Below are 55,032 nucleotides of genomic sequence, written 5' to 3'. Positions count from 1 at the left end.
GACCAGATGACCTTTGAAGGGTTCAACCCCGACCACCCTGGAGACGTCGCCGCTCTGCGATAGAACGTCTTGCAAAGCGCCGCTTCGCTAATAGGTATTGGGGACATTCTTGTGGAACCCGGGATAACCTCAAAGCATGAGCCGGCAGAGCGACAACGCAGCCGCAAGCGGTGAATTCGCGATCCGCGTCAATCCTTCGCTGGCCGCCATTCCCTCCGGCGAGTGGGATCAGTTGCTGGGCGCGGGCCGCGGCGGCCGCGCTCCCTATAATCCGTTTGTGAGCCACGCCTTCCTCTCATCGCTTGAGGAAAGCGGCTGCGTTGCACCAGAGACCGGCTGGATGCCGCAGCATCTCAGGCTGGATGCGCCGGACGGCCGCATGTTGGGCGCAGTACCTTGTTATCTGAAGTCCCACAGCCAGGGCGAGTACGTCTTCGACTACGGCTGGGCCGACGCCTTCGAGCGCGCCGGCGGCCGCTACTATCCGAAGCTGCAGGTCTCGATTCCCTTTACACCCGCTCAGGGTCCCCGGCTGCTGGTCAGCGAGGGCGCGGACCAGGGTTCCGTCCGCACCGCACTTGCCGAGGGCCTGAAGGCGCTGTGCGCACGCATCGGCGCATCGTCGGTCCACGTCACCTTCGCGCCCTCGGACGAAGCTGAACTGCTCGGGCATCACGGCTATTTGCGGCGCACCGATCAGCAGTTTCATTTTTTCAATGAGGGATACGGAAGCTATGACGACTTTCTCACCACCCTCGCCTCGCGAAAGCGCAAGGCGCTGCGCAAGGAACGTCATGCCGCACTTGAAAACGGCATCTCCGTCGAGTGGCTGAGGGGCGCCGACATCACCGAGTCGGTGCTCGACGACTTTTTTGCCTTCTACATGGACACCGGCTCGCGCAAATGGGGCCGGCCTTATCTCAACCGCGAATTCTACTCGCTGGTAGCCGCGCGTATGGCCGACAACATTCTGCTGGTCATGGCAAAGCGCGACGGGCGCTACATCGCCGGCGCGATCAACTTCATCGGCTCGGACACGCTCTATGGCCGCCATTGGGGATGTGTTGAGGAACACCCCTTCCTGCATTTCGAGATCTGCTACCATCAGGCAATCGACTTCGCGATCGCACACGGCCTGAAGGTGGTTGAGGCCGGCGCGCAGGGCGAACACAAGCTGGCGCGCGGCTACATGCCGGTCACCACACATTCCGCGCATCACATTGTGCATGCCGGCCTTCGCGATGCCGTGGAAAATTACCTCGTCCGCGAACGGCAGGACGTGGCCGCGGTCGGCGAATATCTGGCGCAACGCGGGCCGTTCCGGAAAGGCGGATAAGGCACTGGGGGAATAGGGCAGCAGAGCAGTATGGTTGAGCAACCGCGGGAACTGGCCTGCGACGTTGACGTTCGGCAGGCTTATCCCTACTGCCTTACTGCCCCTATTCCCTTGCTTGCCTTGCCGGAGGCCCCATGCCCGCCGCCTATGACCCAACCAACGTCTTCGCGAAAATCCTGCGCGGTGAACTGCCCGCCCACAAGCTCTATGAAGACGACGACACCTTCGCCTTCATGGACATCATGCCGCGCGGCGATGGTCACTGCCTGGTGATCCCGAAAAAGCCGTCGCGAAACATACTCGATGTCGATCCGGACAGCCTGGCAGCCGTCATGCGTACGGTGCAGAAGCTGGCGATCGCTGCGAAAAAGGGAATGGGCGCCGACGGCGTGACGATCCAGCAGTTCTCCGAACCCGCAGGCGGGCAGATCGTCTTCCACCTGCATGTCCACATCATTCCCCGTTTCGATGGCGTGGCTTTGAAACCTCATACCGGCACGATGGAAGACAATGCGGTGCTGGCCGCAAATGCCGAGAAGATACGCGCCGCCCTCGCCTGATCAGCCGAGCAGCACCCCGCCGACCAGAACGGCCTCTGCGACGAGCAAGCCGACGATCATGCGTTTGCCTGCGGCAAGATAAGCGGCGAACCCGACCATTGCAGCTCCGGCGCGCAGGAGGATCGGCGTGTCGGCAAGTGCGCCACCTGGCGTCAGGATCAGGCTCGCCACGACAGCGGCGACAAGCGCCGTCGCAACGCAACGCACGAAAACCAGAACTTCGGAATCCTCCGAAATCCTGCCGCCCAGGAACACGCCGAGGAAACGCCAGCTGTCGGTCGCCAGCCATCCCGCGACGAGGATGAACAGGAACGGCCACCACCATGCTTCGATGCCGGTAAAGGTCATGTCGGCGCCCGCCGCGCCTGCAAACGATGCCAGGCATAGGCCGCTGCGCCACCTGCAAGGCCGGCAATCAGCAGGCTGAACCCGGGCACGAGCGCCGCGCAGACCGGCCCCAATACCAGCCCAAGCACCATCGCGACCTTGCTCGCCGCCTCCCGCGCCGACGTCCACAGCGACGTCAGAAAGTACATCGGCATCAGCAAAAGAAGCCCGGCGGAGAGCACCGGCGGCAGGTCACGCGCGGTGAGGTAAAACACCGTCACCACGGCCATGTTGAGCATCACCAGAGATGACCCGACGCCGCCATACCAGGAGGTTCGAAAGTCGCGCGGAACGGTCTGGACCTTGTGCATGGCAACGACCCAGGAGGTAACGGCGACGAAGTGCGACAGCAGGTAAAGAACCCACGGGCGGGTTCGTTCCGCCTTGAGCTCGGGCACCAGCGAAACCACCATCGGGGTCAGCCGTGCCGACGACAGCGCAACGGCGAGCGCCACAACAAAAAGGCCGTTGCCTGCAATCACGGCGCCCACGAGAACCACCATGCCCGGCAGTGCCCAGATGGTCGCCGTCATGAAGACCACCTGCACGAGGGTGAACCCGGCGCCTTGTGCTAGTGCCGCGAAACCGACAAAGCTGCTTGCCAGGATCAGCGCCGGCAGCGACACCACCTCGCGCAACCCGCGCAGATACCAGCCGAAGTGACTCTCAGGCGGCCCGGCAGCAGCCCCGCCGCTCACGACCAGCCTGCCTTTTGCAAGATGCGCCGCGCCCGCGCAGCCAGCGCCTTGCGCGGCGAAGCAAGCGCGGCGTTGATTGCATCCCGCGCGATGTCCTCGCCAATGCGCCCGGTCCGGGCGAGTTCGGCCAACCCGGTTAGCGCCGACGCTGCGGCAATATTCGATTTGGCATCGACTTGTGCGGCCAGCAGATCCGCCAGCTGCTGCGTCTGATCGTCCTCGAGCTCAATGACGGCGAGAACCTTCGGCAATTGTTCCCCGATTTCCCACTGTCCGCATGCGCGCAGGATCGAAAGCAGCCGGTCAGCGTAGGGCAGGAACAACGCCGGCGCATCCCGCCCCACCTGCATGACCACATGTGCTGCATGCGCAACAACGGCTTCGTCGGCATCTTCCAGCAGATCGACAAGCGGCCGCACAAGCGAGGGGTCGTCCAGCACTTCGCGCGTTATGGCTGCCGCCTCGCCGACCTCCTTGCGGTCGCCGAGGGCGAGGCGTTGCCTGAGACCTGAGCGCCTCTCTTCGGGCATGCCCGCGCCGGATCAGCCCCGGCGCGGAAGCTGCGGAACGGTCGTCCGCTTGCCGTCATCGCCTTTGCTGGTCTTCGGCGCGGATTTGGCCGCTACCTTGCGCGATGTGCTTTTGCGTACCGACTTTTTCTTCGGCTTGGGCCCGTCGGGCTCTTCCTTTATCGGCTTCACCGGCTGGTCATCGGCGATGGGGTCGAGCTTGAGCCCCTTTTCGCCGCTTTCCTTGGTTTCGACCGAGACCCGCACCGTGCCGCCCTTCTTGAGCCGCCCGAACAACACCTCTTCCGCAAGCGGCTTCTTGATGTGCTCCTGGATGACGCGCGACAGCGGCCGCGCACCCATGCGCTCATCGTAACCCTTGTCGGCCAGCCAGGCGACGGCCTCGTCCGACAGCTCGAAGGTGACGCGTCGCTCGGCGAGTTGCGCCTCCAGCTGCATGACGAACTTCTGTACCACCTGGTGGATCACCGGCACCGGCAGCGAGCCGAACGGAATGATCGCGTCGAGACGGTTGCGGAATTCCGGCGAGAACAGCCGGTTGATCGCCTCCATGTCGTCGCCTTCGCGCTTAGTGGAGCCGAAACCGATGGCAGCCTTGGCTAGATCGGCCGCACCCGCATTGGTGGTCATGATCAGGATCACGTTGCGGAAGCTGATCTGCTTGCCGTTGTGATCCGTCAGTTTACCGTGATCCATCACCTGCAGCAGGATGTTGAATAGGTCGGGATGCGCCTTCTCGATCTCGTCGAGCAGAAGCACGCAATGCGGATGCTGGTCCACGCCGTCGGTCAGGAGGCCGCCCTGGTCGAAGCCGACATAACCGGGAGGCGCGCCGATCAGACGGCTCACGGTATGGCGCTCCATATATTCCGACATGTCGAAGCGCAGCAGCTCCACGCCGAGCGACGCGGCAAGCTGTTTCGCGACCTCGGTCTTGCCGACGCCGGTCGGGCCCGAAAACAGGTAGGAACCGATCGGCTTCTCCGGTTCGCGCAAGCCGGCACGCGCCAGCTTGATCGCCGAGGCAAGCGCCGAAATCGCTGTGTCCTGTCCGTAGACGACACGCTTCAGCTCTTCATCGAGACCTGCCAGCACCTTTTCGTCGTCGGCCGAGACCGACTTCGGCGGAATACGCGCCATGGTCGCAATCGTCGCCTCGATCTCCTTCACGTTGATCGTCTTGCGGCGCTTGTTCTCCGGCACCAGCATCTGCGATGCGCCGGTTTCGTCGATCACGTCGATCGCCTTGTCCGGCAGCTTGCGGTCATTGATGTAGCGCGAGGAAAGCTCCACCGCGGCCTTGATCGCCTCATTGGTGTATTTGACCTTGTGGAAGTCCTCGAAATAAGGCTTCAGGCCCTTCATGATCTCGATCGCGTCGTCCACGGTCGGTTCGTTCACGTCAATCTTCTGGAAGCGGCGCACCAGCGCCCGATCCTTCTCGAAAAACTGACGGAATTCCTTGTAGGTGGTCGAGCCGATGCAGCGGATCGTGCCGGACGACAGCGCCGGCTTGAGCAGGTTGGAAGCATCCATCGCGCCGCCGGAGGTGGCGCCTGCGCCGATCACGGTGTGGATTTCATCGATGAAAAGGATCGCGCCCGGAAACTCCTCGAGTTCCTTCACGACCTGCTTCAGCCGCTCCTCGAAGTCGCCGCGATAGCGCGTACCCGCCAGAAGCGTGCCCATGTCGAGCGCGAAGATGGTGGAATCGAGCAGTACCTCGGGCACCTCGCCTTCCACGATGCGCTTCGCCAGGCCTTCGGCGATCGCCGTCTTGCCGACGCCGGGATCGCCGACATAAAGCGGGTTGTTCTTGGAGCGGCGGCACAGCACCTGGATGGTACGGCTGATTTCCGGGCCGCGGCCGATCAGCGGATCGATCCGCCCTGCCCGCGCCTTCTGGTTGAGATTGATGCAATAGGCCGAAAGCGCGTCCTGCTGCTTTTTCTTGCCGCCCTCTTCGGCCGCACCCTCGCCCGCTCCGGGCTCGCTTTCTTCCGCGCCGCGCGCGCCGCGCGCCTCGCTGCTGCCGGGACGTTTGGCGATGCCGTGACTGATATAATTGACCGCGTCGTAGCGGGTCATCTGCTGTTCCTGCAGGAAGTAGGCCGCATGGCTTTCGCGCTCGGCGAAAATCGCGACGAGCACATTTGCGCCGGATACCTCTTCGCGCCCCGACGACTGCACATGGATGACCGCCCGCTGGATGACACGCTGGAAGCCGGCAGTAGGTTTGGAATCCTCGTCATAACCGGTCACCAGATTATCGAGCTCGGTATCGACATAGGTGATCAGCGTCTGTTTCAGATCGTCGAGATCGACATTGCAGGCACGCATGACCGCGGCCGCGTCCTGATCGTCGACAAGTGCAAGCAGGAGGTGTTCGAGCGTCGCGTATTCGTGGTGGCGCTCGTTGGCATAGGTGAGCGCCTGGTGAAGCGCACGTTCCAGGCCCTGGGAGAAAGCCGGCATCGTTATGCTGTCCTCATTTCTTTTCCATCACGCACTGCAGCGGATGCTGGTGCTGACGGGCAAAATCCATGACCTGCGACACTTTGGTCTCGGCCACCTCGAATGTATAGACCCCGCACTCCCCCACGCCGTGATTGTGAACGTGGAGCATGATGCGTGTCGCGGCATCGCGGTCTTTCTGGAAAAAGCGCTCCAGAACGTGAACGACGAATTCCATGGGCGTGTAGTCGTCATTCAGCAAAAGCACGCGGTAAAGGCTTGGCTTCTTGGTCTTGGCCTTCGTCCGCGTGATGACCGCCGTCCCCCGGTCGCTCCCTCCCGACCCGGTATCGTCTTCGTCCCGATCATCCATGCGTACCGCATATCGTCTCGCGGCTCCGTCGTTGATCGTCATATCGCCCCTGGTTTGCCTTACACCTGATTTCAAAGGTGCTTCGTGTAGGCACCGCATGGCTGAATTTAAGCCCTTTCTTCAAGGGCACAATATGGCCGCATGGCCAGTTGCGGCAAGTGCCGCGGCACTCATTCACGCACCGATTCCTGCCATCATGATGAACGCAAAAAACCCGGCAGCAATGATGCTACCGGGCTCTTGCGCGGACCTTGCGGCCCGCCGATCAGAAATGCGTGACCGTCTTACTTCGCCTTGGCGACAGCGCTCTCGAACGGCTTGTAGGCATCCTTGGCGATCTCGGCATAGAGGTCGCCCATCTTGGTGGCCTGGGCAACAAAGCCCTCATAGGCCTTCTTGGCATAGTCGGTCTGGATCTCAACGGCCTTGTCGAGCGACTTGGCGGAGAACATCTTCTCCAGGGTCGAGGAGCCGTCTTCCCACGACTTCTTGGAATACTCGCCGGCTTCGCTGGCGATGGTCTGCAGGTTCTTCGACAGCGAGGCGAAGCTCTTCAGGCCGGTGTCCATGAATTCTTTGGAGAATTTGGTGGTGTCTTCGAAAGACTGAAACATCGGGGCATTCCTTTGAATGGGCGTTTTGGGTCGGGCACTTTCGAGCGGCATCCAACCGTCGTTTTGTGCGATGCACATAAATTAGTGTGCACTGCACAAAAAGTCAATGGGTGCGCAAAATCCCGCCACAGAGCGCATTCCGGTAAAATCGGCACCGCACCGTAAACGCATTAAACACCATAAACGGATTGGTAACGCCGGTTCCGTACCCTGTGGGAAGTTATGGCAGAGGCGCTGCCAACTCTGAAAATCGCAACCGGACGGGTGTTTCAGTGCGTCAGGCGTTCAAACGGGTCGCGGTCGGGCCCAAATTCATCTCGAAAATCATGGCTTTGTTTGCAATGGCCGCGGTTGTGGCGCTTTCGGCGACCGGCGGCGCGTCTGCAAACTCGAAATATGCCGCGATCGTGGTCGACGCCAAAACCGGCAAGACGCTCTACGCGCGTTACGCGGACTCGCATCGCTTCCCCGCCTCGCTCACCAAGATGATGACGCTCTATATGGTGTTCGAGGCGCTGGAGAACGGGCACATCTCCAAATCGTCCAGGATCCCGATCTCCAAGAATGCAGCAGCCGAACAACCCTCCAAGCTTGGCCTGAAACCCGGCTCCACCATCACCGTCGGCGACGCCATCCTGACTCTGGCCACCAAGTCGGCCAACGACATCTCCACCGCAGTTGCCGAATATCTGGGCGGTTCGGAAACGAAATTCGCACAGATGATGACGAACAAGGCGCGCGCGCTGGGCATGAAATCGACCACCTTCCGCAACGCTCACGGCCTGCCGAACAAGCACCAGAAAACCACCGCGCGCGACATGGCCCGCCTCGGCATCGCGCTGCGCGAGCATTTCCCGCAATATTACGACTATTTCTCCACCCGCGTGGCCACCGTGGCCGGCAAGCGGCTCGGCAACCACAATCGGCTGCTCGGCCGCGTGCGTGGCATGGACGGCATCAAGACCGGCTACACGCGCGCTTCGGGTTTCAACCTCGTCTCCTCGGTCGAGGCCGACGGCCGCTCGATCGTGGCCGTGGTCATGGGCGGTCGCACCGCCAACAGCCGAAATGCGCATATGGTCGAACTGATCTCCAAATATATGCCCCGCGCCTCGCGCCGCGGACGCGGCGACCTCATTGCCGAACCGCGCACCATTTCGCCAACCCGTCCGGTCGTCGCCAGCACAGGCCGCATCGAACTGCCGGCAAAGGGAGCACCGACGCCGGATGCCCGCCCCGTCGAGGACATCGATCCCGTTTACACCGACAAGATCGTCGTCGCGGCAGCACCTGCCCCGCAACCGACACCGGCAGCGCGCGCAGTTGAGATGCAGATCGCCGAAGGTGACGTCGACATGGTGGAAACCGCGTCGACCGTCCCCAGCGGCTGGGTGGTACAGGTGGCATCGCTGCTCAGCGAGGCCGAGGCCCGCTCCTTCCTCGACCGAACCAGCCGCGAAGCAGGCGGCATTCTCGCCAATGCCACTCCGTTCACCGAAAAGTTCGACAACAAGGGCACACACTACTGGCGTGCCCGCTATGCCGGCTTCAGTTCCAAGAATGCGGCCAGGGGTGCTTGCAACGCACTCAAGGCGCGCGACATCGCCTGCTACGCAGTGCAGCAATAAAACCCGGTCACTCGGGTCTCCGGTCAGTATCGCGTCGAAGGAGTATCAAGCGTGTTTGGACAGCAGAACGTCTTTGGCGGCATTGATGCGGGCAGCCAGAAAGGGCGACCCGCCGACGTCGGGGTGCAGGCGTTGCATCAGGCGGCGGTGCGCCTTGCGGACCTCCGCCGCGGAGGCACCCGGCTCAAGACCAAGGACCTTGTAGGCTTCCTCCTCAGTCATGGTGCCAGAAACCGGCGTGGCGGCATGCCCCTCGCTTCCATGCGCCTGAGCGTCTTCGCGCCAGATGGGAAATCTGCCGTCAAGATAGGTTTCCAGAAGCTGTAGGCTCTCCGCATCGCTTGCCAGTTCGCCGCGCAATGTCAGCAACTGTTCGAGCGACAGATTTCTCAGTTCCGCGCCCTCCAGGCTGCCGGCGAGAACGACGCCTTCGAGCGACCCGGTCTCGTGGTCGAGCTCCATTTCCAGCGCCGCAGTGCGAACATGCGATTTTCCGCCGGGGCTTCGGCGGGCCCGGCGCCCCGCCCTGCCGCGCAGATACCATGCCGCGGCCAGCGTAAGCAGCATTCCGGCCACACCGCCACGCCCCACCAGAAGCAACACCAGGCCGAGCAGCGCCAGTATTGCCGGCCCGGCCAGCCGGATCGTATCGGCGACCCGCGCAGGGCTCGCCCGCACGAAACCGAGCGCCAGAAAAAACGCGCAAAGCACCGCCACCGATAGGTAGAGCATGAAGCTCATCTGCTGCCTTTCAAATGCTCGATCATCTGTCTGTCCTCGGCGCGGCCCCGTGCCTCCAGCGCCTTGAGTCCGCCGGTCGCATAAACCGCAACGGCCGACAGCAGCCTGGCGAGCGTTGAGGCCGAATTGCGGTCGAACCGGAACCACGACCCTTTGGAGAGCCGGGCGATCTCCTTGAACGCTACCTGCGCGGCGGCGTCATTGCCTTCCTGGAAGGCAAATACGGGCACCCCGTGAAGGCCAAGCTCGCCCGCCCGGTCGGCCAGCAAGTCGATCTCCTCCTCCATCGCGTCGCCGATATAGACCAGAGCGTTCACCTTCTCGCGCCGGTTTTCCTTCAGCGCATGCGACAGAACCTTGCCGATCTGCGTGCGCCCACCACGGCAGTCGATGCGCACCATCAGGTCCTTGAGCGAATTGGTGTCGGTCACGAAACGCGAGGCACGGCATTCGCCGAAGCCGCGAAAATAGACCAGCTGCACGGCCAGCGTGCCGGCCTTGCCCACCGCATCGAACATCTCGGCCTGCAGGCGGCAGGCAAGGTCCCAGGTCGGCTGCCGGCTCATCGTGGCGTCGAGCGCAAGGATGAGACGGCCCTTGCCCGTCGCGGCGGTGGCAAGCGTGCGCGCCTGGCGGATGAAAGCGTCGATTTCGGACCCGCTCGACTGTGCGGCGGGCTCTGCCGCCGTGTTGGGGCGAACAGGCATTTTGCGATTATTCATGCCATGAAGATGTGCCGCGCGGGTGGCGCTGGCAAGGCCCAACGATGCGTAAGGGCCGATGGTGCCCGATTAGTTCACGAAGATGTCCGGAAGTGCAATCGGCCTGCTGATCGCTTCCGCATAACGTTTCCTCAGTGCGGCCCGCTTGCGGCCCACTTCGTCGGTGGGCAGTCGCAGTGCGCCGATGAGCTGCCTGATCTCCTGGCGTGCGGCCAGATGCGAGAGCGTCGGCTTGGTGCCCAGAATATGTTCTTCGAAATCATCGAGCGCGGTCAGCCCGATCGGGAAAAACTCGCGGAAGACGACACGTTCCGAGATGCCGTCGGCAAGCCTGAAACCCAGCTGGATCGACAGATTGCGCAGGCAAGCATCGATCTTCTGCTCGTTGCGCGACGAGATCGAAGCCATGCGATTGCGCACCACGATCCAGTCGAGGATCGAGCTGTCGGTCTGCCGGCGCTGCCGGCGTGCATCGCGCACCGCGGACGCATATTGCGACAGGTCGAGAATTTCGTGGCTGATCGGGTCGATTTTCGCCAGCACGTCAAAGTCGACGAAGCTGTCGTTCATCGGCGTCACCAGCGTGTCCGCGATGCGGTGCGCCATTCGGTTCAGGAACGTGTCGGAGCCCGGTGTGTCGATGACGACAAAATCGTGATTGTGCTGGATTTCCGTCAGCCCCTCGGTGAGCTGGCGAAACTCCTCGCTCTCCATGTCGGCAACCGTGTCCCGATTTGCCGGCGGCACGTGGAAATGGCTGGGCGCGGGAAGCTCGATGCGGGCCTGCCTGGCCCAGCGTTTGCGGTTGTCGATGTAGTGCGTGAGCGAAAGCTGGCGCCCGTCGAGATCGACTGTAGCGACGCTGTATCCTGATCGAAGCAACGCAACGGCGATGTGCATCGCGGTGGTCGATTTGCCCGACCCGCCCTTTTCGTTGCCGCAGACGATCACATGCGCGCTGCGCGGCGCTGGCTCGTCCGCATGTCCATTTACACCCGACAAGAACATGAACCCGTACTCCCAACGCCAAAATAATGGCGCGTTTCCCCATCGTTATCAATAACAAACGCGGACTGCGGTTCGGCTGTCCGCGGCATGGTAAAGCAAGATGGTTAGTGCGACAGACGTTTGACAGGCGTCTTACAGAAGGCCCAGTTCAGCAAGTTCGCTACGCAGCGCGACCGGCATCGCAGCGATATCCGCGTCGTCGGGAAGATCGGCCGGTGCCTCGTTCGGCTTGAGATACCGCCACCCCTGGAAGGCCCGGCGCGGCTGCCATTGCGTCCGTTGCAGCTTCGGATCGAGCACAAGGTAGCATCGCCCTATCCCCTCCGCGTCGGTAAAGGGACGCACCTCCACGATGCGCTGGCGGCATTGCACCTGTCCCTTGATCACCCAGTAAAGCGAGCCGCCTTCCAATAGTTCATCGATGCGCTTCGGCACCATGCGCGTGATGTGGAATGGTTCGCGCGGCACTCCCGGCCCGGCGCGCGGTTTGTCGGCCACGCGTCCGGCAATCCAATCGTCCAGGTCCTCGACACTTTCGGCGCCGACGCAGAGCTTGATGAGATGAAGGCTCATAAACGAGATTTATGCCGGCAGGCGTCTCAGCGAAAGCCCTGAAGCCGGAAACTCCACAGCCGCAGGGGCGCCGTGGGACTACTTCACGCCATAGGCTGCCAGAAACACGCCGAGGCCTTCCTTGACCGCGCGCCGCTGCTCGGCCGGTTTCGGAATCGCTTCGTCACCAAGCAGCATCGCCTGGTTCAGCGCCTGCGCCATCACCAGCCAGTTGAAATGCACCGCAGCCATGGCTGGGTCTTTCACGTCCAGAAGCCCGTCTGCAGAAAGCTGCCCGAACAGTTCGGCCAGCTCGTCCATCGCACGTTGCGGCCCGCGCTCGTAAAGCACGCGCGCCAGCTCCGGAAAGCGGCTTACCTCGCCGATAACCAACCGGCGCAACTGCATGATGCGCGGCGTCAGCACGATCGACAACTGCCTGTGGCCATATGCCTCGAGATAGGCGGCCACGTCGCCGGCCTCCTGTAGCGGAGGCATCTCGTCGTGCACGGCATCGCCGGTGCGGTCGGTCAGGCTCGACACGATCTCCACGAACAGCGCTTCCTTGCTCGTGAAATGTTTGTAGACCGTCTGTTTCGAGACCTCCGACAGCGCGGCGATCTCGTCCATGCTGGTCCCGAGATAGCCGTCGCGCAGAAAGACCTCCGTCGCAGCATCGAGGATCGCCTGCCGCTTACGCAACGAACGCTTGCTTCCCTCAGCCCCTGCCCCGTTCTTGGTCGGCGTCATCGTGCTCCGGCCGTATCGATCCGATCGCCAGGTAAGTACTGAACAGTCTAGTTTGTGACAAGTTGGCGCCGGTCAATCGGGTTTCGGCCCGGCGCCATACGCCGCCCCTTCAGCACTCCACAACGTTGACCGCCAATCCGCCCTGGCTGGTTTCCTTGTAGCGCTCGTTCATATCGATACCGGTCTGGCGCATGGTCTCGATCGCGGCATCCAGCGGAACGAAATGTTTGCCGTCGCCCTTGATCGCCAGCGATGCCGCAGTCACGGCCTTCACGGCACCGAGCGCATTGCGCTCGATACAGGGCACCTGCACCAGCCCGCCTACCGGATCGCAGGTCATGCCGAGATGGTGCTCCAAAGCGATCTCGGCGGCGTTCTCGACCTGCTCCGGCGTGCCGCCCATGACAGCGCAAAGGCCGGCTGCCGCCATCGCCGACGCCGAGCCCACCTCGCCCTGGCAGCCAACCTCGGCGCCCGAGATGGATGCGTTGTGTTTGATGATGCCGCCGACGGCGGCAGCCGTCAGCAGGAAATCCCGGATATCGCGCTCGGTCGCATCGACGTGAAAATGCTGCCAGTAGCGAATGACCGCCGGCACCACGCCCGCCGCTCCGTTGGTCGGCGCGGTAACCACGCGCCCGCCGGCGGCGTTCTCTTCATTGACCGCCATGGCGTAGACGGAGAGCCAGTCATTGGCGAGAAGCGGGTTTGGCCGGTTGCGGCTCCACTCCTCTTCGAGCTTGCCATGCAGCGCACGCGCGCGCCGCTTCACCTTTAGCCCGCCGGGCATAACGCCGTCCTGCGACAGCCCCCGTTCGATGCAGCCCTGCATGGCCGACCATATCGCGTCGAGGCCGGCATTCAGATCTTCGCTTGTCTGGTTCGTTTCTTCGTTCGCGCGCTTCATCTCGGCAATGGAGAGCCCGCTCTCAGCGGCCATCGCAAGCATCTGCTTGGCGTTGGCGAAGGGATAAGGCACGCCCTTCTCCACCGGCGGCTTGCTACGAGCCTTGAGCCGCTGAAGCTCCTCCTCCGAAACGACAAAGCCACCGCCGACCGAATAATAGACGCGTTTGAGAAGCAGCCTGTTGTCGCCGTCCAGTGCCATGAAGGTCATGCCGTTGGCGTGGCCGGGCAACGGGTTCTTGCGGTCCAGAACCAGGTCGTTTTCGGGGTCGAAGCGATAACCCGCATGCTGCGGCGGAAGCACCTTCTTGTCGTGCGCGATGCGCGTCAGGTCCTTTTCCGCCTGATCAGGATCGGCGGTTTCAGGCGTTTTGCCGTCGAGACCGAGAATGACTGCGCGATCGCTCGCGTGTCCCACCCCGGTGAAGGCGAGTGAGCCGTGCAGGCTGACCTTGAGCGCGACCACCTCAACGCCGGCCGGCCGCGGCCAGTCGCCGCCTGAGATCTCTTCCAGAAATCTGGCAGCCGCCACCATCGGCCCCATTGTATGCGAGCTGGACGGCCCGATGCCGATCTTGAAAAGGTCGAATACGGAAAGAAACATAGAAGTCGGCTCATGGCGGCTGGATTGCAGAATGCTGCGTCATACCATCCCGCCGCCACGTTCTGGTAGCGCCGCAGCGCTTGTCCGATTGCGCCAGCGCGGCACAAAAGAAAAAGGCGCAGCCGAAGCCACGCCCTTTCACTCAAATCTGCCGGTCGGATCAATTTGCGGCGATAACCGCTACCGTCTCCGATCCACCGACAAGCCAGGCAAGGAGGATAATGCCGGCAAAACCGATTGCTGCTTTGGCAGTTACGCCCCAGCAGGACTTCTGGATACTGTCTTCCATACCACTTCCGTGAATCAAAGAACCCCAAAGTGCGTCGCGGCATTCGCCGCTCGACGGCCCCACTCCGTCGTCGGCTGCTCTTAGCTATTCACCCCGCCTTTCGCAATGCAAAAAAGGCCGAATCGAGGCTTCCCCACCGTCACATTCCGATACGCTCCAGGCGATTCTCGATGGATTTCAATAATTTATCGTAAAGGCCCGAGTTCAGACATTGTTAATACTCACGGCTGCATTGCGGCCTGTGCATAGCAGGCACCGGTGCCCTTTCAGGGCCCTGGAAAAACGGAATCAATCCGGCCGGTCAGCCGATATGCGAAGAGCCCCACCCATTCGCGGATCGCGAGTGTCGTGGTGTGAAGCGAATCGATCGCATTGTCTTGAGCTAAGCCAATTCGTTCGGCACCGGTAGTGCGGTAATCGACCGGCCAGGCGATAACGTTGAACCCTGCCCGGCGGAACAGCGACATGGAGCGCGGCATGTGAAATGCCGACGTCACCAGTATCCAGCTCTGCGTTGAATCGGGTTGCAAAAGATCGCGTGTAAACACCGCATTTTCCTGCGTATTCCGCGACTGGTTCTCCAGCACGAGCCGCTCCGGCGATACACCGAGCGCCGTCAGGAGCCGCGGAGCGGTATCCGCATCCGGCTCGCCATGCAAAAGCAAGGCGCCGCTGCCGCCGGCAACCACCACCGGCACACCGGGCAGCCGGTGCGCAAGCACCGCCGCTTCCACGAAACGGTCTCCGGCACTGGCGAGTTCATAGCCGCCTCGCGCCGCGTTGACCGAGCCTTCGAAACCGCCGCCCAGCACGATGATCCCGGCAATTGCGGACGGCAATACATCCGGACGCTGGAAGCGATCTTCGAGCGGGCGCAGCATCAGCGCCCCGAAGGTGGTCCAGCTGGAAATAAACAGTACGAGAAAGCTGGCGCAAAATACCGACGCCGCGGTTTTCCGCCAGGATGCGGCAAGGATAACAAGGCCGGCAAACAGCAGTAGCGTGGCCAGTCCGAGCGGCTGCAGGAAGAACCAGAATATCTTCGACAAGTAGAAAAACATGACGCCTGTTAGAGTTTGCCGGGGTCTGTTTCGCCGTCGTCGCCGCCCGCAATCGCATTCTTCGGTTTCCCGCTGACGAGGTGCCGCCTGATCGCAGCCAGCGACTGCTCGGCCTCTTCCTTGCTCAAGGCGATGCCGAAACCATACTGCTTGCCGTCTACCTTGAAACTGATGGCGCGATTGGTGGAGTTGGCGGCGGCTGGCGCCGCAGACAGCTCGACTTCGCTGACGCGTGCGAGATCGAAGACCTGCCGCCGCCTGAGCCGCCACAGACCGGCCTCGCGCACCAGCGCCCCGCCGGTGATGAACAGCCGCTCGACGCCGAACAGCTGCCACAGAACGAAATACCACGCGGCCGCACCGCCGAGCGTCCAGAAGGTCACCCAGACGATCAGGAACAGATCCGCCGCCAGCGGTGTACCGCCGCGGAATATCTCATTCAGCGCGAAATATTCGCCAACGCTCCAGCCGCCCAGCCACAAGAGCAGAAACATGATAACCGGCATCTGCCGGTGGCTTGGGTTGTCGATGCCAAGCCCGTCAGCGGTTTCGCGGATGGTGATGCGGCTGTCGGCGCGCTTTTTCAGGAGGTTCACAATGTTGCGCCGCGCCGCGGTCGGATCGCTCATTGCCGCAGGATACCCGATTCCGCGCCGGCGCAAAGCGGCCTTGCGCTTGCCCGTAGACGTCAGGCAGGCCTGCCGTTGGCGTCGCCATCGCCGACGATTGCCGTTGCTGGATGCGCCGCATCGCGAACCAGCTTGGCCACGAGTTCTGCTTCGTAGTCCGACAGCCCGCTTCCGATTCGCATGGCCCGCCCGGCCGTTGTTACCTTGATGGTTCCAATACCGGCCAGGTCGTTGCTGGCGCCCTTGACCACGCTGACTTCGCGAATATCCGAACCTTCCACTATGCGCTTGCCTCGGAAGCTGAGCAGGCCCCACTCCCGCACCAGCGCGTTCGCGGTGAAGAACAGGCGTTCGACGCCGAACAGCTGCCACAGGATGGTCCACAAGACGGTCACACCGCCAACAGTCCAGGGAACGATCCAGGCAATCAGAAAGAAATTCGGACCGGAAAAGCCGCTTCGTATGATTTCACGCAGTACGAAATATTCGCCCACGGCCCATCCGCACAGCCAGAACGAAAGGAAGAGCACAGCAAGGATTTTTCGCGACGGTGGAATGTGAACCCCGAGCCCGTCGGCGGTACGCCGCACGGAAATCCGCAGCCCGCCGCGCAGGCGCTCGATGTCGGCAATCAGCCGTCCGACATCGTCGGCCTCGCTCGCATCGGTTGATGCGCCGTCGTTCACCACCATTTGGCGGGTTCGAAACGGCCCGCCGCCTGCTCGATCACATGCGCGGTACGGAACAGCATTTCTTCGTCGAACGGACGCCCGATCAGCTGCAGTCCGAGCGGCAGGCCATTCGCGTCCAGCCCGCCGGGCACCGCGATACCGGGCAGTCCGGCCATGTTCACCGTCACCGTGAAAATATCGTTCAGATACATTTTCACCGGGTCGGACGCCATGTCCTCATCGGCAATACCGAAGGCGGCCGAGGGTGTCGCCGGCGTCAGGATTGCATCCACGCCGGCGGCAAAAACGTCCTCGAAATCCTTCTTGATCAGCGTGCGCACCTTCTGGGCCTGCACGTAATAGGCATCGTAATAGCCGGCTGACAGCACATAAGTACCGATCATCACGCGGCGCTTGACCTCGCGGCCGAAACCAGCGGCGCGCGTCTTTTCATACATGTCGATAATGTCCTTGCCCGGAACGCGCAGCCCGTAGCGCACCCCGTCATAACGCGCCAGGTTGGACGAAGCCTCAGCCGGCGCCACAATATAATAGGCCGGCAGCGCGTATTTGGTGTGCGGCAGAGAGATATCGACAATCTCCGCGCCCGCATCCTCCATCCACGCGATGCCCTGCTGCCACAGTTTCTCGATTTCCTCGGGCATCCCGTCCATGCGGTATTCCCTGGGAATACCGATCTTGAGGCCCTTCACCGATTGCCCGAGCGCGGCTTCGTAGTCAGGCACATCCTGCGTAACGGAGGTCGTATCTTTCGGATCGGACGACGCCATGGATTTGAGCAGAATCGCAGCATCGCGCACATCGCGCGCAATAGGCCCTGCCTGGTCGAGCGAGGAGGCAAACGCAACCGTGCCCCATCGCGAGCAGCGGCCATAGGTCGGCTTGATGCCGACCGTGCCGGTGAACGCCGCAGGCTGGCGGATCGAACCGCCGGTGTCGGTCGCCGTCGCTCCGGCGCATAGCCATGAAGCGACCGCTGCCGCGGAGCCGCCCGACGAGCCACCTGGAACCAGCGCCTTGTTGTCGTTCTTCGCCCGCCAGGGATTGGTGACCGGCCCGTAATATGACGTCTCGTTGGATGAGCCCATCGCGAACTCGTCCATGTTGAGCTTGCCCAGCATCACTGCCCCGTCGGCCCACAGATTGGCCGTGACGGTGGATTCGTAACGCGGCTCGAAGCCGTCCAGAATGTGGCTGCCGGCCTGCGTATGCACGCCCTCGGTAGCAAACAGGTCCTTCACGCCGAGCGGAATGCCTTCCAGCGCACCACCTTCGCCGGCGGCCAGCCGCTTGTCGGCGGCCTCGGCCATGGCGCGCGCCTTGTCATGCGTTACCGCAACATAGGCATTGAGCGTCGGGTTCGCGGCGTCGATCGCGTCGAGATAGGCATTGGTCAGCTCAAGCGAGGAGAACTCCTTCTCCTTGAGCTTTGCACGCGCTTCGGCAATCGTCAGTTTGGTGATCTCGGTCATCAGGAAAGCTTCTTTTCGTAAAATCGCGACCAGCCGGAATCGGGATAGTCCAGCACCGCACCGCATTGGGCGAACCCGCCGCGCTCATAAACCCGCCAGGCAGGCTCGAACCCCGGCGCTTCGCCGGTTTCGAGCACCAACCGGCTGATATTCTTTTGCCGCGCCAGCTCCTCTACCCGCTCAAGCAGCAGCGAACCAACCCGTTGGCCGCGCACTTCCGGCAGCGTGAACATGCGTTTGACCTCGCCGAGCCCGTCGCCTTGGTCTTTCAGCGACGCCATGCCCACAGCCCTGCCGCCCGCATCCCGGGCAACGAACACGGTCACCGTCGGCTCCGCCATTTGTTCGGCCGTGAGCTGAAACTGAAACTCCGGCGGTGACAGCGGCATGAGGTAGTCGTTCAGCGCCGCCACCATTGTGCGCACGGCATCCTGCAGCGGCGTCTCGACCGTGATGGCGACCGGCATCGGACCTATTCCACCACCTTCGGAACCAGGAAGAAGTTCTCTTCGGTCGCCGGCGCGTTGGCCACGATATCGGCAGCTTTTCCGCCGTCGGTCACCGCGTCCTGCCGCTTCTTCATCTCCAGGGGGATGACGGAAGTCATAGGCTCAACGCCGGAAACGTCGACCTCGTTCAGCTGCTCGACGAAACCGAGGATCGCATTGAGCTCACCGGTCATGCGTTCGGCATCGGCATCGTCGACCGCGATCCGGGCAAGGCGCGCGACATGTTTGACAGTGGCAATGTCGACCGACATGGCGAACTCCAGAAAATGAAGGAAAAGCTCCCCGCGCCTATAGAACCCGGCCGTGCCGAGCGCAACCGCAGAGCGTCGGCGGATATGAAATGACGCTCAGAACGACGCCGACCCGCCGGGCTCGAGCGTCAGCACGTCTGTACCCGACCCATCCATGCCTGCGACGAAATTGTCCGCGCTCTGATCGATGATCGGAAACGATCCGTAGTGGCAAGGAATGGCCGTCTCGAACTTGAAGAACCGCCGGCACGCGAGTGCGGCCACCGCACCGCCCATGGTGAAGCGGTCGCCGATGGGCACAAGGCCGATCTGCGGCTGGTGCAGCTCGTTGATCAGGCCCATATCGGAAAAGATATCGGTGTCGCCCATGTGGTAGACGCTTTTGCCATCCGGGAAATGCAACACCAGTCCGAGTGGATTGCCGAGATAGATATTCGCGCCGCCTCCCGTCTGGAACGACGAAGAGTGATCGGCCCGCACAAAGCTGACAGTGAACCCGCCGCATTCCACGGTGCCGCCCGTGTTGCCCGGATTGACCTTGCCTTCATCGACGCCCTGCCCGACCAGCCACATGCATATCTCGAAATTGGCGACCAGCATCGCGCCGGTTTTCTTCAGGATGTCGAGCGCATCGCCGACATGGTCGTTATGGCCATGGGTCAGCAGAACATGCGTCACGCCTTCCGCCACATCTTCCCAACCCTTGTCCCATGCGGGACTTCCGGTCAGAAACGGATCGATCAGGATTTTGGCATCGCCGTTCTCGATTCCGAAGGCCGAGTGGCCGTACCAGGTGATGTTCATGGGCATTCTCCGCAATTGCATTCGACAGAGGATAGATTGCCGGCTGCGATGTCAAAAGCTATTGCGGGCCGATGGCAGTCACATCGATCGAACAGCTCGCCGAATCTGTGCAGCCCGGGCAACGGCTCGCGGGGCTCGATCTGGGCACCAAGACCATCGGGGTCGCTGTCTCGGATGGCGCCCTGTCGCTGGCGCATCCCCGCACGGTGATTCGCCGCAAGAAGTTCGGTGCCGATGCTGCTCAGTTGATTGAGACTTTCGCGCGCGAAAACGTCGCCGCGATCATTCTCGGCCTGCCCGTCAATATGGATGGTTCGGAGGGGCCCCGCGCACAGGCAAGCAGGGCCTTCGCCCGCAATCTCGGCCCGCTGACGCCGCTGCCGATCGTCCTGTGGGACGAACGGCTTTCCACGGTCGCCGCGGAACGTTCGCTGATCGGATTGGATGTATCGCGCGCCAGACGCTCAGCGATCATCGACGCCGAGGCCGCGGCCTTCATTCTTCAGGGCGCGCTCGACCGGTTGAGAATACTCTCGTCAAACGGCCCGAAATAACGCTGCCGCCTGTCTGCGATCCAGGCGATGATCTGGCGCCTGCGGCGAACGGCGAAAATCGCCAGTATGATCGCGGTGTCCAGAACGCAGGCCTTGGCGACCAGGATCGGAATGGTCGTCGGCTCGATACCGAGCATGTTGCCGTATATCTGGAACGCGAAGTCGTGGAACTCGCGGCTCAGAAACAGCAGGCCGAAGTTCCAGTCGTAATACGACAGGAAGAACCAGCCCCACAAAAGACCGAGCGGCGTCGCCCAGAAAAGCAGAATGTAGCGCATCACTGCCCTCCGCGGGCGAATTCGCCGCGCATCGGAAAATGAACGATCTCGGCGCTCGGCTGTTTGAACTCGACGGAATAGACATGCGCGGCCTCGATGGCCCGGTCACGTACCTCGCGCGGCGCCAGCGTCTGTTTCGGCTCCGGACCGATTCGCGACAGCAAAAGCGAGATGACGAGTGCGGCCACCAGCAGCCCGCAGCTGATCATGATCGGCACGGATGCATCGAGCACGGTAGCCAGAAAGATCACGCCGCCAATGCCGAAAGCCCCGCCATGGGCAAGTTCGCTCGGATTGTCGATGCCGCGCGACCAGTCGTCGTCACCGATGAGCGCGGTCAAAAGCATCCAAAGGAAAAGCGAGGTCACGATGGCCGACCCGAGCGAAAGGCCGCCCATCATCGGTTCGCTCGCCAGCGGCTCGATGCCCAGCAGCGGCACCGCGAACGGTACGGCGGCCCGCGCCACGTCAAGGCCGTCGGTCGCGGCCACCATGGCGATAATTGCCAAGGTTCCGAATACCGCGATCCAGCACGTCGAAAGTGCGATCTTGACTGCTTTGTGCATCAATTGCCGCCTCCTCGCCCGCAAACTGGCGGTATGCGCTGACAGCTGCAATCGAAACCAATTGTTAAGGTTAACCGCCGCGGCGTTACCCACAGGCGCACTGCCTTTACACGGCGGATGCGCGAGCCTAAGCCGGGAAACACATCATCCGGACACCGGACGCAATGCTCCCCATCTTCGAAAGCATCCTTCCGATCTTCCTTCTCATTGTGGTCGGCAATCTTCTGAGCAAGGTGCCGAAACTGGACCGGCCCGTGTGGGAGAGCATGGAGATAATCTCCTACTGGGTGCTCTACCCGACGCTGCTCTTCACGACCATTCTGCACGCCGACCTGAGCGATCTGGCGCTCGACGCCATGCTCGGCGCATTGCTTTTCGCAGTCGCGCTGATGGGCGCGTTTTCAGCCGCCCTGTGGCCGCTCTTCAAAGCCGCAGCTATCTCGAACGGACCTGAGTACACGTCGATATTCCAGACCACCATGCGCTGGAACGGATTTATCGCCCTCGCCGTTGCGCAAAAGCTGTATCCGCCCGAGGCCAGCGCGGTCGTCGCGCTTGCGATGGCGACAATCATCATACCGCTCAACCTGTCGTCGGTCGCCGTGCTGGTGCGGCTGGGGACCGGCGAACCAAACTGGCGGCGCACCATGCGGGCGATGGCCACCAATCCGCTGATAATCTCGGTTCTGCTGGCAATTCTCCTGCGCTTCCTGCCCGACGGCCTGTACGAACCCGTCGGCGAAGCCGTGCGCCTGGTCGGCAGCGCAGCAATCGGCATGGGCCTGCTTGCGATCGGTGCCGGCCTGCGCCCGATGGATGCTTTGAAGCCGCGCGCCATCATGTGGCTGCCGCTGGTACTGAAGCTGCTCGTTTTTCCGGCGCTGCTAGTCACGCTGGCATGGACATTCGGCGTACGCGGCGACCAGATCGTCTATCTGGCTCTGTGCGGCTCCGTACCGACGGCCATGAACGGTTACATTCTGGCCCGCCAGCTCGGCGGCGACGCCGAATTTTATGCCGCCGAAGCCACGCTCCAGACGGCATTTGCCTTCATCACCATGCCGGTCGTGCTGTCGCTCGCCGCTCAGCTGGCATCCGGATAGAGCGTGTCGACAATCGCGCCCGCATCGTGGCGGCCGTCGAGCATGCCGTAGGTGCCGCGCCACTGGCCGGCAAGCCGCGTTTCCACAAACGCATCTGCGATCCGCCCAGCGCCCATGCGCCTCAATTCAGCCGCTGCTGCCGAAAGTGCCAGCTGCTCGGTGAGGATACGCGCCGAACCCTCGTCCGATGCCGCGACGCCAATTGCGGCCTTGATGACCTCGATGGCTCCGCGTCCGGCCGTGCCGAGATCGCGCCCGATGGCTTGCATCACCTCTTCGAAAAGCTGCGGTCCGCGCGCCAGAACGCGAAGAACATCGAGCGCCATAACGTTGCCCGAACCCTCCCAGATGGCGTTGACCGGGACCTCGCGATAATAGCGCGACAACGGCGCTTCCTCGACATAACCGTTGCCACCAAGGCACTCCATCGCCTCGTAGATCAGCGCCGGCGCGGTCTTGCACACCCAGTATTTCACCACCGGTGTCATGACGCGCACGAATGCCGCCTGCTCGCGGTCGTTTGCCGCCTCGTCGAACGCCCGCGCCAGCCGGAATGCGAGCGCCGTCGCCCCCGCGACATCGAGCGCCATGTCGGCCAAAACCCGCTGCATCAGCGGCTGGTCGACAAGCGCCGTGCCGAAGGCCTGGCGGTGCCTTGCATGATGGACCGCTTCGGCAAGCCCCGCCCGCATGATGGCCGACGAACCCAGCGCGCAGTCGAGGCGCGTCAGCGTCACCATGTCCATGATCGTGCGAATGCCCTTGCCGGCCTCCCCCACTAGATCGGCGTGGACTCCCTCGAACTCGACCTCGGACGAAGCGTTGGATCGGTTGCCGAGTTTGTCCTTGAGGCGCTGGAAATGGAGGCCGTTCGGCGTCCCGTCATCGCGCATGCGCGGCACCAGGAAACACGAAAGCCCCTCCTCCTGTTGTGCCAGCATCAGAAACGCATCAGACATCGGCGCCGACATGAACCATTTGTGGCCGCTCAGCCGGTAGCTGCCGTCCCGGGCAGGCATGGCGGTGCTGGTATTGGCGCGCACATCCGTCCCGCCCTGCTTTTCGGTCATGCCCATGCCGAGCGTAAGCCCGGCTTTTTTAAAGGGCGCGGCATGCGAGGGATCGTATTTGCGCGATGTCGCCAGCGGCGCCCATTTGCGGAAAAGGTCCGGCGTACCGATCAAGGCCGCCAACGACGCATTCGTCATCGTGATGGGGCACAGATGCCCCGTCTCCAATTGCGACATGAGATAGTAGCGGACCGCCCGAATCTGGTGCCGCCGGCCCTGCTCGGCCTTGCTGTTTTCCCAAACGCTCGAATGCAGGCCCAGGGAGACCGAGCGCCGCATCAGCGCGTGGTAGGCCGGATGGAATTCCACCTGATCGAGCCGGTTGCCGCGCTGGTCATGTGTTTTGAGCTGCGGCGTCTGAGCGTTTGCAATGCGCGCCAGATCGAGCGCTTCTGCCGACCGCACGAATCGGCCCAGGAGCTCCAGCTCCTTACGTATTGGCTCGGCAAAATCCTCCGACAGCTGCGTCAGCAAAGGGTCGCTGCGCAGCGCATTCGTGCCGGATATCGGCGGGGATTGGTTGAACACGTCGTGCGTCAAGCGGAATTACCTCGTTGGTCGGTGCCGTGGGCGGACTGTGCCGCATTTGGCATCAAATATATAGCGGCGCAGCAAATGACGCCTTAACCGAATTCGGGGGAAAGGTTCCCGGGCGCAACACATCGCCTTGCGGCTGGGCCGGTAGCGCCCTATAGCACCGGCTTGAGATGAGACCAGCCGACACGTTCCCCCTTTTTCCGCACCGGCACCTGCTGGGGATCCAGAGCCTTTCTCCTTCCGATATCGAACTCTTGCTCGACCGCGCCGACGCCGCGGTGGCTATTTCGCGCCAGTCGGAGAAGAAATCCGCCAATCTGCGCGGACGCACGCAGATCAATCTGTTCTACGAAGCTTCCACACGCACCCAGTCGTCGTTCGAACTGGCCGGCAAGCGGCTTGGCGCCGATGTGATGAACATGTCGGTGGGTTCGTCTTCGGTGAAAAAGGGCGAAACCCTTATCGACACCGCAATGACGCTGAACGCCATGCGGCCCGACATCCTGGTTATCCGCCATGCTTCGGCAGGTGCGGCGGCCCTTTTGGCGCAGAAGGTCGGCTGCTCGGTGGTCAATGCCGGCGACGGCGCGCATGAGCACCCGACGCAGGCGCTGCTGGACGCGCTGACGATCCGCCGTGCGCGCGGCGCGCTCGGCAAGCTCACGGTCGCCATCTGCGGCGATGTTCTTCATTCCCGCGTGGCGCGCTCCAACATCGTGCTGTTGAACGCGCTTGGCGCGCGGGTGCGCGTCGTCGGCCCGTCAACGCTGATGCCTGCCGGCATCGAGCGCATGGGCGTTCAGCCCTTCACATCGATGGCCGATGGCCTGCAAGACGCCGACGTCGTCATGATGCTGCGCCTCCAGCGCGAGCGCATGTCTGGCGCGTTTGTGCCTTCGATAAGGGAGTATTTCCGTTATTACGGCCTCGACGCGGAAAAGCTGAAGGCGGCAAAGGAAGACGCGCTGGTCATGCATCCTGGCCCCATGAACCGCGGCGTCGAGATCGCCTCCGAGATTGCAGACGGCCCGCAAAGCGTCATCGAAGAACAGGTGGAGATGGGCGTTGCGGTGCGCATGGCGGTTATGGAGGCGCTGCTTGATCCGCGCCGGAATGCCGGGGATGCGCAATGACGGCGACCGTGTTCACCAACGCGCGCATTGTCGACCCCTCGCGCGGGATCAACGAATATGGCGCGGTTGTCGTCGCCGGCGGCAAAATCAAGGCAGCCAGCGCAAAAGCCCATAATCAGGGCGCACCGGACGGCGCCGAGATCATCGACTGTACCGGCAATCTCATCATTCCCGGCCTGGTCGACAGCCGCGTCTTCATTGGCGAGCCGGGCGCCGAGCATCGCGAGACGATTGCCTCCGCGAGCCACGCGGCCGCAGCCGGCGGCGTAACCTCCGTCATCATGATGCCCGACACCCATCCGGTCATCGACGACCCGGCGCTGGTCGAGTTCGTGCTGCGCACTGCGCGTGAAACGGCTGTCGTCAACATTCACCCCGCGGCGGCGGTGACAAAAGGGCTCGAAGGTCAGGAAATGACCGAGTTCGGCCTTCTGCGCCAGTCGGGCGCAGTTGCCTTCACCGAGGGACGCAACACGATTGCCAATCCGCTTGTCGTGCGCAGAGCCCTCACCTATGCGCGCGACTTTGGTGCCGTGCTCTCGCTTGAGGCCCAGGATGCCGACCTCTCCTGTGGAGGGGTGATGAATGAGGGACTTTACGCAAGCTGGCTCGGCCTGCCCGGCATACCGGCCGAAGCCGAAATCATACCGCTGGAGCGCGATCTTCGGCTCGCCCGCCTGACCGGCGGCGCCTATCATGCGGCCAAATTGTCGACGGCTGTTTCCGCCGAGGCGGTGGCCCGCGCGAAATCGGATGGCGCGCAGGTTACGGCCGGTGTTTCGATCAACCATCTCGCGCTCAACGAGATCGATGTCGGCGAATACCGCACCTTCTTCCGCCTCTCGCCGCCACTGCGCACGGAGGAAGACCGGCTGGCCATGGTCGAGGCACTGCGCAGCGGTGCCGTCGATATCATCTCGTCATCGCACGACCCGCAGGATGTCGACACCAAACGCCTGCCTTTCGCCGATGCGGCCACCGGCGCGATCGGGCTGGAGACCCTGCTCGCCGTGGCGCTTCGCCTGCACCACAATGGCGACGTTCCGCTGCTGCGCCTCATAGATGCGCTGTCCACCGCGCCGGCGCGGCTGTTCGGCCTGCCTGGCGGCACACTGGCGCCTGGCGCGCCCGCCGATCTGGCGGTTGTCGATCTGGACTTTCCCTGGATCGTTCGCGAAGCCGACATTCGCTCGCGTTCCAAGAACACCTGCTATGAGGGCGCGCGATTGCAGGGCAAGGTGTTGCAAACAATGGTCGCGGGCCGCACAGTCTTCCAGACCTAGCCCGCGTTGCGCCGGGCGCAACACGCATACCGGAGGATACCTTGTTTGCCCTGACGCTACTCGCGGCTCTGCTGTTCGGCTATTTGCTCGGCTCGATCCCGTTCGGGCTGATCCTCACGCGTGCCGCAGGATTGGGCGATGTCCGCAAGATCGGCTCGGGCAATATCGGCGCGACCAATGTGCTCAGAACCGGCAACAAGGGTCTGGCCGCCGCCACTCTGCTGCTCGACGCGCTGAAGGGTACGGCCGCCGTAGTTATCGCCAGCACCTACGGCATCGAGCTCGGCCTGATTGCCGGGCTTGGCGCGTTTCTGGGCCATCTCTTTCCCGTCTGGCTGCTTTTCAGGGGCGGCAAGGGAGTCGCCACCTATATCGGTGTGCTGCTCGGCATCGCCTTTCTGCCGCTTCTGTGGGCGTGGGTGCCTGTCGTTGTGTTCGCAGGCGTCTGGCTCGCCACCGCCATCATCCTTCGATATTCCTCACTGGCCGCCCTGCTTGCCGCCGTCATCACGCCTGCCGCCACATGGTATGTCGGTCTGGCCGACATCGCGGTAGGTCTGGGCTTCATGTCGTTGCTCCTCATCGTCAAACACCAGGCCAACATTCGCCGTCTTCTTTCAGGCAATGAATCGAAGATCGGATCCAAGGGGTGACCACGCCCCTGGGCAGCGGTCAGCATCTGACCGACCGCCAGCGGGTCGCCTGGTTGCGGCTGATCCGGACAGAAAATGTCGGCCCGCAGACATTCCGCGATCTGATCAATCGCTTCGGTTCAGCCGAGGCGGCGCTAAGTGCATTACCCGAACTTGCCAGCCGCGGTCGCGCAGGGACGCCGATCCGGCCCTTCTCTGCCGAGGCGGCAGAGGACGAAATGGCGCGCACTGAACGCTTCGGTGCGCGTTTCGTTGCGCTGGGCGAACCCTCCTACCCGCCATTGCTGCGGCGCATAAGCGGTGCGCCGCCTCTGCTCGCCGTCAAAGGTCAGTCCGCCGCTCTGCAACTGCCCTCGATTTCGATGGTGGGAGCACGCAACGCGTCCCTCTCCGGCATCAAGATGGCGCGCAAGCTGGCGTCGGAGTTCGGCAAACGCGGTTATGCCGTTGCGTCCGGCATGGCGCGCGGCATCGATGCCGCCGCCCATGAGGCGAGTCTCGACACCGGAACCGTCGCCATGCTTGCCGGAGGGCTCGACCAGCCTTATCCGCCGGAAAACATGCAACTGTTCGAGATGATCTGCGAGCGCGGCGCGGCCGTATCGGAGATGCCCTTCGGCTGGGAACCGCGGGCCCGCGATTTTCCGCGCCGCAACCGCCTTATTGCGGGCGTCTCCATGGCACTCGTTGTTGTTGAGGCGGCCCTGCGCTCGGGCTCCCTGATCAGTGCCCGCTATGCCGGCGATTTCGGTCGGCTGGTCTTTGCTGTTCCCGGCTCCCCCCTCGACCCGCGCTCCGCAGGCACCAACGGGCTGATCAAGGACGGCGCCAGCCTCGCGACGGGAGCGGATGACGTTCTGGATGCGCTGGAACCGCTTTCGGGCGTTCCCGGGCCGCGCGACGACAGCTTTTCCGAACCGCCCGACTTCGACGCTGCACCGCCACCCGACGATGACGATCGCGCCCGTGTCATCGAGGCCCTCGGCCCCTCGCCCGTCACAATCGACGAGCTGATCCGCCACACGAGCGCTCACCCGGCGCAGATTTTCATGATTCTGCTCGAGCTTGATCTGGCAGGGCGCCTGGAACGCCACCCGGGCGGCGGCGTGTCACTTATCCTGTAGCGGATACCCCTGTTTCACGCGCGTTGGCCGCGCGCCACGGATTATGTCACTTGCCTCGACATAGGCCATCTCGACAAGGTAGGCGAGCATGTCGCATCGCTCCACCTCCGCCATCTGGCGCAACTGGCCGAGCATGGACTGGATATAGTCCAGATTGTCGGTCCGCCTTGCTTTTTCAGCGAGCTGGCGCATACGGGCAAGCGCTCCTGGTCCGGTCGCACGGGCGCCTTTTGTTATTGTTCGCTGCGCCGCGCGGGTCAGAACGATTCTTCATGCCCCAATGGGGCAAACACCTACCGACATTGATCAGAAATTGCAATAATTCAACTGAAATAAACCATTGGTTGTATTCTCGCGCAGCCGGAATTTTGGTGCCCGCCCTTGACCGAACGCAAAACCGCAGCCATGTGACGACACTGTTTTCAACTGAACTGCTACGCCAAGGCGACAGCCGAGCGTGAAGGGTTACGGTCCACGCATGGACATCGTCGTCGTCGAATCGCCCGCCAAGGCCAAGACGATCAACAAATATCTCGGCCGGGACTACAAGGTTCTGGCCTCCTTCGGCCATGTGCGGGACCTGCCGCCCAAGGACGGTTCCGTGCGACCGGACGAGGACTTCGCGATGTCCTGGTCGGTCGATGGCGCATCCTCGAAACGGCTGTCTGAAATCACGAAGGCGGTGAAGGAAGCCGACGGCCTGATCCTCGCCACCGATCCGGATCGCGAAGGCGAAGCGATCTCCTGGCATGTGCTTGAAGTGCTGCGCCAGAAGAAGGCGCTGAAAGACAAGCCCGTCCGCCGTGTCGTCTTCAATGCCATCACCAAATCGGCCGTGCTCGACGCCATGGCCAACCCGCGTGACATCGATGTGCCGCTGGTCGACGCCTATCTGGCCCGCCGCGCACTGGACTATCTCGTCGGCTTCACGCTCTCGCCGGTGCTGTGGCGCAAGCTGCCGGGCGCGCGCTCCGCCGGGCGCGTACAGTCGGTAGCGCTGCGCCTCGTCTGCGACCGCGAAGGCGAGATCGAGCGTTTCGTGAAGCAGGAATACTGGCTGCTTTCATCGACGCTGCTGACGCCGCGCGGCGATAGCTTCGAGGCGCGCCTCACCGAGTTCGACGGCAGGAAGCTGCAGAAGCTCGACATCGGCAGCAAGGAAGAGGCAGACCGCATCAAGGCAATGCTGGAAGGCGCTGCCTTCAAGGTGCTTTCGGTCGAGGCCAAGCCGACGCGGCGCAACCCCGCTCCGCCATTCACCACATCAACGCTGCAGCAGGCCGCCTCATCGCGGCTGGGTTTTGCCGCAAGCCGGACCATGCAGGTCGCACAGCGGCTTTACGAAGGCATCGACATCGGCGGCGAGACTGCCGGCCTCATCACCTATATGCGAACCGACGGTGTCCAGATGGCGCCTGAGGCGATCGAGGCCGCACGCTCGGCAATCGCAAACGAGTTTGGCGATCGCTATCTGCCGGAGAAGCCGCGCCACTACTCGACCAAGGCGAAAAACGCCCAGGAAGCTCACGAGGCGATCAGGCCGACCGATTTCACGCGCACGCCCGACCAGATGCGCGGCATGCTCGATGCCGATCAGGCCCGCCTTTACGAAATGGTCTGGAAGCGCGCCATTGCCAGCCAGATGAACCCGGCCGAGATCGAGCGCACAACCGCCGAGATCGATGCAACCGGCCCAGGTGGCAAAGCACGGCTGCGTGCCGTCGGTTCCGTCATTCGCTTTGACGGTTTCATTGCCGCCTACACCGACCAGAAAGAAGACGACGCGGAGGAGGAAGACGCCCGCCGCCTTCCCGAAATCCGCGACGGCGAGGCGCTCGACCGCGAAAAGGTCACAGCCAGCCAGCACGTCACCGAGCCGCCGCCGCGCTACACCGAGGCCTCTCTCATCAAGAAGATGGAAGAGCTCGGCATCGGCCGCCCCTCCACATATGCAGCGACGCTCAAGACGCTTGAAGACCGCGACTACGTGACGATCGACAAGCGCCGCCTGTTTCCGCAGGCCAAGGGCCGGCTCGTCACGTCGTTCCTTGAAAGCTTCTTCGAGAAGTATGTCGAGTACGACTTCACCGCTTCGCTGGAACAGCAGCTCGACGAGATTTCCGACGGCCGTTTGGCCTGGAAGGACGTCCTGCGCGACTTCTGGAAGGATTTCTCCGGCCATATCGACGAGATCAAGGACTTGCGGGTCACCGAGGTTCTCGATGCGCTGAATGAAGAGCTGGCACCACTCGTCTTCCCGCAGCGTGAGGACGGCTCCAATCCGCGCATCTGCCCGCGCTGCGGTACCGGCAATCTGTCGCTCAAGCTCGGCAAATTCGGCGCCTTCGTCGGCTGCTCAAATTACCCTGAGTGCGGCTATACCCGCCAGCTCGGTGCCGACGCCAACGGCGGCAACGGCGCCGACGATGACAGCGGTGACCGGGTTCTGGGTACCGATCCCTACACCAGCGAGGAAATCGTGCTGAAAAGCGGCCGTTTCGGCCCCTATGTCCAGCGCGGCGAAGGCAAGGAGGCCAAGCGCTCCAGCCTGCCGAAAGGCTGGGCGGTGGCCGAGATGGACCATGAGAAGGCGCTGGCGCTCCTGTCGCTGCCGCGCGATGTCGGCAAGCATCCCGAAACAGGCAAGATGATCTCGGCCGGTATCGGCCGCTACGGCCCCTTCGTGCTTCACGACGGCACCTACGCCAATCTGGAAACTGTCGAGGACGTGTTTTCGATCGGCCTCAACCGGGCGGTCACAGTGATCGCGGAAAAGCAGTCAAAAGGCAGCCGCGGCCGCACCTCGACGGCTCTCGCCGAGCTCGGCGACCATCCCGATGGCGGCAAGATCACGGTGCGCGATGGTCGCTACGGGCCCTATGTGAATTGGGGCAAGGTCAACGCGACCCTGCCAAAGGGCAAGGATCCGGCCTCCGTGACCATGCCGGAGGCTCTGGAGCTGATCGCCGCCAAAGCCGCGAAAGGCGGCAAGAAGCCGGCGCGCACCAAGGCAAAGGCCAAGCCCAAAGCCAAATCGAAAAGCAGCAAGGACTGACCGTTGGCCCGGCGCACCACCCCAGGGAGCAAGGCCGGGCGCAGCGCGGATGCTTCCGGCAGCCATCGTCCCTCGCCGCAGGACATTCTCGACTTCCTGGCCGCCAACCCGGACCAATCCGGCAAGCGCGAAATTGCCCGCGCTTTCGGTCTGAAAGGAGCCGACCGCGCCTGGCTTAAGGACTTGCTGGGCGAAATGACCGACAGCGGCCAGATCGAAAAACGCGGCAAACGCGTCGTGCAGCCCGGTGGCCTGCCGCATGTCGTTGAACTCGACATCTTCTCGCGCGATCGCGACGGCTTGCTGCTAGCTCGCCCTTCCGAATGGCCCGATGATGGCGGCGCACCGCCGCTGGTGCAGGTGCGCACCAAACGCGGCAAACCCTCGCCAGGTATAGGCAATCGTGTGCTGGCCCGCGTCTTTCCTGCAAAGGGCGGCAAAGGCCCCGCCTACACCGCGCAGGTCCTGAAGAAGATCGACCGCACGCGCGACACCGTATTAGGTGTCATCCGCAAGGCCGGCGACGAATTCCGTCTCGAACCCGTGACGCGCGGCGAACCTCAACTCAACATCGCGGCCGACGCGCTCGGCGACGCCAAGGCAGGCGACCTCGTGGAGGCCGAGCCGGACAGGTCGAGCCGCCGTTATGGCCCGCCGCGCGGCCGTGTCAGCGCGGTGATCGGCTCAATGGCGAGCGAGAAGGCGATCTCCATGATCGCCATTCATGCCCACGGCATCCCGAATGTATTTCCCGACGCGGTGATCAAGGAAGCCGAAGCTGCGAAGCCGGCAAAGATGTCGGGCCGGGAAGACTGGCGCAAAGTGCCGCTCATCACCATCGATCCCGCCGATGCCAAGGATCATGACGACGCAGTATACGCTACACCCGACGCGGACGAAAAAAACCCAGGTGGCTTCATCGTCGATGTCGCCATCGCCGATGTTGCCACTTACGTCACCGGCGGCTCGGCCATGGACCGCGAGGCGCTGAAACGCGGCAATTCGGTCTACTTCCCGGACCGCGTGGTGCCGATGCTCCCGGAACGCATTTCGAACGATCTGTGTTCGCTGCGCGAGAAGGAGGACCGCCCGGCGCTTGCCGTCCGCATGGTGTTCGACGCCAGTGGCAAGAAACTGCGCCACAGCTTCCACCGCATCATGATGCGCTCGGCCGCGCGGCTGGCCTATACCGAGGCGCAGGCCGCGATCGACGGCACGCCGAACGACAAGACCGGCCCGCTTCTGGAAACGGTTCTCAGGCCGCTCTGGGATGCCTATGCAGCTCTGAAGAAGGGCCGCGGCAAGCGCCAGCCGCTCGAACTCGACCTGCCCGAACGCAAGATCCTCCTGAAGGATGACGGCACGGTCGACAAGGTGATCGTTCCCGAACGCCTCGATGCACACAAGCTGATCGAGGAGTTCATGATCCAGGCCAACGTCGCGGCGGCGGAGACCCTGGAGGCCAGGCGCAAGGCGCTGGTCTACCGCGTACACGACGCGCCATCGCTGGCCAAACAGGAGGCGCTGCGCGACTTCCTGCGCACGGTCGGCATCTCGCTGGCGCGCGGCGCGCAGATGAAGCCGGCGCAGTTCAACAATATCCTTTCCCAGGTGCGCGGCACCGACCACGAGGAGCTGGTCAACGAGGTGGTGCTGCGCTCGCAGAGCCAGGCCGTCTACACGCCTGAAAATCTTGGCCATTTCGGCCTCAATTTGAGACGGTACGCGCACTTCACCTCACCCATCCGCCGATATGCCGACCTTCTGGTCCACCGCGCCCTGATAGGCGCGCTGGGGTTCGGCCCCGAGGGCCTGACAAAAGACGAAGAAGCCCGGCTTGAGGAAACTGCAGCCCTCATTTCGACATCGGAGCGCCGGGCGATGGCGGCCGAGCGCGAAACGGTGGACCGCCTCGTCGCCCGCCATCTCGCAGACCGTATAGGTGCCGATTTCGCCGCGCGCATTTCCGGCGTCACCAAATCCGGCCTCTTCGTCCAGCTGCCGCATTTTGGCGCAGATGGCTTTATTCCCGTGTCAACTTTGGGCGATGACTACTATGTCTACGAAGAAGCGGCGCATGCGCTTGTCGGCCAACGCTCGGGAAAGGGCTACCGTCTGGCGGATCGCGTCGATGTGAGATTGAAGGAAGTAACGCCACTCGCCGGATCGATGCTTTTCGAGATGCTGACCGAACCCGGCCCCATGCCACAGGGAACGCGCTCGTTTCACAAATCGAAGCGGCGCACCGGCGCACGAAGCGGACGCGCAAGCACCGGCCGCGGCAGGAGAAGATGATGGCTGAAGAACTAACCACGCAATACCGTCAGAGCCCGGCGCGCGCCGTTTGGCCCGCGGTCTGGAACGGCACGCGCTGCCGCTGCCCCAAATGCGGAGAAGGCCGGTTGTTCCGGACATTCCTGAAGACGCAGGAAAACTGCCCGGTGTGCAACGAGGAACTCCATCACCAGCGCGCCGACGATTTCCCGGCCTATCTGGTTGTCTTTATCGTCGGGCACATCGTTGTCGGCGCCTATATGGGCTTTGAGACCATGTTCGAGCTGTCGACCTGGCAGCATCTGGCGATCTGGATCCCGATCACGGTGTTGTCCGCCATCGCGCTCATCCAGCCCATCAAGGGTGCTGTCATTGGCCTGCAATGGGCGCTGCGCATGCACGGTTTCGGCGGCGCTGCGGATCAGCCCGAAAAGCTCTGAACGATGGCGACTGACCGGCGCAGCAACGCAATGGCAGGCATGTCTCGCGAAGCGCTGGATCATGCCGAAAGCAAAGACTTTGCGCTCGGCACCGGCCCCAAACGTCCGCGCGACGCGGCAACCCTGATCCTGCTCGACCGCGAAGGCGCCAGCGTCCGCGTGCTGCTCGGACGGCGCAGCCGCCATCATGCCTTCATGCCGGGCCGTTTTGTTTTTCCGGGCGGACGCACGGATCCTGCCGACGCGCGCATAGCGGTTGCGTCGGACCTGCATCCCGACGAAAAGCAGAAACTGCGCGGCACAGGTTCGCGTGCAAGCGACGCGCGCGCCCGCGCCATTGCGCTGTCTGCTATCCGCGAAACCTACGAAGAAGCGGGATTGCTGATCGGCAATCCCGGCAGTTTCCAGACCCGCAATCCTGGCTGGGCGGGGTTTGCCGAGCACAATGTCGTACCCTCGCTCGACCGGCTGCGATACCTCGCGCGCGCCATCACGCCCCCTGGCCGCGTGCGCCGATTCGATACGCGTTTTCTGGTAGCCTGGAAGGACGATATTGCGGTGGAACTGCCGGACGGCGGTCCGACCGAAGAGCTGGAAGAGCTCGCATGGTTCAACCTCGGCGAAGCCAAGGAGCTTGAGGTTCCGCTGATCACCAAGACCGTGCTTGCGGACCTTGAAACACGGCTGGCGAACGACCCCGATCTGCGGCCGGGAGCAGCGATTCCGTTCTACCGTATGCGGCATCGCCGCTTTCAGCGCGAGCTGCTTTGACGCGGCAGCCGCATTCTGGCGCTCGCCAAGCTTGACTTTCGCCGCACAGCCATTATGTCTCGCGCCAGTTTCCCGCAGCCGGGCCGTTTTGTCCCGAAGTCGCGGCACTCACACCAGACATCTACGGAACCACGACTATGGCCAAGGCTACGACCATCAAGATCAAGCTGCTTTCGACAGCTGACACGGGTTACTTCTACACCGCGAAGAAAAACACCCGCACCATGACGGACAAGCTGACCAAGCGTAAATACGACCCGGTCGCGAAGAAGCACGTCGAATTCAAAGAAGCCAAGATCAAGTAGGCTTTTTCAGTCGGCACATGTTCGGACGCCGCCTCAGGGCGGCGTTTTTTGTTGCGCCGCGGTCAAGCGGCGCTGCCTGTCGTCGATCTGGAAGAATGGGGGCCGGCCGGCATCTGACAGCGGTACGAGGAGGCCACTATATGCCAGCGCCGACCGGCCGACCCCACGGACCCAGGAGATGCGGCGGACCTGAGCATCATGGGGTATTTGACAGACGGCACCATTGCTGGCCCCAGCGGCACCCGTCCTGTCCCGAAATGACAGTCGCGCAAGCAAGTCCGAAAATCAACAGTTTCTTAACTAACCGGCCTAGGGCACTGAGATTAAGGTAAATATGCCGGGTCGGCAGACCTTGCGGCACTCAAAGTCGCCCGCGCGGCGCGGTTCAGGCAGCCTTTGCAACAACCTTGTTGCGGCCACTGTTCTTGGCTTCGTAAAGAGCCAGGTCGGCGCGTTTCAGCAATGCCTGCGCATTGTCATGCGGCGGTTGCAGTGACGAAACGCCGACACTCACCGTAACTTCGATTTGTTTGCCGCTATTGCCGATCACGAACGGCGTTGCCGCGATATGGGCTCTGACACGCTCGGCGACCTTCTGCGCGATCGCGAATTCTGTGTCCGGCATGACGATGATGAATTCCTCCCCGCCGAAACGGCAGGCAAGGTCGATGCCGCGTACATTCTGCCTGAGCCGGGCAGCGAATTCGCGCAGCACATCGTCGCCGCCATCGTGGCCATGCACGTCGTTGATGGCTTTGAAGCGGTCGATATCGGTGATCATCAGCGACAGTGGGCGACGACGCGCTTCCGCGCGCTCGAAAAGCGTCTCCAGATGACTGTCGAGATACCGCCTGTTGTGCAGGCCCGTCAGGCCGTCGGTGACAGCCATCTCGATCGTCTGCGCAACGCTTGCGCGCAGCTGGTCGTTATAGCGCTTGCGCTTCACTTGCGTGGTCAGGCGCGCCGTCAGCTCCTGCTCGTCCAGTGGCCGGATGAGATAGTCGTTGATGCCGAGCTCAAGCCCGCGCATCACCAGCTCTTCCTCCTCCTCATTGGCGATCAGCATGATCGGCACGAAGCGGGTGCGGTCGATGGAGCGCAGCTGCGAGCACAGCCGCAACGGGTCGAAATTCTCCAGCGCCGTCGAGATGATGACGCAGTCATAACCGTTTTCCGCCGCCTCAAGCAGCCCGACCTGCGGATCGGCGATAATTTTCAGGTCGGCCTTGCCCCGCAGGTAACGCGCCACCCTGTCGGCGTGGTTCTGGCGTTCTTCGACCAGCAGAACCTTCGGCACTCCCGACCCGGCGGTCGATCCGCGGCTCAAAAGCTCCTCGATGCCGATACTGCGCGTGGTCGACGCACGCAGACGCAGCTCGTCGGTCAGCGTCTTGAGGCGCACCAGGCTCTTCACTCGTGTGATCAACTGCAGGTCGCTGACCGGTTTGGTCAGGAAGTCATCGGCCCCGGCCTCGAGCCCCCGGACCCGGTCCGAAATCTGGTCGAGCGCCGTCACCATGACGATGGGAATATGCGCCGTCGCGGGATCGTTCTTCAGCCGCCGGCAGGTCTCGAAACCGTCCATCTCCGGCATCATGACATCGAGCAAAACCACGTCGACCTTGCCGTTCTCACAGGTCTCGAGCGCCTCGGCGCCGCTGTAGGCTTTCAGCACTTCGAAATACTCGGCCAAAAGCCGCGTTTCGAGCAGCGTTACATTGGCTTTGACGTCGTCGACGACCAGAATGCGCGCGGTCATCAGGCGTCACCCAGATAGGATTTGATCGTCTCGATGAAGCGCGGCACGGAAATCGGCTTGGAGATATAGGCCTCGCAGCCGCCTTGTCTGATCCGCTCTTCGTCGCCTTTCATGGCGAACGCGGTCACCGCGATAACCGGAATGGTGTGCAGGTCGTCGTCTTCCTTCAGCCATTTGGTGACTTCGAGGCCGGACACCTCGGGAAGCTGGATATCCATCAGAATCAGGTCGGGCGTATGCAGACGCGCAAGGTCGAGCGCCTCCAGCCCGTTACGCGTGCGCACGGTTTCGTATCCGCTTGCCTCGATGAGGTCGCGGAAGAGCTTCATGTTGAGCTCGTTGTCCTCGACGATCATCACTTTCTTGGCCATGGCCGCTCCGCCCGCTTTACCGGATCCGCCGCACAATTTACGCGAATCCAGGCGCAACTATACGCCGCATTGATTGACGAAAGGCAAACCCGGGGGCCGATTTCCCGTTGCGGCGGAAAACCGGAGAGCCGCAGGCCTTGCAGCACGGGTTCAGCCACGCTATCGCCGGTCCGAACAGGGAGAAATGTGAACTTTGGGAAACGAGCGGCAGAATTCCGCAACGGCGCGCGCCGCGGCCGAGGCGATCGCGGTTGAAGCGCTTGCCTTCATTGCGTCCGACGAAAAGCTGCTGCCGCGTTTCCTCGCCATCACCGGCATCGAAGCATCCGAAATCCGGCGCGCCGCCGCCACACCTGGTTTTCTCGCCGGCGTGCTGCAGTTCATCGCTGCGCATGAGCCGACCCTGATGCAATTCGCCGAGGCTTCGGGACACAACCCTGCGGCGGTGACCAAGGCAATCGGCGCGCTTCCTTTCGGCGCCGACAATTTCGACCGGTCGGTATGAGCATCGACCCCGAAACGGCACGCCAGATCGAGGAACTGTCGCGCGACAACCGGCCGCTTCTGGTTCTCGATGTCGATGACGTCCTGGTCGAGTTCATCCGCCCTTTCCCCGATTACCTGAAATCAAAAGGCCATGAGCTGCGGCTGGAAAGTTTCAGGCTGCATGGCAATGTCTACGACACGGCCTCCGGCGAGCCTGCGGAACGCGAAACCGTTTCCGGCCTGCTCGACGGCTTTTTCGCCGACCAGGAGGCCTGGCAGACGCTGACGCAGGGTGCAGCCGAGGCGCTTGCGTCGTTTGGCGAGGCCGCCGAGATCGTCCTGCTGACGGCCATGCCACACCGGCATCGCGACACCCGGCGGCGCCTTCTCGATTCTCTTGGAGTTCGATACCCCTTGCTCACTACCGAGGCCCCCAAGGGTCCGGCAATCCATGCATTGCGCGGCACGTCCGGACGTCCTGTCGCATTTGTCGACGACCTGCCCCCCAATCTGGTTTCGGTGCGTGAACATGTCGGCGACGCCCATCTGTTCCATCTCATGTCCGACAACGCATTGCGGAACCTCATGCCCCCGCTCGACGACGGCATTCACACAGTGGATGACTGGCCGGACGCCGCGCCGCGCATTGCGCGTGCCCTCGGCATCTGAGCCTCAAAGCTCCAGCCGCATCAGCGGACGGCCTGGCTTGCGCTCGGCCATGACCGCAAAACCGGCCTGCTCGAACACCCGCCTGGATCCGACAAAAAGACCGATGGAACGGGATGTCTTCGCTTCCGTCATCGGACATGCCTCCAGCAGCTTTGCGCCATTGGCTCGCGCATGCTCGATGCCGGCTTCGACCAGCAGGTGCGACAGCCCCTTGCCGCGCGCGGCCGAGCGAATGAAAAAGCACGAGATGGCCCACACCGATGGATCGTCCGCAATACCATCGGTCAGCGGCGCCGATGCACGGCCCTTGTTGTTCCATTCGGGTATGTCGGCCCGCGGCCCGATCTGCATCCAGCCAGTGGCGCGCCCGCCTTCGAAAGCCAGCAGCCCCGGCGGTGGCCCGGCTTCGATCCGCGCCCTGATATGCGCCTTGTTGCCCTTGTGATCGGCGGCGCGCCGCGCTGCCGGCGGCAAACGGAAATGCGTGCACCAGCAGCCATAGCAGGCGCCCTGCTTGCCAAACAGTTCCTCGAACGCTGGCCACAGATCGTTCGTCAGCGGCTTGAATGTCGTCACAATGCCCTCTCCCGCGCGCAAAACGCCACCACAAGGCCGCTTGCCGCTGCCTGTGCCACACATTAAACTGCCGAATTGTTCTTGTTATGTTCACAGAACCAGCGATGCTTGTCAACGACCCTTTGCATGGTTTCTGCCGTGACTGCTCATCGTTTCAGAGGGGATCGGCGCGCAGGTGCACCGCATGCGGAAGCCCGCGCATCGTACGCCACGCGGAGCTCTATCGCCTGCACATCGCGCATGTCGACTGCGACGCGTTTTATGCGGCGGTCGAAAAGCGCGACAACCCCGAATTGCGCGACAAGCCGGTCATTATCGGCGGCGGCAAACGCGGCGTCGTATCCACCGCCTGTTATATTGCCCGCATCCGTGGCGTGCGTTCCGCGATGCCGATGTTCACGGCTTTGGAGGCGTGTCCGGAGGCCGTTGTCATCCCGCCCGACATGGAAAAATACAGCCGCGTCGGGCGCGAGGTGCGCGAACTCATGCGCGCACTGACACCGCAGGTCGAACCGCTATCTATCGACGAAGCGTTCATGGACCTGGCGGGCACGGAACGACTGCATGGCGTACCGCCTGCCATCGCGCTCGGGCGCTTCGCCGCCCGCATCGAAAGCGAGATCGGAATTACCGCCTCGATCGGACTGTCCTATTGCAAGTTCCTGGCAAAGATTGCCTCGGACTTCGAGAAGCCGCGCGGCTTCTCGGTCATTGGCCGGGAGGAGGCTGTGTCTTTCCTGGCCAAACAGCCGGTGACGATGATCTGGGGCGTCGGCAAGTCCTTTGCGGCAACGCTGGAGCGCGACGGGGTCCGCCAGATCGGCCAGCTGCAGCAGATGGACCGCGGCGATCTCATGCGGCGCTACGGGTCGATGGGCGACCGCCTGTATCACCTTTCGCGCGGCATCGACGACCGCAAGGTGAACCCGGATCAGGACACCAAAAGCGTCTCGGCCGAAACCACATTCAATACCGACCTTGCTGCCGCGGAAGATCTGGTGCCGGTTCTGCGACGTCTCGCCGAGCGCGTTTCGGAACGTCTCAAAAAGGCCGGGCTTGCCGGCCGCACGGTTACGCTCAAGCTCAAGTCGAGCGATTTCAAGACCCGCACGCGCAATCGCCAGCTGACCGACCCCACCCGCCTCGCCGACCGCATTTTCCAAACCGGGCTGGAACTGCTGCGCCGCGAAACCGACGGCACGACCTATCGCCTCATCGGCATCGGTGTCAGCGACTTCATGGATATCGACCGCGCCGATCCTCCGGACCTTGTGGATGTTGGCGCTCGCAAGCGGGCTCTTGCAGAAGGCGCGATCGACAGCCTGCGGGGCAAGTTCGGCAACAGGGCGATCGAGACCGGCTACACTTTCGGCAAGGACAGGAAGTAGCCCTGCGGCACAGCCGCCTGGCTCCTTTTGCGCAGTCTTTTCCGGTACATCGCCGGCATTATTGATTCAAAATGCAAGCTTTCCCGTTACCCGACCCCAATCTTTGCCTGCTTATCATGCCAGCGTTGACCAGCCTGTCTGCTATCCGGGGGGAAGCGTTATGAGCATGGTGAAGGACGCATTTTCGACAGCCGCGACAATCGCGCTGATCATGTTTGCGATCATCGGCACTTTTTATTCGACCATGGACCGGCCGCTATCGGGCGGTGTCCTCGTCTCGCTTTCCGACGAGCGTTAGCACAGATCAGTCGCCGGCCTTGCCCGACAGCTCGTCCAGGATCGGACAGTCGGGCCGCCCATCGCCATGGCAGTGCGTGACCAGGTGCGAAAGCACCTCGCGCAGGCTTTGCAGTTCCTCGATCTTGCGCTGCACTTCGGCCAGCTTCGTCTCCGCGATCGCTTTCACTTCCGCGCTTTCGCGGCCTTTGTCGCCATAGAGCGACAACAGCTGCCTGCATTCGTCGACGGAAAAGCCGAGGCTGCGCGAACGTTGCAGGAAACGCAGGCGGTGCACATCGTCGTCGGAATAGTCACGGTACCCGTTCTCCTGCCTCTCCGGCACGAGCAGCCCGATATCCTCGTAGTAACGGATGGTCTTGGGTGGCAATCCCGCCCGCTCGCCGGCTGTACCAATGTTCATCGCCTGCCTCCTTAGAGCTTCACCGTTCGCAGTCTAAGTGCATTTGAAATGACCGAGACCGACGAAAGGCTCATGGCCGCGGCAGCGATCATCGGAGACAAAAGCACGCCGAGTACGGGGTAGAGTATCCCGGCCGCAACCGGCACGCCCACAGCATTGTAGACGAATGCGAAAAACAGGTTCTGCTTGATGTTGCGGATCGTGGTGCGGGCGAGCCTTCGCGCCCTCACAATACCGGTAAGGTCGCCTTTCACCAGCGTGATCCCAGCACTTTCCATGGCGACATCGGCGCCAGTTCCCATGGCGATGCCGACGTCGGCGGCGGCAAGTGCAGGCGCATCGTTCACGCCGTCGCCCGCCATGGCGACCTTGGCCCCCTTGCGCCGAAGCTCGTCGACCAGCGCCTGCTTGTCCTGCGGCAGCATGTCGGCGCGCACTTCGTCGATGCCGAGCCTGGCGGCAACGGCCCTGGCGGTACGTTCGTTGTCGCCCGTCGCCATGATGATCTTGAGTCCGCTGCGATGCAGCGCGCGTATCGCGCCAGCCGCCGTTTCCTTGATGGGATCGGACACGGCAACGATACCCGCGAGCCTGCCCGCGACGGCCACGAACATGGCCGTCTTGCCTTCGCCGCGCAGCGCGTCGGCGTTTTCCGCAAGCGCGGCCACATCGACACCGAGATCATCCATCATCGCACGGTTGCCCAGCGCGACCCGCTTGCCCGACACCTCGCCGGAAACGCCCTTGCCCGTCGTTGCCTCGAAATCAGATGCGGACGCCAGCTTGATGCCCTTGTCCCCGGCCCCCTCGACAATCGCCTCGGCGAGCGGATGCTCGGAGCCGCGCTCCAGCGATGCCGCCAGCGACAGCACGTCCGCCTCCTCGAAACCGCCTGCGGCGATGATGTCCGTCAGGCGTGGTTTGCCTTCGGTCAACGTGCCGGTCTTGTCGACAATCAGTGTATCGACCGCGGCGAAGCGCTCGAGTGCCTCGGCATCGCGTATGAGAACGCCGGCCTGAGCGCCGCGTCCCGTCGCTGTCATGATCGACATGGGCGTAGCAAGGCCGAGCGCGCACGGGCACGCGATGATCAGCACTGAAACCGCGGAAACGATGGCATAGATCATCGCCGGCGAAGGGCCGAACAGCGCCCAGACACCGAACGCAACGATGGCGACCAGCACCACGGTCGGCACGAAATAGAATGACACCCGGTCGGCCATGCCCTGAATCGGTGCGCGCGAGCGTTGTGCCTTGGCGACCATTTCGACAATCTGCGAGAGCTTGGTTTCGGAACCGACTTTTTCGGCCTCCATGACCAGCGAACCCCTGCCGTTCAGCGTGCCGCCGGTGAGAACGTCACCCTCGACCTTTTCGACAGGCACCGGTTCGCCGGTAATCATGCTCTCATCGATGGATGACCGGCCTTCGACCACGACACCATCGACCGGCACGCTGTCGCCGGGGCGCACGCGCAGGCGGTCGCCGGTCCGCACCTCATCCAGCGGTACATCCGCCTCCGTACCGTCTTCCGCGATGCGCCGCGCCGTCTTCGGCGCGAGATCCAGTAGCGCCCGGATCGCCGAACCGGTGCGCTCCCGCGCCCGCAGCTCCAGGACCTGACCCAGAAATACCAGCGCCACGATTACAGCCGCAGCCTCGAAATAGACCGGAACCGTCCCCTCGTGCCGGAACTGGTGCGGAAACACATCCGGGAACAGGGTTGCGACAACGCTATAGCCGTAGGCGGCGCCCACACCAATGGCGATCAGCGTCCACATGTTCGGGCTGCGGTTGACGATCGACTGCCAACCCCTGTGGAAAAACGGTATCGCCGCCCACAGCACAACCGGCGTCGCGAGAAGCAGCTCCAGCCAGATGGCCGTATTCTCTCCGATCCAGTCGCGGATCGGCAGCCCCACCATGGGGCCCATGGCGATCACGAACAGCGGCAGAGCCAGTATGGCGCTCACTTTGAAGCGGAACGTGAAATCGACCAACTCCGGATTCGGCCCCTCGTCACCGGTCGGCACGCCCATCGGTTCGAGCGCCATGCCGCACAGCGGGCAGGCATCAGGATGGTCGGTCACGATCTCCGGATGCATCGGGCAGGTGTATTGTGTACCGGCCGGCATGGGTTCCGGCTCGGGCCTGTCGCCGAGATACTTGTCCGGGTCGGCCTCGAACTTCGTCCTGCAGCCGGACGAGCAGAAGTAGAAGCCCTGCCCGTGGTGGCGTGCGAGGTGTTTTGCCGTGGCGCGATCCACCGACATTCCGCACACCGGGTCGGTCTCGGTGAGATAGTCTTCCGGCGCTTTGACAAACTTCGTCCGGCAGCCGTCCGAGCAGAAGTGATAGACATGGCCGCCATGCTCGGCTGCGGGCTTGCCTGCATTTGGGTCGACCGTCATCCCGCAGACCGGGTCGCGGATAACCGCGTCGGAGCCTTGCGCGTGAGCGCCGTGCGGCGCGTGTACATGTGTGTGTTCGTGGGCCATCGTCATATCCGAAAATTCTGCATGACAGGGCAGATAGTCCTTCCAGTCACTGGAAGGTCAAGAGCATTGGCCGCTATTTGTGATCGGGCTCGTCATCGTCCGACAGGATGCGTTCCGCCGCGCCGTCGAGATCGTCATACTGGCCGCTCTTAAGCGACCAGAGAAACGCTGCCAGCCCTACCGCGCCGAGCAGCAATGCGATCGGGATCAGAACGACAAGGTTCGTCATGCCGCTTTCGCCACTCCCGCGCCAACCCGCTCAATGCGGTCATTGGACGTTTGAGGCACCTCGCGTTTGAGCGTGAGCCGCATGGCGTTGGCAATCACGATGATCGAGGACAGCGACATGGCAACCGCAGCGATCAGCGGCGTCACATAGCCGAAAATCGCGACCGGCACCGCAATCACATTATAGCCGATGGCCAGCGCGAAATTCTGTCGAATGAGGGTACCTGCCCGCCGCGCAGTCTTCACCGCGGCAGGCACCGCGTCGAGGCTGCCGCGCAGAAACACGAAATCAGCCGCGCTTCGCCCGACGTCGGCTGCAGTTGCCGGTGCCATGGAAACATGCGCGGCCGCCAATGCCGGCGCATCGTTCAGCCCGTCGCCGACCATGAGCGTTTGGTGCCCCTCACCCGCCAGTTCGGCCAGACGTTCGGTTTTGTCGGCAGGAAGCATTTCCGCCCGGCGCGCTGAAATTGCCAGTTGATCGGCAATCGCGTCGACAGCGCCGGCCCTGTCTCCGGACAGGAGCTCGACATCGACACCGTGGCGACCGAGCCAGGCAACAGCTTCCGCCGCTCCAGGCCGCAGCCGTTCGGCAAACCGGAATGCGGCCACCAGCTTGCCATCGCGCGCCAGAACCGTGCCCGATTGACCGCTGCCGTCGCCATCGAGTGCCCAGGCCGCGCGGCCGAGTCGCCACCTGGAAACGCCGTCAAATCCTTCGATGCCGGACCCGGGCACCTCTTCTACGTCACGGAACCGATGGCCGTGAACTTGAACCGCGGCCTCGATGGCGCGCGAATATGGATGCCGGCTGTATGAGGCGAGTTCGGCAGCGATGCCAAGATCGGCGGCGGCAATGTCCTCGGCATTGCTCAGCACCGGGTCTCCGGTTGTCAGTGTGCCTGTCTTGTCGAAGACCGCACGGTCGGCAGCCGCAAGTCGTTCCAGCGCGGACCCGTCGCGCACCATGATGCCCTGCTCGAACAGGCGCCGCGCCGCAACCACCTGCACGATCGGTACCGCAAGCCCGAGCGCGCAAGGACAGGTGATGATGAGAACCGCGATCGCGACGGTGATCGCCCGGTGCCAGTCGCCCGTTGCGGCCATCCAGCCCAGAAAGGTCAGAAATGCCGCAAGATGCACCACCGGCGCATACATGGAAGATGCACGGTCGGCGATGCGCCGGTAGCGCGCGCGCCCGCCTTCGGCGGCTTCCATCATGCGCACCATCTCGGCGAGGAAAGAATCTTTGGCAGCCGCGGAAGCCCGCACGGTGACCGGACGTCCGAGATTGAGCACACCGGCCTGCACCTCATCGCCCACAGCCGCCCGCTGCGGCGCGCTTTCGCCGGTCACTACCGCACGATCGAACTCAGTTTCGCCTTCCGCGATTCTGCCGTCGACCGGCACGCGTTCGCCGGCCGCCACCAGCACTGACATTCCGGGCTCGATCTCGGCCAGAGGCAGATATCGGCGCGACCCGTCATCGTCGCGCACCATCGCACCCGACGGCGTCAGCTTTGCCAGACCGGCCACGGCCGAGCGCGCGCGTTCGCGCATCACATGATCAAGCGTGCGGCCGATAAGCAGGAAGAACAAAAGCATCACCGCCGCATCGAAATAGGCGTGCGCGCCGTGATTGAGCGTTTCGTAGAAGCTCAGCCCATAGGCGAGCGATACCCCGATGGCGATCGGGACGTCCATGTTCATGCGGCCATGGCGCAGCGCGTGCCAGGCCGAGATGTAGAAAATGCGGCCCGCATAGGCGAGCGCAGGCAGGGCGATCAGCGCCGAAATCCAGTGGAACAGATCGCGTGTTGCGCCATCCGCGCCGCTCCACACCGAAACCGAAAGGAGCATGATGTTGCCGGCAGCAAAGCCCGCCACCGCGACGGCGCGGATCAGCTCGCCGAGCACGGTATCGCGCTCATCGGCGCCGGGCATGTAGAGATGCGACGGGTAACCCGCCGCCTCCAGCGTGGTGGTGAAAGGCGGCACCTTGCCCTCGCGCCAGATGATCGCAACCCGTTTGCCTGAAAGGTTCACACGCGCGCTTTTGACGCCGTCCAGCCGGCCAAGCGCCTTCTCGACGGTGCTGATGCACGCGCCGCAATGCACTGTCGGCACCGCGAGGTCGGTTTGTAACAGACCGTCGCCGAGGGGCCGGCTGGCGAACCTGATCTCCTCGGCCGAAAGCGCCGTGCCTGTCGCAGCGCCAGCGCCGTCTTCGGCCCCGGGCGCGCAGCAGCTCATTTCAGGGCTCCGCCCGAGATCACGATGCGCCGGGTGTCGCGATAGGGGCGCTCAAGCCCGGCCTCGGCGTGTATTTCCGCGATCCACAACCCATCTCTCAGCGCGGATGGCGCTGTGAACGACCCGTCGGCGGCCTTTTCGAAGGTGACGCTGGTGTCCTCGGATGTGGACACCGGCCGCTTGAAGTTGGCGGTCACGGCGTTCAAAGCGATGCGCTTGCCGTTGCCGTCTGTCATCTCGTAACGGAGCTGGCCGCCTGAAAGAGCAAGGCTGGGCTGCCAGCCCAATGCTGCCTGCGCCTCCGCTTCGGCGACATTTTCGTTGAATTGCTGGCTGGCGACGTAGGAGTTCTTGACCACAAGCCCGGACCAGCTTTTGCCGGCGAAAACAGCCATCGTGACATTGGCGGTGATCACCACGGCGAAAAACGACACCATGATGATCAGCATGTGTTTGCCGGTGAACTCACCCTTGCCTTGCCGTTGGAAAGCCATGTCTAGTTCTCCGGTGTCACAAACGTCGCTTCGTAGCGGTCGGTCTCGCTGCTGCCGGTGTCCTTGACCACGAAGCTGAAATCCTGGTTACCCTGTGCCGCGGCTTCTGCCGGCAGCCTCACGAACACTTTCAGCGTCCGCAGCCTGTCGGGCTCCACACCCACCGTGGCGACGCGCGATTCCGGCGCGCCCGTTTCGGCGATGGTCATGTAGCCGCCGGGCAGGCCATCGAGTTCGAGCGTGAATATACGCTGTTGCGGAACCATATTCAGCAGCTTGACCGTATAACCGTTGCGGATCGAACCGTCGGACAGAAGAACGAATTGCGGATTGCGGTCATGCAGGACATTGATGTCGATGCGGTCGCGTACGAGCAGTGCATAAAGCATGACCAGGCCAACCGCTGCCCACGCGCCGAAATAGACAAACGTGCGCGGCCGGAAGATCTTGCGCACATGAAAGTGCGCGATCGTTCCGACCAGCGAGCCATCATCGTTGCGCACCCGGTCGGGTGAGATTGCCGCCGCGCCGCCGTCCGTCGCGATCGCCATGTTGGCATTGTAGTCGGACAGGGTGGCGTAGGAGATCAGCCCCCGCTCCTTGCCGATCTTGTCCATGACATTGTCGCACGCATCGATACACAAAGCACAGGTAATGCACTCCAGTTGCTGCCCGTCGCGAATGTCGATGCCCATGGGGCAAACGGCAACGCAGGCGTTGCAGTCCACGCAATCGCCAATGATCTTGCCTTCGGCCGCCGCCTTTTTGGCGTGCCGGCTGCGTGGCTCTCCGCGCCAGTCATTGTAAGTGACTGTCAGCGAATTCTCGTCGAGCATGGCAGCCTGAATGCGCGGCCATGGGCACATATAGGTGCACACCTGCTCGCGCATCAGCCCGCCGAAAACATATGTCGTCGCGGTGAGAACGGCGACGGTGATATAGGCCTCCGGCACCGCGTGCCCGGTCACGAAATCCACAAGCAGTGTCGGGGCATCTGCGAAATAGAAAATCCAGGCGCCACCCGTCGCGACGGCGATCGCCAGCCACGTCGTGTGCTTGACGACACGTTTGGCCAGCTTGCCAGCACTCCAGGATGCATTGTCCAGCTTGATCCGCGCATTGCGGTCGCCCTCGATGGCGCGCTCGACGACGAGGAAAAGATCGACCCACACCGTCTGCGGACAGGTGTAACCGCACCAGGCGCGTCCGACCGTCGAGGTAACCAGAAACAATCCGAGGCCGGCCATCACCAGAAGACCGGCGACATAGAAGAACTCCTGCGGCCAGATCTCGATGAAGAAGAAGTAGAAGCGCCGGTTGGCCAGATCGACCAGAACCGCCTGATCCGGAGCAAACTCTCCGCGGTCCCAGCGTATCCACGGTGTGAGGTAGTAGATGCCGAGCGTGATCGCCATCACGACCCACTTGAAGCGGCGGAAGTTGCCGCTGGCACGCTTGGGGAAGATCTTCTTGCGCGGCGCGTAGAGCGGCTGCCGCACCGCGGCGGCATTGACCGCCTCGGCTTCAAGTCTTTCGACTTCGTTCTGGTCTAGCATCGATATGTCCTGGCGCGTAGCAGACCGCGGGAGGCCGGACTGCGTTCACATATCAATAGCGCGGCTGCATGGGTAGACATTGATCAATGTCAATCTGCAATGGAACAGGGCCCGGCGCGCCACCGGGCCCTGTGCGCTACGGCGTAGTGTCATCGCGAATAATCCCCCCCGAGACTATTCACCTCCGCCGAGCGAATGGACGTAGACGGCGAGTTGCTTGACGGTGACATCGCCTAGACGCCCCTGCCATGCAGGCATCACGCCGTGTGCCGGATTTTTGATCTGCGCCGCGATCGCTTTCTCGTCGGAACCGTAGAACCAGATCGCATCGGCGAGATTGGGGGCGCCGAATTCGGTCATGCCCTCGCCGCCGTCGCCATGGCAGGCCGCGCAATTGTCGGCATAGATGGCCGAGCCGGCTTCCGCTTCGGCAGCGTCCGAAGGATCGCCGGTCAGTGAATAGACATAAGCGGCCACCCGATTGACGTCCTCGCCCGACAGAATGTCACCGAACGCCGGCATCTCCGAAAACCGGGTGTCGTCGTCACCGTCGAAACGCACGCCATGCGCAATCGTCTGGTAGATTGCGTCGATATCGCCGCCCCAGAGCCAATCGTCGTCATTGAGATTGGGGTAGCCTGCGGCGCCTTGTGCGCCGGAACCATGGCATTGCGAGCAATTCACCTTATAGGCTGCTTCGCCCGCCGCCGCGGCGAAGCGGCGCAATTCCTCATCCGCAAGTATCTCTGCGGGCGACATTTCTGCCACCGCCGCGACCATATCCGCCCGCCCTGCCTCCACGGCACTCAGTTCCTTGCTGAGTTCGGCGCGGCTTGAATAGCCCAGGACGCCGGTCGTGGCAGATGAGATGAGCGGCCACGCCGGATAGGCGATCGTATAGCCGATCGACCAGATGACGGTGAGGTAGAAGGTCCACAACCACCACCGGGGCAGTGGGTTGTTGAGTTCGCGAATGCCGTCCCAGACATGACCGGTGGTTTCCACACCTGTGATGTCGTCAATGTGCTTTTCGCTCATGTCAGTCGTCCTTGAGAGGAATCTGCGCCGCGTTGTCGGCGTGCTTTTTGCTGCCCGGGCGGAATGCGAAAATCACGACGCCGATGAAAAACACGGTCATTGCGAGGAGCATCCAGCTGTCCGCGAATTCGCGCATGGTGTGATAGTCCATGTCCGCCTCCTCAGCGCTGAGCAGCGGTTTCGTCATAGGTCGAGAAATCGACCAGAGTGCCGAGCATCTGCAGATAAGCGACAAGCGCATCCATCTCGGTGAGCGCATTCGGGTCGCCGTCGAAATCGCCGAACTTGGCCTTCGGATAACGCATCTCGACACCCGACCAGTCGGCGTCCGGGTCGGCCTGTGCGAGCAGGTCGGCCTTCGCGTTTTCCACCATCTCCTCGGTGTACGGCACACCGACACGCTGGTTCGCCACCAGATGTGCCGAAATGTCGTCGGTCTCCAGAGGCGAACTGGCCAGGAAGGCGTAGCTGGGCATGATCGATTCCGGCACCACCGAGCGCGGCTCGATAAGATGCTGAACATGCCAGTCGTTGGAGTAACGGTCACCGACGCGGGCGAGATCCGGCCCCGTCCGTTTCGACCCCCACTGGAACGGATGGTCGTACATCGACTCCGCCGCAAGGCTGTAGTGTCCGTAACGCTCCACCTCGTCGCGGAACGGCCGGATCATCTGGCTGTGGCACACATAACAACCTTCGCGGATGTAGATGTTGCGGCCGGCCAGTTCGAGCGGCGAATAGGGACGCATCCCCTCCACCTTCTCTATGGTGTTTTCCAGATAAAAGAGTGGCGCGATCTCAACGATGCCGCCGATGGAAACGACCACGAGTGAGCCCGCCAGGAGCAGCGTGGCGTTGCGCTCGATAGCCGCATGTTTGTCCATGATACCCATGAGTCAGGCTCCTATTCGGCGGGCTGCGCGGCGGGCGCCGCTTGGCCGATCGGTTGTTCCTCGCGGCTGTAGCCGAGGATGGTCATTGTGATGTTGTAGGCCATGATCAGCGCTCCGATCAGGTAAAGCACGCCGCCCAAGACCCGCATCACATAGTAGGGATGCATGGCTGCGACCGACTCCGCGAAGGAGTAGACAAGGAAACCCTGATCGTCATATTCGCGCCACATCAGGCCCTGCTGGATTCCCGACACCCACATCACCGCCGCGTAGACGACGATACCGAGTGTCGCGAGCCAGAAGTGCCAGGTGACCAGCCGCAGCGAATAGAGCCGCTCGCGGTTCCACAGCTTCGGCACCAGGAAGTAGATCGCGCCGAAAGAGATCATGCCGACCCAGCCGAGCGCGCCGGAATGCACATGGCCGATGGTCCAGTCGGTGTAGTGGCTGAGCGAGTTCACCGCCTTGATCGACATGACCGGACCTTCGAAGGTCGACATGCCGTAGAAAGCGATCGCCATCACCATCATGCGGATGATCGGATCGGTGCGCAGCTTGTCCCAGGCGCCCGACAGCGTCATCAGGCCGTTGATCATGCCGCCCCAGGAAGGCATCCACAGCATGATCGAAAACACCATGCCCAGCGTCTGCGCCCAGTCCGGAAGCGCCGTGTAGTGCAGATGGTGCGGACCCGCCCAGATATAGAGGAAGATCAGCGACCAGAAATGCACGATCGACAGCCGGTAGGAATAGACCGGCCGTTCCGCCTGCTTGGGCACGAAATAATACATCATGCCCAGGAAACCGGCGGTCAGGAAAAAGCCCACCGCGTTATGGCCGTACCACCATTGCGTCAGTGCATCCTGCACCCCGGCGAACAGCGAGTAGCTCTTCGCGTCCAGAAAGCCGACCGGTACCGCCAGATTGTTCACCACATGCAGCATCGCGATGGTCACGATGAAAGAGAGATAGAACCAGTTGGCGACGTAGATATGAGGTTCCTTGCGGATCAGGATCGTGCCGAGGAACACAAGCAGATATGCCACCCACACGACGGTGAGGAACAGATCGACATACCATTCGGGTTCGGCATATTCACGGCTGTCCGTGATGCCGAGCAGGTAGCCGGTCGCCGCCATGATGATGAAGAACTGGTAACCCCAGAACACGAACCAGGCGAGATTGCCGCCCCAGAGCCGCGCCCGCGATGTACGCTGGACGACGTAGAACGAGGTGGCGATCAGGGCGTTGCCGCCAAAGGCGAAGATCACGGCCGAGGTATGAAGCGGCCGCATACGGCCGAAATTGAACCACGGTTCGATATTGAGGTCGGGATATGCCAGCTGCAGAGCTACGACGATCCCGACGAGAAATCCGACCACGCCCCAGAATACGGTGGCGATTGTGCCGTACCGTACGGGCCCGTCCATATAGCCGTTTTCGTCTTCGGTCTTTCCCCCGGCAGGCGCGAAACTGACCTGGCGAAGCAGCAGAATCGCACCGGCGGCAAGCGTGAAAAACGCCACCCACATATGCGCGGCAAACAGATCGTCGCCCGAAAATGCAGCGCCAAGCAGGGCGAGGAATGCCGCCAGGCTGACGCCAATCGTTTCTGGCCCGTATTTCATTATCTGACCCCCGAAAGGCAATGTTGCGTATCGGGCCATCCCGACCCGGATCGTCAGGCACCCAATCCGATGTCCGGACAAGGATTGCCTTGATTTATGTCAAAGCCGTACAGGCCGTCCTCCCACAATCTGCGCCGGCCAGCCAGTCGGAGATTGCGGTGACGCCGAATTCCATTTCATCGATTACGCATTTTGCCGCGCAGGGTGAAGAGCGCGGGCCCGAAAACGGCCCCGTCTCCACCGCAACTATGGAACGCGTGCTGCAGGAGAAGATCCGCCTGTGCGACATCCTCGAGGAAATAGCCGACTCGCTTCCCGAAAACATCGATAGAGCGCGCTGCCTCCAGATCGCATCGGTGCTTGTCCCCCTGGTTCGAAGCACCCACCTCTATGAGGAGCAGGTGATTTTTCCGGCATACGAATCGGTTCTGGCAGAGGGTGCGGAGCCGTCCGTACTGACGCGGCTCCGGGCCGAGCATTTCGAGGATGAGTGTTACGCCGACGAGCTGACCGAAGCCCTTCTGGCCGCGGCGCGCGGCGGCGAGGTGAAGAACGCCGAAGCCTTCGGCTATATGTTGCGCGCCTTTTTCGAAAGCGTTCGTCGCCATGTCGCCTTCGAGCGCGAACATGTGCTCCCGGCGATCAGGGCGGCATACCGTTAGGCCTCAGGCTCCGGTCCGCACTTCCAGCCTTGCGATGTCCGGCACCGTAATGTGGCGGTTGTTGCGGATGTCGATGACACCGTCCGCACGCAGCTTCGTGATCTGCCGGCTCACCGTCTCGATCGTCAATCCGAGATAATCAGCGATATCGGCCCGCGTCAGCGGCAGGTCGAACTCCACCGTTTCGCTTTCGGGATCGGCATACGGATTGATGTTGCGCGCAATCAGCAGCAGCAGACTGGCAACCTTCTCGGCTGCCGATTTGCGCCCAAGCGTAACCATCCAGTCGCGCGCCTCGTCGAGTTCCTTGAGCGTCTGCTGCAGAAGCCTGTGCTCCAGCCCCGCAGACTCCTTGATCATTCGCTCCAGCGCTGCTTTCGGAAACGAGCAGACCGACACATCGGTGGCAGCTTCGGCGTTGAGCGTGCTTTCGTCTTTAAACGGCCGCCCCACAAAGTCGGGCGCGAACTGCAGCCCCACAATCTGCTGGCGCCCGTCCGACAGCGTTTTTGTGAGCTTCACGACACCTGAAAGCACATTGGAATAATGATCGACGGCTTCGGCATCGCCGACAAGCTCCGCTCCGCTCGATACGCGATGACGCGACGACGATTTGGAAAGCGCCAGAAGCTGCTGCGGATCGAGCGCGCCACAAATTCCGCCATGCCGTGCTTCACACGCCGCACACACTTCCGGAACCTCCGAATTGTGAATGTCGAGCCGCTCCGCGGCATTGCCGCTATTGTTGCCGTATTTGTTCATTCCGGTCTCTGCCGCCACAGTTTTTCCAGGCTGAAAAGTTTAGTGCCTGTTGATCGAAGTCAAAGCCCGCCCGCCATTCGCGTTCATTTTATTGCTAGCGCAACGCCGGACAAGTTTGAATGCGACACGAAACCCTTTTTCCGCCGAGCTGGAACGTCCCGAGATATACCAGCTATCCAACGGCCCCTCATTTCCACGGCGGCGTCGATGCCGGCTCATATGCGAACTGGCTGTGGGCCATTCCCGATGGCGAGCGGGTGTCGCTCTACATTCACGTCCCCTTCTGCGACCGGCTGTGCTGGTTCTGCGCCTGCCACACCAAGCAGACACAGCGCTACGATCCGGTGCTCCCTTTCCTCAGCGCACTGCGGCGCGAGATCGGGATCGTCGGCGGCTTTATCGGCGCGCGCACTCAGATTGCCTCTCTGCATTTCGGTGGCGGCTCGCCAACCCTGCTCAAGCCTGAAGATTTGAACGCGCTTATGCGCCTGCTGCGCCGCACACTCACCTTCGCGCCCGATGCCGAAATCAGCATTGAAATCGACCCTAGCGACATGGATGAGGCCAGGCTCGACGCGATGGCCGAGGTCGGCGTGACACGTGCAAGCCTGGGCATCCAGGATTTCGATCCGCGCGTGCAAGCCGCGATCAACCGCGAGCAGAGCTACGAGTGTACGCGCGATGTCGTCGAAGGGCTGCGCGCCAGGGGCATTGCCGCGATCAATCTCGACCTCCTTTATGGCCTGCCTCTTCAGACATATGAAAGCGTGCGCACCACCCTCGATCTGGCACTGTCCCTTAAGCCCGACCGTATGGCGCTGTTCGGTTACGCTCACGTGCCATGGATGAAGAAGCATCAGAAACTCATCGACGAAACCACTCTGCCCGGACCGAAAGAACGAGTGGCCCAAAGCGCCATGGCTGCCGAGGTGATAGCTGCACGCGGCTATCTGCCAATCGGGATCGACCATTTTGCGCTGCCCGGCGATCCGCTGGCCGCGGCGCAGGCCAACGGCCGGCTGCACCGCAATTTCCAGGGCTATACCGATGACGAGTGCCACACCCTGATCGGCCTCGGGCCGTCATCTATCAGCCGGCTGCGGCAGGGCTATGCGCAAAACGTAGCCGCAACCGGCGTCTACCAGAGCCGTATCGCCGAGGGGCGGCTCGCCACCGAGCGCGGCATCGCATTCACCGACGACGACATGGTCAGGGGCTGGGTCATCGAAAGACTGATGTGCGATTTCGGTTTCGGCGTTCAGGAGACGATCGGACGCTTCGGCCCAGCGGCAGGAACCGTGCTGGCCGATGCCACCCGTCTGGCCGGCGACGATACTTGCCCCTATTTCATTATGTCGGGCGACCGCTTCCATGTCACCGAAGACGGGCGGCAGCTCGTGCGCACCGTAGCAGCCCGCTTCGATGCCTATTTCGGCATGGGGCAGGCACGGCATTCGCTGGCAGTCTGACGGTCAGCTCCACGAAGGCGCAAAACGTCCGGCCCTTCAACGCAGGAAGATCAAGGCCATGCCTGCGACAACCAGCGCGGCCCCTGCCCAGGCGCCGGCGGCCGGCCGTTCGCCGGTGCGCGCCCACAGCAACGGAAGGATGATCACCGGAGACGTCGCGGAGAGTGTCGACACGATGCCGACCTTGCCTCCCGAGAGGGCGAAGAGAAGCAGCGTCATGCCGATTGCCAGCGCAAGAAAGCCGGTAAAGGCGGTCTGCGCGGCGACCTTCGCCGTCATCGGCCCCTTGGCCTTCACCGCTTCCATCGGCAGCTGCATCAGCACGGTCAGACAGGCCGCCGCGACGCCGACCCGCAACATTGAAGCGGCGAACGGGTCGACGCCCGCTGCCATGACCGGCCGCGCAATGATCGAGCCCACCGCCTGGCCGGCGGCAGCGGTCAGGCCAAGTGCAACGCCCGCCCATATCGGCCCGCGTATCGTCTCCCACTGGTGCAGCTGCGCGCGGCGTTTGCCGAATAGGATGGCAAGCACGACACCTGCGACTGTGAGTGCAATACCGATGACCGCAAAACCGGACAAATCCTCGCCGAGCAGAACCCAGCCGAGCAGCGCTGCCATCGGGGCGTTCAAGGCAAAAAGAATACCCGAACGGCGCGGGCCAAGCCGGTTGAGCGTCGCAAAAAGCAGAGTGTCGCCGATGAATATGCCGATCAGGCCCGACACCAGCAGTGGCACGAGATGCTCACCGCCAAGCTCCCGCCAGCTTCCGGTCAGTAAGACATAGACAAGCAGCAAACCGGTCACGAAAACCTGCCGCGCACGGTTGAATGCGATCGCGCCGAGATGGCCGGCCGGTGTCGCTGAAAAAAGCGCCGTCAGCGCC

The 55,032-nt window shown here is 62.6% G+C and carries 60 protein-coding genes (2 of these 60 running past the window's edge); 21 read left to right on the top strand and 39 right to left on the bottom strand.

What is annotated here, in order from left to right:
• The 3 genes from EP165_RS12830 to EP165_RS12820 all read left to right on the top strand — a co-directional run.
• Window positions 1-63: the 3' end of a glycerophosphodiester phosphodiesterase gene (locus tag EP165_RS12830; RefSeq protein WP_127523167.1), read on the top strand. 678 nt of this gene lie to the left of the window's left edge; the window shows 63 of its 741 coding nt (coding positions 679-741); the start codon falls outside the window, past its left edge; it ends in the stop codon at window positions 61-63.
• 73 nt (window positions 64-136) lie between these two features.
• Window positions 137-1,336, top strand: coding sequence for a GNAT family N-acetyltransferase (locus EP165_RS12825; RefSeq protein ID WP_127523165.1), 1,200 nt, complete (start codon window positions 137-139; stop codon window positions 1,334-1,336).
• 134 nt (window positions 1,337-1,470) lie between these two features.
• Window positions 1,471-1,896, top strand: a complete 426-nt coding sequence (locus tag EP165_RS12820) for an HIT family protein (protein ID WP_127523163.1) — start codon at window positions 1,471-1,473, stop codon at window positions 1,894-1,896.
• On the opposite strand, the gene EP165_RS12815 is transcribed toward EP165_RS12820, so the two are convergent.
• From EP165_RS12815 to EP165_RS12790, 6 genes are all read right to left on the bottom strand, one after another.
• A complete protein-coding gene (locus tag EP165_RS12815) occupies window positions 1,897-2,244 on the bottom strand; it encodes an AzlD domain-containing protein (protein WP_127523161.1) in 348 nt (115 codons plus the stop codon).
• The gene (locus EP165_RS12810; protein WP_245440127.1) at window positions 2,241-2,981 is read right to left on the bottom strand and encodes an AzlC family ABC transporter permease; all 741 of its coding nucleotides are present in this window, start codon (window positions 2,979-2,981) and stop codon (window positions 2,241-2,243) included. Before EP165_RS12810 ends, EP165_RS12815 begins: the two co-directional genes overlap by 4 nt.
• Window positions 2,978-3,511 (bottom strand): hypothetical protein, encoded by a 534-nt coding sequence (locus EP165_RS12805; RefSeq protein ID WP_127523157.1) that lies wholly within the window; start codon window positions 3,509-3,511, stop codon window positions 2,978-2,980. The genes EP165_RS12810 and EP165_RS12805 overlap by 4 nt, the downstream gene beginning before the upstream one ends.
• 12 nt (window positions 3,512-3,523) lie before the next feature.
• Window positions 3,524-5,986, bottom strand: coding sequence for an ATP-dependent Clp protease ATP-binding subunit ClpA (gene clpA, locus EP165_RS12800; RefSeq protein WP_127523155.1), 2,463 nt, complete (start codon window positions 5,984-5,986; stop codon window positions 3,524-3,526).
• Window positions 5,987-5,999: 13 nt separating this feature from the next.
• Window positions 6,000-6,338: an ATP-dependent Clp protease adapter ClpS gene (gene clpS / locus EP165_RS12795; protein ID WP_164743047.1), complete on the bottom strand. Its 339-nt coding sequence runs from the start codon at window positions 6,336-6,338 to the stop codon at window positions 6,000-6,002.
• Between the two features lie 284 nt (window positions 6,339-6,622).
• Window positions 6,623-6,952, bottom strand: a complete 330-nt coding sequence (locus EP165_RS12790; protein ID WP_127523151.1) for a phasin family protein — start codon at window positions 6,950-6,952, stop codon at window positions 6,623-6,625.
• 326 nt (window positions 6,953-7,278) lie between these two features.
• Here EP165_RS12790 and EP165_RS12785 point away from each other — a divergent pair, with 326 nt between their 5' ends.
• Window positions 7,279-8,580, top strand: coding sequence for a D-alanyl-D-alanine carboxypeptidase (locus tag EP165_RS12785; RefSeq protein WP_127523149.1), 1,302 nt, complete (start codon window positions 7,279-7,281; stop codon window positions 8,578-8,580).
• Window positions 8,581-8,625: 45 nt separating this feature from the next.
• On the opposite strand, the gene EP165_RS12780 is transcribed toward EP165_RS12785, so the two are convergent.
• From EP165_RS12780 to EP165_RS12720, 14 genes are all read right to left on the bottom strand, one after another.
• Window positions 8,626-9,321, bottom strand: a complete 696-nt coding sequence (locus EP165_RS12780) for a DnaJ domain-containing protein (RefSeq protein ID WP_127523147.1) — start codon at window positions 9,319-9,321, stop codon at window positions 8,626-8,628.
• Window positions 9,318-10,043: a vWA domain-containing protein gene (locus EP165_RS12775; protein WP_127523145.1), complete on the bottom strand. Its 726-nt coding sequence runs from the start codon at window positions 10,041-10,043 to the stop codon at window positions 9,318-9,320. The genes EP165_RS12780 and EP165_RS12775 overlap by 4 nt, the downstream gene beginning before the upstream one ends.
• 69 nt (window positions 10,044-10,112) lie before the next feature.
• Window positions 10,113-11,051, bottom strand: coding sequence for a division plane positioning ATPase MipZ (locus tag EP165_RS12770; protein ID WP_127523143.1), 939 nt, complete (start codon window positions 11,049-11,051; stop codon window positions 10,113-10,115).
• A 132-nt stretch (window positions 11,052-11,183) separates the two neighbouring features.
• Window positions 11,184-11,624: a DUF1489 family protein gene (locus tag EP165_RS12765; protein ID WP_127523141.1), complete on the bottom strand. Its 441-nt coding sequence runs from the start codon at window positions 11,622-11,624 to the stop codon at window positions 11,184-11,186.
• Window positions 11,625-11,702: 78 nt separating this feature from the next.
• Window positions 11,703-12,353, bottom strand: coding sequence for a TetR/AcrR family transcriptional regulator (locus tag EP165_RS12760; protein WP_127523139.1), 651 nt, complete (start codon window positions 12,351-12,353; stop codon window positions 11,703-11,705).
• Between the two features lie 109 nt (window positions 12,354-12,462).
• A complete protein-coding gene (locus EP165_RS12755; protein WP_127523137.1) occupies window positions 12,463-13,863 on the bottom strand; it encodes an L-serine ammonia-lyase in 1,401 nt (466 codons plus the stop codon).
• Window positions 13,864-14,023: 160 nt separating this feature from the next.
• Complete coding sequence (locus tag EP165_RS20760; protein WP_281040007.1) at window positions 14,024-14,152, bottom strand: hypothetical protein; 129 nt, start codon at window positions 14,150-14,152, stop codon at window positions 14,024-14,026.
• Between the two features lie 266 nt (window positions 14,153-14,418).
• A complete protein-coding gene (locus EP165_RS12750; RefSeq protein ID WP_127523135.1) occupies window positions 14,419-15,213 on the bottom strand; it encodes a YdcF family protein in 795 nt (264 codons plus the stop codon).
• 8 nt (window positions 15,214-15,221) lie between these two features.
• A complete protein-coding gene (locus EP165_RS12745; protein WP_127523133.1) occupies window positions 15,222-15,842 on the bottom strand; it encodes a hypothetical protein in 621 nt (206 codons plus the stop codon).
• 59 nt (window positions 15,843-15,901) lie between these two features.
• Window positions 15,902-16,534, bottom strand: a complete 633-nt coding sequence (locus EP165_RS12740) for a hypothetical protein (RefSeq protein ID WP_127523131.1) — start codon at window positions 16,532-16,534, stop codon at window positions 15,902-15,904.
• Window positions 16,525-18,006, bottom strand: a complete 1,482-nt coding sequence (gene gatA, locus EP165_RS12735) for an Asp-tRNA(Asn)/Glu-tRNA(Gln) amidotransferase subunit GatA (RefSeq protein ID WP_127523129.1) — start codon at window positions 18,004-18,006, stop codon at window positions 16,525-16,527. The genes EP165_RS12740 and gatA overlap by 10 nt, the downstream gene beginning before the upstream one ends.
• Window positions 18,006-18,473 (bottom strand): GNAT family N-acetyltransferase, encoded by a 468-nt coding sequence (locus EP165_RS12730; protein ID WP_127523127.1) that lies wholly within the window; start codon window positions 18,471-18,473, stop codon window positions 18,006-18,008. Before EP165_RS12730 ends, gatA begins: the two co-directional genes overlap by 1 nt.
• A 5-nt stretch (window positions 18,474-18,478) precedes the next feature.
• Entirely contained in the window at window positions 18,479-18,766 is a 288-nt protein-coding gene (gene gatC, locus EP165_RS12725; protein ID WP_127523125.1) for an Asp-tRNA(Asn)/Glu-tRNA(Gln) amidotransferase subunit GatC, read from the bottom strand.
• 96 nt (window positions 18,767-18,862) lie between these two features.
• Window positions 18,863-19,570 (bottom strand): metal-dependent hydrolase, encoded by a 708-nt coding sequence (locus EP165_RS12720; protein ID WP_127523123.1) that lies wholly within the window; start codon window positions 19,568-19,570, stop codon window positions 18,863-18,865.
• Window positions 19,571-19,641: 71 nt separating this feature from the next.
• Here EP165_RS12720 and ruvX point away from each other — a divergent pair, with 71 nt between their 5' ends.
• The gene (ruvX, locus tag EP165_RS12715; protein WP_127523121.1) at window positions 19,642-20,124 is read left to right on the top strand and encodes a Holliday junction resolvase RuvX; all 483 of its coding nucleotides are present in this window, start codon (window positions 19,642-19,644) and stop codon (window positions 20,122-20,124) included.
• Here the strand turns inward: ruvX and EP165_RS12710 are convergent.
• Window positions 20,073-20,402, bottom strand: a complete 330-nt coding sequence (locus EP165_RS12710; RefSeq protein ID WP_127523119.1) for a DUF6105 family protein — start codon at window positions 20,400-20,402, stop codon at window positions 20,073-20,075. The two genes, ruvX and EP165_RS12710, sit on opposite strands and share 52 nt — an antisense overlap.
• Entirely contained in the window at window positions 20,402-20,968 is a 567-nt protein-coding gene (locus EP165_RS12705) for a hypothetical protein (RefSeq protein ID WP_127523117.1), read from the bottom strand. Before EP165_RS12705 ends, EP165_RS12710 begins: the two co-directional genes overlap by 1 nt.
• 164 nt (window positions 20,969-21,132) lie before the next feature.
• Here EP165_RS12705 and EP165_RS12700 point away from each other — a divergent pair, with 164 nt between their 5' ends.
• Window positions 21,133-22,071, top strand: coding sequence for an AEC family transporter (locus tag EP165_RS12700; RefSeq protein WP_127523115.1), 939 nt, complete (start codon window positions 21,133-21,135; stop codon window positions 22,069-22,071).
• Here the strand turns inward: EP165_RS12700 and EP165_RS12695 are convergent.
• Window positions 22,053-23,681 carry an acyl-CoA dehydrogenase family protein gene (locus tag EP165_RS12695; protein WP_127523113.1) on the bottom strand — a complete coding sequence of 543 codons (1,629 nt, stop codon included), beginning with the start codon at window positions 23,679-23,681 and terminating at the stop codon, window positions 22,053-22,055. The two genes, EP165_RS12700 and EP165_RS12695, sit on opposite strands and share 19 nt — an antisense overlap.
• A gap of 167 nt (window positions 23,682-23,848) precedes the next feature.
• Between EP165_RS12695 and EP165_RS12690 the strand changes: the two genes are divergently transcribed.
• The 4 genes from EP165_RS12690 to dprA are packed head-to-tail and all read left to right on the top strand — an operon-like array spanning window position 23,849 to window position 27,871.
• Entirely contained in the window at window positions 23,849-24,811 is a 963-nt protein-coding gene (locus tag EP165_RS12690) for an aspartate carbamoyltransferase catalytic subunit (RefSeq protein ID WP_127523111.1), read from the top strand.
• Entirely contained in the window at window positions 24,808-26,094 is a 1,287-nt protein-coding gene (locus EP165_RS12685) for a dihydroorotase (protein WP_127523110.1), read from the top strand. Before EP165_RS12690 ends, EP165_RS12685 begins: the two co-directional genes overlap by 4 nt.
• Before the next feature lie 41 nt (window positions 26,095-26,135).
• Window positions 26,136-26,747, top strand: a complete 612-nt coding sequence (plsY, locus tag EP165_RS12680) for a glycerol-3-phosphate 1-O-acyltransferase PlsY (protein ID WP_164743032.1) — start codon at window positions 26,136-26,138, stop codon at window positions 26,745-26,747.
• The gene (gene dprA, locus EP165_RS12675; protein WP_127523106.1) at window positions 26,744-27,871 is read left to right on the top strand and encodes a DNA-processing protein DprA; all 1,128 of its coding nucleotides are present in this window, start codon (window positions 26,744-26,746) and stop codon (window positions 27,869-27,871) included. The genes plsY and dprA overlap by 4 nt, the downstream gene beginning before the upstream one ends.
• Here the strand turns inward: dprA and EP165_RS12670 are convergent.
• Window positions 27,857-28,063 (bottom strand): hypothetical protein, encoded by a 207-nt coding sequence (locus EP165_RS12670; protein WP_127523104.1) that lies wholly within the window; start codon window positions 28,061-28,063, stop codon window positions 27,857-27,859. The two genes, dprA and EP165_RS12670, sit on opposite strands and share 15 nt — an antisense overlap.
• Window positions 28,064-28,349: 286 nt before the next feature.
• Between EP165_RS12670 and topA the strand changes: the two genes are divergently transcribed.
• The 5 genes from topA (at window position 28,350) to rpmG (ending at window position 34,716) form a co-directional block, all read left to right on the top strand.
• Window positions 28,350-30,926, top strand: a complete 2,577-nt coding sequence (gene topA / locus EP165_RS12665) for a type I DNA topoisomerase (protein WP_127523526.1) — start codon at window positions 28,350-28,352, stop codon at window positions 30,924-30,926.
• A 3-nt stretch (window positions 30,927-30,929) separates the two neighbouring features.
• Window positions 30,930-33,221: a ribonuclease R gene (gene rnr / locus EP165_RS12660; protein WP_127523102.1), complete on the top strand. Its 2,292-nt coding sequence runs from the start codon at window positions 30,930-30,932 to the stop codon at window positions 33,219-33,221.
• Window positions 33,221-33,640 (top strand): DUF983 domain-containing protein, encoded by a 420-nt coding sequence (locus EP165_RS12655; RefSeq protein WP_245440126.1) that lies wholly within the window; start codon window positions 33,221-33,223, stop codon window positions 33,638-33,640. The genes rnr and EP165_RS12655 overlap by 1 nt, the downstream gene beginning before the upstream one ends.
• 30 nt (window positions 33,641-33,670) lie before the next feature.
• The gene (locus EP165_RS12650) at window positions 33,671-34,411 is read left to right on the top strand and encodes an NUDIX hydrolase (RefSeq protein ID WP_127523098.1); all 741 of its coding nucleotides are present in this window, start codon (window positions 33,671-33,673) and stop codon (window positions 34,409-34,411) included.
• A 137-nt stretch (window positions 34,412-34,548) separates the two neighbouring features.
• Window positions 34,549-34,716, top strand: a complete 168-nt coding sequence (rpmG, locus tag EP165_RS12645; protein WP_127523096.1) for a 50S ribosomal protein L33 — start codon at window positions 34,549-34,551, stop codon at window positions 34,714-34,716.
• 385 nt (window positions 34,717-35,101) lie between these two features.
• On the opposite strand, the gene EP165_RS12635 is transcribed toward rpmG, so the two are convergent.
• Both EP165_RS12635 and EP165_RS12630 read right to left on the bottom strand, forming a co-directional pair.
• The gene (locus tag EP165_RS12635; protein ID WP_127523094.1) at window positions 35,102-36,475 is read right to left on the bottom strand and encodes a PleD family two-component system response regulator; all 1,374 of its coding nucleotides are present in this window, start codon (window positions 36,473-36,475) and stop codon (window positions 35,102-35,104) included.
• The gene (locus EP165_RS12630) at window positions 36,475-36,831 is read right to left on the bottom strand and encodes a response regulator (protein ID WP_281040014.1); all 357 of its coding nucleotides are present in this window, start codon (window positions 36,829-36,831) and stop codon (window positions 36,475-36,477) included. The genes EP165_RS12635 and EP165_RS12630 overlap by 1 nt, the downstream gene beginning before the upstream one ends.
• Before the next feature lie 208 nt (window positions 36,832-37,039).
• Here EP165_RS12630 and EP165_RS12625 point away from each other — a divergent pair, with 208 nt between their 5' ends.
• Window positions 37,040-37,351 (top strand): DUF3572 domain-containing protein, encoded by a 312-nt coding sequence (locus EP165_RS12625; protein WP_127523090.1) that lies wholly within the window; start codon window positions 37,040-37,042, stop codon window positions 37,349-37,351.
• On the top strand, window positions 37,348-38,001 hold the full coding sequence (locus EP165_RS12620) for a hypothetical protein (RefSeq protein ID WP_127523088.1): 654 nt from the start codon (window positions 37,348-37,350) through the stop codon (window positions 37,999-38,001). Before EP165_RS12625 ends, EP165_RS12620 begins: the two co-directional genes overlap by 4 nt.
• 3 nt (window positions 38,002-38,004) lie before the next feature.
• Here the strand turns inward: EP165_RS12620 and EP165_RS12615 are convergent, their stop codons facing one another.
• Complete coding sequence (locus EP165_RS12615) at window positions 38,005-38,580, bottom strand: GNAT family N-acetyltransferase (protein WP_127523525.1); 576 nt, start codon at window positions 38,578-38,580, stop codon at window positions 38,005-38,007.
• 101 nt (window positions 38,581-38,681) lie between these two features.
• On the opposite strand from EP165_RS12615, the gene EP165_RS12610 reads away from it, so the two are divergent.
• A complete protein-coding gene (locus EP165_RS12610) occupies window positions 38,682-39,965 on the top strand; it encodes a DNA polymerase IV (RefSeq protein ID WP_164743031.1) in 1,284 nt (427 codons plus the stop codon).
• A 160-nt stretch (window positions 39,966-40,125) separates the two neighbouring features.
• Window positions 40,126-40,263 (top strand): hypothetical protein, encoded by a 138-nt coding sequence (locus tag EP165_RS20400; protein ID WP_164743030.1) that lies wholly within the window; start codon window positions 40,126-40,128, stop codon window positions 40,261-40,263.
• A 6-nt stretch (window positions 40,264-40,269) separates the two neighbouring features.
• Here the strand turns inward: EP165_RS20400 and cueR are convergent, their stop codons facing one another.
• From cueR to ccoN, 10 genes are all read right to left on the bottom strand, one after another.
• On the bottom strand, window positions 40,270-40,665 hold the full coding sequence (cueR, locus tag EP165_RS12605) for a Cu(I)-responsive transcriptional regulator (RefSeq protein ID WP_127523084.1): 396 nt from the start codon (window positions 40,663-40,665) through the stop codon (window positions 40,270-40,272).
• A gap of 11 nt (window positions 40,666-40,676) precedes the next feature.
• The gene (locus EP165_RS12600) at window positions 40,677-43,163 is read right to left on the bottom strand and encodes a heavy metal translocating P-type ATPase (RefSeq protein WP_245440125.1); all 2,487 of its coding nucleotides are present in this window, start codon (window positions 43,161-43,163) and stop codon (window positions 40,677-40,679) included.
• 73 nt (window positions 43,164-43,236) lie between these two features.
• Entirely contained in the window at window positions 43,237-43,392 is a 156-nt protein-coding gene (ccoS, locus tag EP165_RS12595) for a cbb3-type cytochrome oxidase assembly protein CcoS (protein ID WP_127523080.1), read from the bottom strand.
• On the bottom strand, window positions 43,389-45,644 hold the full coding sequence (locus tag EP165_RS12590; RefSeq protein ID WP_127523078.1) for a cation-translocating P-type ATPase: 2,256 nt from the start codon (window positions 45,642-45,644) through the stop codon (window positions 43,389-43,391). Before EP165_RS12590 ends, ccoS begins: the two co-directional genes overlap by 4 nt.
• Window positions 45,641-46,138, bottom strand: coding sequence for a FixH family protein (locus tag EP165_RS12585; protein WP_127523076.1), 498 nt, complete (start codon window positions 46,136-46,138; stop codon window positions 45,641-45,643). Before EP165_RS12585 ends, EP165_RS12590 begins: the two co-directional genes overlap by 4 nt.
• Before the next feature lie 2 nt (window positions 46,139-46,140).
• Entirely contained in the window at window positions 46,141-47,694 is a 1,554-nt protein-coding gene (ccoG, locus tag EP165_RS12580) for a cytochrome c oxidase accessory protein CcoG (protein ID WP_127523074.1), read from the bottom strand.
• 174 nt (window positions 47,695-47,868) lie between these two features.
• Window positions 47,869-48,732 (bottom strand): cytochrome-c oxidase, cbb3-type subunit III, encoded by an 864-nt coding sequence (gene ccoP, locus EP165_RS12575; RefSeq protein ID WP_127523072.1) that lies wholly within the window; start codon window positions 48,730-48,732, stop codon window positions 47,869-47,871.
• A 1-nt stretch (window position 48,733) separates the two neighbouring features.
• A complete protein-coding gene (locus EP165_RS12570) occupies window positions 48,734-48,883 on the bottom strand; it encodes a cbb3-type cytochrome oxidase subunit 3 (RefSeq protein ID WP_127523070.1) in 150 nt (49 codons plus the stop codon).
• Between the two features lie 10 nt (window positions 48,884-48,893).
• Complete coding sequence (ccoO, locus tag EP165_RS12565; protein ID WP_127523068.1) at window positions 48,894-49,625, bottom strand: cytochrome-c oxidase, cbb3-type subunit II; 732 nt, start codon at window positions 49,623-49,625, stop codon at window positions 48,894-48,896.
• An 11-nt stretch (window positions 49,626-49,636) separates the two neighbouring features.
• Entirely contained in the window at window positions 49,637-51,253 is a 1,617-nt protein-coding gene (gene ccoN, locus EP165_RS12560; protein ID WP_127523066.1) for a cytochrome-c oxidase, cbb3-type subunit I, read from the bottom strand.
• Window positions 51,254-51,411: 158 nt separating this feature from the next.
• Here ccoN and EP165_RS12555 point away from each other — a divergent pair, with 158 nt between their 5' ends.
• Window positions 51,412-51,915 carry a hemerythrin domain-containing protein gene (locus EP165_RS12555; protein ID WP_348629561.1) on the top strand — a complete coding sequence of 168 codons (504 nt, stop codon included), beginning with the start codon at window positions 51,412-51,414 and terminating at the stop codon, window positions 51,913-51,915.
• A 3-nt stretch (window positions 51,916-51,918) separates the two neighbouring features.
• On the opposite strand, the gene EP165_RS12550 is transcribed toward EP165_RS12555, so the two are convergent.
• Entirely contained in the window at window positions 51,919-52,677 is a 759-nt protein-coding gene (locus EP165_RS12550; RefSeq protein WP_127523064.1) for a Crp/Fnr family transcriptional regulator, read from the bottom strand.
• A gap of 119 nt (window positions 52,678-52,796) precedes the next feature.
• Between EP165_RS12550 and hemN the strand changes: the two genes are divergently transcribed.
• Window positions 52,797-54,146 carry an oxygen-independent coproporphyrinogen III oxidase gene (gene hemN, locus EP165_RS12545; protein WP_127523062.1) on the top strand — a complete coding sequence of 450 codons (1,350 nt, stop codon included), beginning with the start codon at window positions 52,797-52,799 and terminating at the stop codon, window positions 54,144-54,146.
• Between the two features lie 36 nt (window positions 54,147-54,182).
• Here hemN and EP165_RS12540 read toward each other — a convergent pair whose 3' ends face one another.
• Window positions 54,183-55,032, bottom strand: partial view of a DMT family transporter gene (locus EP165_RS12540; RefSeq protein WP_127523060.1) — the 3' portion only. 44 nt of this gene lie beyond the right edge of the window; the window shows 850 of its 894 coding nt (coding positions 45-894); its start codon lies beyond the right edge, outside the window — the gene reads right to left on this strand; it ends in the stop codon at window positions 54,183-54,185.

Origin of the sequence: Mesorhizobium sp. Z1-4, from assembly GCF_004000235.1 — a bacterium.
GTDB lineage: Bacteria > Pseudomonadota > Alphaproteobacteria > Rhizobiales > Rhizobiaceae > RCIO01.
Note: the sequence above shows the minus strand (reverse complement) of the source record. Positions and strands in the feature narration are given on the sequence as shown.

What these genes read in the sequence shown, in the direction of transcription:
- EP165_RS12825 (WP_127523165.1), top strand. Translation starts at nt 137, where the DNA reads ATGAGCCGGCAGAGCGACAACGCAGCCGCAAGCGGTGAATTCGCGATC.
- EP165_RS12820 (WP_127523163.1), top strand. Translation starts at nt 1,471, where the DNA reads ATGCCCGCCGCCTATGACCCAACCAACGTCTTCGCGAAAATCCTGCGC.
- EP165_RS12815 (WP_127523161.1), bottom strand. Translation starts at nt 2,244, where the DNA reads ATGACCTTTACCGGCATCGAAGCATGGTGGTGGCCGTTCCTGTTCATC.
- EP165_RS12805 (WP_127523157.1), bottom strand. Translation starts at nt 3,511, where the DNA reads ATGCCCGAAGAGAGGCGCTCAGGTCTCAGGCAACGCCTCGCCCTCGGC.
- clpA (WP_127523155.1), bottom strand. Translation starts at nt 5,986, where the DNA reads ATGCCGGCTTTCTCCCAGGGCCTGGAACGTGCGCTTCACCAGGCGCTC.
- clpS (WP_164743047.1), bottom strand. Translation starts at nt 6,338, where the DNA reads ATGGATGATCGGGACGAAGACGATACCGGGTCGGGAGGGAGCGACCGG.
- EP165_RS12790 (WP_127523151.1), bottom strand. Translation starts at nt 6,952, where the DNA reads ATGTTTCAGTCTTTCGAAGACACCACCAAATTCTCCAAAGAATTCATG.
- EP165_RS12785 (WP_127523149.1), top strand. Translation starts at nt 7,279, where the DNA reads ATGGCTTTGTTTGCAATGGCCGCGGTTGTGGCGCTTTCGGCGACCGGC.
- EP165_RS12780 (WP_127523147.1), bottom strand. Translation starts at nt 9,321, where the DNA reads ATGAGCTTCATGCTCTACCTATCGGTGGCGGTGCTTTGCGCGTTTTTT.
- EP165_RS12775 (WP_127523145.1), bottom strand. Translation starts at nt 10,043, where the DNA reads ATGAATAATCGCAAAATGCCTGTTCGCCCCAACACGGCGGCAGAGCCC.
- EP165_RS12770 (WP_127523143.1), bottom strand. Translation starts at nt 11,051, where the DNA reads ATGTTCTTGTCGGGTGTAAATGGACATGCGGACGAGCCAGCGCCGCGC.
- EP165_RS12765 (WP_127523141.1), bottom strand. Translation starts at nt 11,624, where the DNA reads ATGAGCCTTCATCTCATCAAGCTCTGCGTCGGCGCCGAAAGTGTCGAG.
- EP165_RS12760 (WP_127523139.1), bottom strand. Translation starts at nt 12,353, where the DNA reads ATGACGCCGACCAAGAACGGGGCAGGGGCTGAGGGAAGCAAGCGTTCG.
- EP165_RS12755 (WP_127523137.1), bottom strand. Translation starts at nt 13,863, where the DNA reads ATGTTTCTTTCCGTATTCGACCTTTTCAAGATCGGCATCGGGCCGTCC.
- EP165_RS20760 (WP_281040007.1), bottom strand. Translation starts at nt 14,152, where the DNA reads ATGGAAGACAGTATCCAGAAGTCCTGCTGGGGCGTAACTGCCAAAGCA.
- EP165_RS12750 (WP_127523135.1), bottom strand. Translation starts at nt 15,213, where the DNA reads ATGTTTTTCTACTTGTCGAAGATATTCTGGTTCTTCCTGCAGCCGCTC.
- EP165_RS12745 (WP_127523133.1), bottom strand. Translation starts at nt 15,842, where the DNA reads ATGAGCGATCCGACCGCGGCGCGGCGCAACATTGTGAACCTCCTGAAA.
- EP165_RS12740 (WP_127523131.1), bottom strand. Translation starts at nt 16,534, where the DNA reads ATGGTGGTGAACGACGGCGCATCAACCGATGCGAGCGAGGCCGACGAT.
- gatA (WP_127523129.1), bottom strand. Translation starts at nt 18,006, where the DNA reads ATGACCGAGATCACCAAACTGACGATTGCCGAAGCGCGTGCAAAGCTC.
- EP165_RS12730 (WP_127523127.1), bottom strand. Translation starts at nt 18,473, where the DNA reads ATGCCGGTCGCCATCACGGTCGAGACGCCGCTGCAGGATGCCGTGCGC.
- gatC (WP_127523125.1), bottom strand. Translation starts at nt 18,766, where the DNA reads ATGTCGGTCGACATTGCCACTGTCAAACATGTCGCGCGCCTTGCCCGG.
- EP165_RS12720 (WP_127523123.1), bottom strand. Translation starts at nt 19,570, where the DNA reads ATGAACATCACCTGGTACGGCCACTCGGCCTTCGGAATCGAGAACGGC.
- ruvX (WP_127523121.1), top strand. Translation starts at nt 19,642, where the DNA reads ATGGCAGTCACATCGATCGAACAGCTCGCCGAATCTGTGCAGCCCGGG.
- EP165_RS12710 (WP_127523119.1), bottom strand. Translation starts at nt 20,402, where the DNA reads ATGCGCTACATTCTGCTTTTCTGGGCGACGCCGCTCGGTCTTTTGTGG.
- EP165_RS12705 (WP_127523117.1), bottom strand. Translation starts at nt 20,968, where the DNA reads ATGCACAAAGCAGTCAAGATCGCACTTTCGACGTGCTGGATCGCGGTA.
- EP165_RS12700 (WP_127523115.1), top strand. Translation starts at nt 21,133, where the DNA reads ATGCTCCCCATCTTCGAAAGCATCCTTCCGATCTTCCTTCTCATTGTG.
- EP165_RS12690 (WP_127523111.1), top strand. Translation starts at nt 23,849, where the DNA reads ATGAGACCAGCCGACACGTTCCCCCTTTTTCCGCACCGGCACCTGCTG.
- EP165_RS12685 (WP_127523110.1), top strand. Translation starts at nt 24,808, where the DNA reads ATGACGGCGACCGTGTTCACCAACGCGCGCATTGTCGACCCCTCGCGC.
- EP165_RS12670 (WP_127523104.1), bottom strand. Translation starts at nt 28,063, where the DNA reads ATGCGCCAGCTCGCTGAAAAAGCAAGGCGGACCGACAATCTGGACTAT.
- topA (WP_127523526.1), top strand. Translation starts at nt 28,350, where the DNA reads ATGGACATCGTCGTCGTCGAATCGCCCGCCAAGGCCAAGACGATCAAC.
- EP165_RS12655 (WP_245440126.1), top strand. Translation starts at nt 33,221, where the DNA reads ATGGCTGAAGAACTAACCACGCAATACCGTCAGAGCCCGGCGCGCGCC.
- EP165_RS12650 (WP_127523098.1), top strand. Translation starts at nt 33,671, where the DNA reads ATGGCAGGCATGTCTCGCGAAGCGCTGGATCATGCCGAAAGCAAAGAC.
- rpmG (WP_127523096.1), top strand. Translation starts at nt 34,549, where the DNA reads ATGGCCAAGGCTACGACCATCAAGATCAAGCTGCTTTCGACAGCTGAC.
- EP165_RS12635 (WP_127523094.1), bottom strand. Translation starts at nt 36,475, where the DNA reads ATGACCGCGCGCATTCTGGTCGTCGACGACGTCAAAGCCAATGTAACG.
- EP165_RS12630 (WP_281040014.1), bottom strand. Translation starts at nt 36,831, where the DNA reads ATGATCGTCGAGGACAACGAGCTCAACATGAAGCTCTTCCGCGACCTC.
- EP165_RS12620 (WP_127523088.1), top strand. Translation starts at nt 37,348, where the DNA reads ATGAGCATCGACCCCGAAACGGCACGCCAGATCGAGGAACTGTCGCGC.
- EP165_RS12610 (WP_164743031.1), top strand. Translation starts at nt 38,682, where the DNA reads ATGCTTGTCAACGACCCTTTGCATGGTTTCTGCCGTGACTGCTCATCG.
- EP165_RS20400 (WP_164743030.1), top strand. Translation starts at nt 40,126, where the DNA reads ATGAGCATGGTGAAGGACGCATTTTCGACAGCCGCGACAATCGCGCTG.
- cueR (WP_127523084.1), bottom strand. Translation starts at nt 40,665, where the DNA reads ATGAACATTGGTACAGCCGGCGAGCGGGCGGGATTGCCACCCAAGACC.
- EP165_RS12600 (WP_245440125.1), bottom strand. Translation starts at nt 43,163, where the DNA reads ATGGCCCACGAACACACACATGTACACGCGCCGCACGGCGCTCACGCG.
- ccoS (WP_127523080.1), bottom strand. Translation starts at nt 43,392, where the DNA reads ATGACGAACCTTGTCGTTCTGATCCCGATCGCATTGCTGCTCGGCGCG.
- EP165_RS12590 (WP_127523078.1), bottom strand. Translation starts at nt 45,644, where the DNA reads ATGAGCTGCTGCGCGCCCGGGGCCGAAGACGGCGCTGGCGCTGCGACA.
- EP165_RS12585 (WP_127523076.1), bottom strand. Translation starts at nt 46,138, where the DNA reads ATGGCTTTCCAACGGCAAGGCAAGGGTGAGTTCACCGGCAAACACATG.
- ccoG (WP_127523074.1), bottom strand. Translation starts at nt 47,694, where the DNA reads ATGCTAGACCAGAACGAAGTCGAAAGACTTGAAGCCGAGGCGGTCAAT.
- ccoP (WP_127523072.1), bottom strand. Translation starts at nt 48,732, where the DNA reads ATGAGCGAAAAGCACATTGACGACATCACAGGTGTGGAAACCACCGGT.
- EP165_RS12570 (WP_127523070.1), bottom strand. Translation starts at nt 48,883, where the DNA reads ATGGACTATCACACCATGCGCGAATTCGCGGACAGCTGGATGCTCCTC.
- ccoO (WP_127523068.1), bottom strand. Translation starts at nt 49,625, where the DNA reads ATGGGTATCATGGACAAACATGCGGCTATCGAGCGCAACGCCACGCTG.
- ccoN (WP_127523066.1), bottom strand. Translation starts at nt 51,253, where the DNA reads ATGAAATACGGGCCAGAAACGATTGGCGTCAGCCTGGCGGCATTCCTC.
- EP165_RS12550 (WP_127523064.1), bottom strand. Translation starts at nt 52,677, where the DNA reads ATGAACAAATACGGCAACAATAGCGGCAATGCCGCGGAGCGGCTCGAC.
- hemN (WP_127523062.1), top strand. Translation starts at nt 52,797, where the DNA reads ATGCGACACGAAACCCTTTTTCCGCCGAGCTGGAACGTCCCGAGATAT.